The organism is Shewanella sp. SP2S2-6 (assembly GCF_031931965.1).
In the GTDB taxonomy this organism is placed as follows: Bacteria; Pseudomonadota; Gammaproteobacteria; order Enterobacterales; family Shewanellaceae; genus Shewanella; species Shewanella baltica.
Genome location: NZ_JAUOEQ010000009.1, coordinates 1 through 57671 on the forward strand (window position 1 = coordinate 1; position 57671 = coordinate 57671).

Consider the following 57671-nt stretch of genomic DNA (forward strand, 5'->3'; position numbering starts at 1 on the left):
GCGCCAACCGGCCAGAGGGTTGGTATTTCACAGTGACCGAGGCTCGCAATATACCAGTAAGCAATTCGGTAGGCTGCTATCGAGCTATGGTATCCGAGCCAGCATGGGTGATGTGGGTGCGTGTTGGGATAATGCCGTTGTTGAGCGTTTCTTTGGTAGCTTGAAACACGATTAGATTTTTAAAGTTAATCAACCAACAAGGGAGTTTATGAAGCAAGATGTGACGGCTTACATGAAATATTACAACTTGGAGCGGCTTCATTCTGCTAATGACGCTCTGTCACCTGTAGAGTTTGAAAATTCTCAACTAAAAGTGTCCAGTTTGGGTTGACCAGTACAGTAATGAGAGTATTGGTAAAAGTCGAGGCGGTAATTCAACCAAAATTCACTTAGCCGTCGACAGCGGAGGATTACCGATTTATTTCGAATTATCAGAAGGCCAAAAACACGATATTACACACGCCCCCAGCTTAATTGAGCACCTGAAGCAGGTTGATACCGTCATTGCAGATAAAGGTTATGACAGCGATGCTTTTCGTGAACTTATCGCAAATAAAGGCGGGAAATCTGTTATTCCAAGGCGCCGCTATAAGAATACACCTCAAGAAAGAGTCGATTGGTGCTTATATCGGTATCGACATTTAGTGGAGAATGCTTTTGGAAGAATTAAACACTATCGAGCAATATCAACAAGGTATGACAAGCTAGCAAGAAATTACGCCAGTATGGTGTCACTGGCGTTTATGTTAATGTGGCTGCCGATGTATTGCTGAGCAACATTTGCACAGCAAAGATCAACAGACCCTAATTTTAACTATCAACTCTTATTATACAAAAAAAAACCCTTGAGATTTACCTTAAAGACGTAAAAGTCAGTAAGAATAAGAGCTCAAGGGTTTTTTGTTTACAGTTAGATCTACATTATTAGATTTACTGTGAATTAGAACGGGATATCGTCGTCCCAGCCATCATCCAAATCTGGCGTGAAGTTTTGCTGTGGTTGTGGTGCTGGACGTTGTGCCGGCGCAGCTGGCGCTTGATAAGCAGGCGCTGGAGCGGCTTGTGGCTTAGGCGCATAACCACCTTGCTGTGGTTGAGCTTGTTGTTGTCCATATTGCTGCTGAGCAGGTGCTGGCGCAGCATATTGTTGCTGAGCTGGCGCTTGGTAAGCAGGTGCAGCTTGAGGCGCTGGCGCATATTGATTTTGCGCTGGTGCCGCTTGTTGCGGTGCAGATTGGTAACCAGTATTTTGTGGCATGCCGCCGCCCATTGGCGCGCCTTGTGCTTGGCCACCTTGACCACGGCTACCTAGCATTTGCATGCTACCGCTTTGGTCGATAACCACTTCAGTGCTGTAACGGTCTTGACCGCTTTGGTCTTTCCACTTACGGGTTTGCAGTTTACCTTCGAGGTAAACCTGTGAACCTTTACGCAGGTATTCACCTGTAATTTCAGCTAATTTGCCGAACAGAACCACACGGTGCCATTCAGTACGCTCTTGCTGTTGACCTTGTTGGTCTTTCCACGATTCGCTGGTCGCAACTGTGATGTTAGCGACTGCATTACCGTTTGGCATATAACGCACTTCTGGATCTTGTCCCAAATTGCCAACCAAAATTACCTTGTTAACACCACGACTGGCCATTGAAATCTCCTGCGATTCTTTAAATAATCTATTAATTCAGTATGTTGTTTATCTGTGTCGCCATAGAGGAAAATCAGCTTCCCCAAATATCACACGGCAGACCCAGATATTATTGAGCAGAGCCTAACACAGCTCGTGCTTCTCTTAAATCGAAATGCTCGTCGACCTTAAGATAAGCAACTTTTTCATCAAGCACGACGATCGCTTCGACGACGCCCATGAGCTGTGATAACTGAGCCGCCATATCCCGCGCTTGCGCCTTGTCTTTGACTTCGGCTTCTAAGGTGTAACTCTTTAACAGCACAGGATTTTCCATGCCCAATGTCAGGAATAACCAAATAGACATTAAGATCACAGCAACAATAAACACCCCGACCGCACCCACTAATTGGAAGGCGCCACCGCCCAGCATACCACCACAAAAGGCCCCTAAAAACTGGCTAGTGGAATACACGCCCATGGCCGAGCCTTTTTCACCGACGGGGCAAAATTTGGCAATCAAACTGGGCAATGAGGCTTCTAAATAGTTAAAGCCAGTGAAAAACAGCACCACTGCAAAACTCAACACCCATAAGTTATTAGAGAATAAAGCCATCGCCAGCAGCGCCACTATCATGATCACTAAGGCGATTTGGAACATAGCTTTAGTATTCTTACGTTTAACCCCAATGATGATTAACGGCACCATCAGGAAAAACGCGCCCACAAAAGCCGGGAAATACAGCATCCAGTGTTTTTCTTTCACGAGCCCCGCATCCACCAGATCCAGCGGCAAGGCCACGAATACTGCGGTTAACACTAAATGCAGAATAAAAATCCCCGCATCGAGTCTAAACAACTGGGGATCGGTCAACATACGCTTGAGTCTGGCAGGCGTGGCTAACGTGTCGCCCTTAGGCGCGTGGGAAATCGGATTCGGTACTAAAAATTGCACGATCAACATGCCCGTCACAGCGAGAATCGCCGTGAGGAAGAACAGGCCTGATAAGCCCACATGTTGTGCCACAATCGGCCCGACCAGTAAGGACAGCGCAAAAGAGCCGCCGATACACATGCCGATAATCGCCATGACCTTAGTACGCTGTTCGTCGCGGGTTAAATCCGCCGCCAGCGCCAACACGGCAGCCGCAATCGCACCCATGCCCTGCACTGCTCGACCAAACACCACGCCGTAAATCGAATCAGCATTGGCGGCAATCAAGCTACCAATGGCAAACAGCACCAGACCGATAAGGATAATCGGCTTGCGACCGTATTTGTCAGATAAAATCCCCATGGGGATTTGCAGCACAGCTTGAGTCAGACCGTAGGCGCCGATAGCAATACCGACCCACAGCGGCGAGAAGCCTTCGAGGTGCTGACCATAAAGTGCAAAGACGGGCATGATCATAAACAAGCCCATCATGCGTAAACCAAATACACTGGCTAAAGAAAACGCGACTTTTTTCTCAGTACCCGAAAGTCCGTTGTTACCCATGATTTTGCCCTGGATTGAAGTCTTTTAAGGGGCGCATGTTATCACACCCAAAAGGATTTGCTCAAAAGGAAATAGTGGCCTAAACCACTGCCTGTACAGTTAACTTTTATCCCGATTATCACGGACCTATATTGACCGTGCTCGGGTTAACATGTTTATTTTTCTGCCCTATTTAACGCTCAGGCACAGGGAAACGAGTCTAACATAGTGTTCACATTTGTCCTGTGAGTCAGTACGCAACAACCGCATTAATCTTAGTTAATCCACTCGGTACATAACTGCCACTGTCAGCAAGGTGATTAAAAGCCAGTGCCAGCCCTAGGATTGGTGCCGATCACAGAATCAACTAAACTCAGCCGCGGAACTGTGCGATACTTATGCTCATTTTTTTAAGCATATGGCATTAGAGCGATAGATGGATAAGATTGAAATACGCGGCGCACGCACCCACAATCTCAAGAATATCAACCTGACTATCCCAAGGGATAAACTGATTGTCATCACGGGCTTATCGGGATCTGGCAAATCCTCCCTTGCTTTCGATACTTTATATGCCGAGGGCCAGCGACGTTACGTCGAGTCCCTGTCAGCATATGCTCGCCAATTTTTGAGTTTGATGGAAAAGCCCGATGTGGACCATATCGAAGGCTTAAGCCCAGCGATATCCATAGAGCAAAAATCCACTTCCCATAACCCGCGTTCCACCGTGGGCACTATTACCGAAATTTACGATTACCTGCGTTTGATGTTTGCCCGCGTGGGTGAGCCGCGTTGTCCGACACACAATCAACCCTTAGCGGCGCAAACCGTCAGCCAGATGGTCGATAAAGTATTGGAAATGCCCCAAGACAGCCGCTTGATGTTACTCGCGCCTGTGGTCAACGCCCGTAAGGGTGAACATGTTAAATTGCTCGAAGGTCTATCGGCGCAGGGTTATATCCGTGCGCGTATTGACGGTGAAGTGTGTGATTTAACCGATCCGCCAACCTTAGATTTACACGTTAAACACACGATTGAAGTGGTCGTCGACCGTTTTAAAGTGCGTGACGATATCAAGCAACGCTTAGCGGAATCCTTTGAAACCGCACTGGAACTCTCCGGCGGCATCGCGACCGTCGCCACCATGGATGACGACACAGGTACTGGTAAAGCAAAAGGTGAAGAGCTGATCTTCTCGGCCAACTTTGCCTGCCCGCACTGCGGTTATTCGATGGCGGAATTAGAGCCAAGGATCTTCTCCTTTAACAATCCAGCCGGCGCGTGCCAAACTTGTGATGGTTTAGGGGTACAACAATTTTTCGATCCTGAGCGCGTGATCAGCAACACTGAGCTTTCACTGGCTGGCGGCGCGATTCGCGGCTGGGATAGACGCAACTTCTACTATTTCCAAATGCTCAGCTCACTCGCCGAACACTATAAGTTCGATGTCGAAGTGCCCTACGAGCAGCTCAGCGAAAAAGTCCGCACAATCGTCCTGTACGGATCAGGCAAAGATAGCATTGCCTTTAAGTACATCAACGATCGCGGCGATGTGGTGGTGCGTAATCACCCCTTCGAAGGCATTCTCAACAACATGGACAGGCGCTATCGCGAAACCGAAAGCAACTCGGTACGTGACGAATTAGCCAAGTTTATCAATACCCAAGCCTGCCAAAGCTGTGGTGGTTCGCGTCTGCGCGAAGAAGCCCGTAACGTGTTTTTAAGTGATATCAATCTGCCGCAACTCACCACTTGGTCGATTGGCGAAGCCTTGGACTACTTCGAGAAAGTTGAATTTAGCGGCCAAAAAGCCCAGATCGCCGAGAAGATTTTAAAGGAAATCCGCGATCGCTTAGGTTTCCTCGTGAACGTGGGCCTCAATTATTTAAGCCTATCACGCTCGGCAGAAACCCTCTCGGGCGGTGAAGCCCAACGAATTCGACTCGCCAGCCAAATTGGTGCCGGACTCGTCGGCGTGATGTATGTGCTCGACGAACCTTCAATCGGCCTGCATCAAAGGGATAACGAACGTCTGCTGCAAACCCTGATCCACCTGCGGGATTTGGGCAACACAGTAATTGTGGTTGAGCACGATGAAGATGCGATCCGCATGGCGGATCACGTGATCGACATAGGCCCTGGCGCTGGCGTACACGGCGGCGAAGTGATTTGCGACGGCCCGATTGAGAAAATCATCGCCTGTGAAGAGTCAGTCACTGGCCAATATATTTCCGGTAAGCGCAGCATTCATATTGATACGCCGCGTATTCCGTTCGACAAAACTCAAGTGATTGAGTTATTTGGCGCACGCGGCAACAACCTGCGCAATGTGGATTTAACCATTCCCATTGGTTTATTCACTTGTGTGACGGGCGTGTCGGGTTCGGGTAAATCAACCTTAATCAACGATACCTTCTTCAAGATCGCCCATAGAATGCTCAACGGGGCGACAGTGGATGAGCCATCATCCTATGACCGTATTGAAGGCATGGAGCAGTGCGACAAAGTGGTCGATATCGACCAAAGCCCGATTGGCCGCACGCCGCGCTCGAATCCTGCCACTTATACTGGCATCTTCACCCCAATTCGCGAGATTTTTGCAGGAACCCAAGAGTCACGCACGCGCGGTTATCAGGTCGGCCGCTTCTCCTTTAACGTTAAAGGTGGTCGCTGCGAGGCTTGCCAAGGTGACGGCTTGATCAAGGTCGAAATGCACTTCCTCCCCGATGTGTATGTGCCCTGCGATTCCTGTAAAGGTAAGCGCTATAACCGCGAAACCTTAGAAGTACGCTATAAAGGCAAGAATATTCACGAAGTACTGCAGATGACAGTGGAAGATGCGCGCACTTTCTTCGATGCCGTACCTGCCATTGCCCGTAAGCTGCAAACCTTGATGGATGTGGGTTTATCCTATGTACGCCTCGGCCAAAGCGCAACCACCCTTTCGGGCGGTGAAGCCCAAAGGGTGAAACTTGCTAAAGAGCTGTCTAAGCGTGATACGGGTAAGACCTTGTATATCTTGGATGAACCGACCACAGGTTTACACTTTGCCGATATCCAATTGCTGCTCGATGTCTTGCATCGTCTTAAATCCCACGGCAACACGATTGTGGTGATTGAGCATAATCTGGACGTGATCAAAACCGCGGACTGGATTATCGACTTAGGCCCAGAAGGCGGCGGTGGCGGCGGGATGATTTTAGCCACAGGCACGCCGGAAGACGTCGCCGAGCATCCAACCTCCCATACGGCACGCTTCTTAAAGCCACTGCTGGAACGGGATATTGAAATGGCAAAGGCCAATCAAGCCAAGGCTTGAGTGTAGAGCCCTTGACCTGAGTACAGTAGAAGCGCAGTCGCATAAGCACTGCGCTTCTTTTTAGCTCAGCAATCCAATATGCTTAAGCTATCGCATACATAGAGGTATCATTGAATTAGAATTGGATTTAGGCAAAGATGATATTCATCTTCTGGCTAAGGCTTCAGCGATAAGGAATGTCCATGCGTGATAGCACTCAGTCCCCAGTGACTCACCTTATGTTACCGAGGCAACATCAATCACTTTTAAATAAAAAACTAAGCGACATAAACCTCAGTGACATAAACCTAAGCCCATCGACTCAATTCAACCACAGTCGCATCGGTCAGCTGCTCGCCAAGTTCACGTTCATGCACCTTATAAGAGATCAATTCCAAAGACTTGGCTTATTAGCACTGGCCTGCTTTGTTGCAACGACTCTCACTGGCTGCGCCAGTTCACCCGAAACCTGTGCGCGTACTGAGCTTAAGCTCACTTGGGCCGAACCCTTAGAGTTACAAGCGATTGTCACAAGATTAAGCTCAGATGAATTTGAAGGCCGCAAAACCCAAACTCCAGGCGCAGAAAAAAGTCGTGACTATATAAAGCAGCAATTTCAGGGGCTAGGTTTACAGCCTTGGGGAGCGGACTTTATCGTGCCCTTTGAATACCAAACCTTCTTCACCCAAGAAAATGGCGCCAACGTGGTCGCTACCGCCATGGCGACAGAGCCGACGAATCGATGGCGTATTATCGTCGCCCACTACGATCATTTAGGCATGAGCGGCAGCAAGATTTACCACGGCGCCGATGATAACGCCTCCGGCGTCGCCGCTATGCTGGCGATTGCCAAACATTGGCAGCAGCAATTTGCCATACAACCCAATACCTTGCCTAAGGTGAATCTGATGTTTGTCGCAACCGATGCCGAGGAACCTGGGCTCTATGGCAGCATCGCCTTGGTCGAACAACTCAAAACCCGTCTGCCAGAGGCGACTTTTGAGCTGATGTTGAATTTAGATATGGTGAGTCACCCCGGCAGGCCCTATGCGATTTACCTTGAAGGCAGTCGAAACTTCACTCAGTTCACTCAATTTAAACCTCTACTGAATCAACAGAACCGACTGTGCATTAGGCTCTCCCACCCCAAACCCGTTGGCCGTAGCATACAAAGTACCGATTGGCTGCGGGCATCGGATCACTATTCCTTCCACAAAGCTAATATCCCTTGGCTGTATTTTGGCGTGCCGACCCATCCCCAATATCACACCCCTGAAGATACCGTCGCGACAATCGACATCACTTTTCTTGCAGCAGTGACTGAGTCAGCATTTGAGTTACTTCAATTAAATGCCGAATATTTAAAGAATTAATGGGAAGTGGCGCGTTTCTTGCTCAGTTTTAGCGAAAAAAATGCAGAAAACAGGTTAAATAGCGTGACTCTGATTGGTAAAGTGGCGTCCATGCTGCTATAATCCGTCGTTCGCGGGAAATCGACACGGGGTTGATTTTCTGTCTGTGAAACTATTAGCGCCATTTCGCGCGCGCATCCACAAGGCTACAACCCAATGTCATCCGATGAAAGAACTTTCCGTGAACTCGGCTTATCCGAGAATTTGTTGCGTGCTCTTGACGAGCTAGGTTATGAAAAACCAACGCCAATCCAGTCAGCCAGTATCGACCCACTTATGGCTGGCAAAGATATTTTAGGTCAAGCGCAAACAGGTACAGGTAAAACTGGCGCCTTCGCTTTACCACTACTAAACAAAGTGACCAGCCAAACCACGCCGCAGATTTTAGTATTAGCGCCAACACGTGAGTTAGCGGTTCAGGTTGCTGAGGCGTTCAGCAGCTATGCCAAATTTATGAAGAATTTCCATGTACTGCCAATTTACGGTGGTCAAAGCATGCAACAACAGTTGAATGCCCTGAAACGTGGTCCACAAGTTATTGTGGGTACGCCTGGTCGTGTTATGGACCACATGCGTCGCGGTACTTTGAAACTCGACTCATTAAAAGCACTCGTGCTCGATGAAGCCGATGAAATGTTAAAAATGGGCTTCATCGATGATATCGAATGGATCCTTGAGCACACGCCAAGCGAGCGCCAACTGGCGTTATTCTCTGCCACTATGCCAGAGCAAATTAAGCGTGTTGCAAACCAACACTTACGCAGCCCAGTGCATGTTCGTATTGAATCAAGCCAAACAACGGTTGAGTCAATTGAGCAGCGTTTCGTGCAAGTATCACAGCACAACAAACTCGAAGCTTTAGTACGCGTATTAGAAGTTGAAAACACTGAAGGTGTAATCATATTCGTGCGTACTCGTAACTCATGTGTTGAGTTAGCCGAGAAGTTAGAAGCCCGCGGTTATGCTTCATCACCACTACATGGTGACATGAACCAGCAAGCCCGTGAGCGTGCAGTTGACCAACTGAAACGTGGCAAGTTAGACATACTGATCGCGACTGACGTTGCGGCCCGTGGTCTTGACGTTGAGCGTATCGGTCACGTTGTGAACTACGACATTCCGTATGATGCCGAAGCTTATGTACACCGTATTGGCCGTACTGGCCGTGCTGGCCGTACTGGTATGGCGATCCTGTTTGTGACAAGCCGTGAAATGCGCATGCTGCGCACGATCGAGCGTTCAACTAACAGCCGTATTTCTCCAATGAAAATTCCAAGCCCAGAGACTGTTGCAGAACGTCGTCTATCTCGCTTAGGTGAGCAATTGGCTGAGACGATCAACGGCGATTTAGATTTCATGAAAGAAGCGGTTGCTCAACTATGCCAACAGTTAGAAGTCGATACCGATCTTCTCGCCGCAGCCTTGTTGCATCAAGTACAACAAGAACGCCCGCTTCAATTGCCAGCAATTCAAGAACGTGCCCGTGATGAGCGCAGTGAACGTACTGATCGCGGCAGCGAGCGTAGCGACCGTGGTGGTGAGCGTGGTGAACGCAGAAGTCGCGAACCGCGTCCAATGCCAGCCAGCTTAGGTACAGCTGAAGCGTTGAAAGACAACCCAGATTTGAAAATGTGCCGTTACGTCATCGACGTAGGTCGTGAGAATGGTGTAGGTGTGGGTAACATCGTTGGTGCTATCGCGAACGAAGCTAACATCGACAGCCGTTACATTGGCGCAATCCAACTTTACGATGCAGTGACCACTGTTGACCTGCCAGACGGCATGCCAAAAGACGTGTTACAGCACCTACGTAAAGTACGTGTTTGTGGCAAGCCATTGAACATCCGTGAAGCTGGCGATCAAGTATTTGTTGATTCAGGCCGTAGCGCGCGTTCAGACCGCCCTGCTGGTGACCGTAAACCACGTGGTGACCGCCCAGCGGGTGATCGTAACCCCCGCGCAGCATCTACGGGTGACAAGCCATTTGCTGACCGCAAACCTCGTGCAGACAAACCTGCCGGTGAGCGTAAGCCACGTAAACCACGTGAAGACTAATCTAGCTTAAGCTAGAGACTAAAAAAGGAGCCTAGGCTCCTTTTTTGTTGGCTTAACATCGCACTAGCTCAAAGCACACTGGCCAGTTGATATTTCAAGCTGATATAGTCAGTGCAAGAACGCCTAGCTTAAGGATATAAAATGGATTTTTTAGCACTGATCACTTCCCCATTTACCTCGGCACTGCCTGAACTCGCTAAGTCATGCCACAAAGATAAAACGTTATTAATCATGGTACTTGTCGGTTGCACTCTGTTTGCGGGCTTTATTGGAATGTTAGTCGCAATGGCAAATTAACTTGCAGTTAAGCCAACATGTTTATTAGTGTCGACTTAGTCTTTAGCAACGCATCTAGTGTATTTCGATGAAAAAAGCCTTTAACGCCGGCCTGTTATCCGCCTTTGTCGCCCCCGGCAGCGGCCATTTTTACCTAAAACATAAACGCTCGGCACTGGTATTTTTTAGCTTAGCGGTCGTGAGTCTTGTGCTGTTGCTATCGCAAATCTATCAAGTGGCGCAAGTCATCGCCTTAGATATTCAAAACGGCATCTTACCGCTAGATATCGGCGTAATTTCTGCCGAAATCACCCAACAAACCCAGACCACAATTGCCAATGCCAATGAACTGCTCTACGGCTTTATCCTCTGCTGGTTAGTGGCATTACTCGACAGTATTCGGCTTGGGCTTAAGCAAGATAAGCTGGATACACAAAGTAACCGCTAAATACCTTCTGACTCTTAGCGAGGCCGTAGCGACAAAAGCGATTTTGATATTGACCTAACATTTTTAATCAATTGAAAAATTGGATATTAACCTTTAGCTACCATGAAAATAACACCATAAACAGTCAAGATGGATGACGATATGTTAACTGAGCAACAACACAATTTTATCCTAAGTGAAGTGTCACAACCCGTGATTACCATTGCCCGTGAAGTTAATTTTGCCGAGCGCTATGCCTCCATGTTAGCGCGCTTTCCTAAACTCCCTGGCGATTTTAATCCTAAGGTGCCGACGGAGCGTCAACAAATATTGGTTGCCCAGTTCCCATACCCGATCCGCTTTTACACAAGTGAGGGGGGATATTACATGCTAAATGCGAAAAAATTCGCCTACCCGCATATGACACTTATGATGGAGATGCGGCAGTGGGTTACCTTCCGTTTTAACCTATGGCGTGAAGATATGCGCATCGGTGGCGGCTCTTACCAAAAGATTGCCGTGGCAGAGCGGTTAGCACGAGGTGCAGAGATTGACTGGGATAACGACTGGCGTACACAACGCCAGCCATGGTGCTATAACGAAGATCAATTACAGACGGTGCTAACCGAAAGTTTTGCACTATTTGATGACCTTTGTAAGCAATTACCTAAGTAGTCACAGGAGTTAATTGAGATATATGCGGCTAAACAGGTTAACCGCATAGGAATAAATTATTTAGGCCATGCTTTAATCAGGCTGTGGTAGCAAGAGACCAGTAAATCAGCCGCTTGGGCATAGTCGGGAATAGTTTCAGGGCAATAGAGGGCGCAGTGACTACCCGCATTGCGCGCAGTTTGCAGATCAAACAGATAATCGCCCACATACAAGATCTCTGCGGGCGCGAGTTGCCACTGCTGGCAAATAAGATGAATACCTTCGGGATGCGGCTTAGGCTGCGCATCGTAACGCGTTAATACTAGTTCGATATCGATACCGAGCTTATCGATAGTGATGTGCGCCGCTTCCGGCATATTGCGGGTCAAAATAGCCAAGGGCAGCGACTTAGCCCGTAGGCATTCGATAAGCTCGCGCGCGCCATCGATCCAACTGGCATTGAGTGAGCTTTGTCTTTCGTACTCATGGACGATTTCCAGCGCCTGAGCCTGCGCTTCACCCGCGCTCAGACTATCGACATGGGCCAAGATATCCGTACCTGAATGAATCCCCAACTCGCGCCGTAGCCCAGAAAAATCCGGATTAGAATGCGCTAAGGTGCCGTCGAGATCGAAGATGACCCCACGGATATCCTTAAGTTTTAAATCGCTAAGTCTGGTGATCACTGGCTTTTCCCATTAGGTGAAAATGTACGCCTTAGACAATCTGCAAACGCTTCGCCTGACGATTGCGATACAGTGGCAGTAATTGTACCACCATCACAGACACAATAATGACGCCAATCCCCAGCAGAGATAATCCATCTAATTCATCTGCATGGAAGACTTCTGGCCACCAGCCAATGCTCACTACCAAAGCAGTGGCACTAAAGCTAAATACTGGCGTTAGGGCCAACATGGCGCTCACTTGTGCCGTCGGCCAGTACTTCATCGACTGCCCAAAACAGCCATAGGCGATCAAGGTATTGGCGGCACAAAACAGCGCTATCTGCCACTCGAAGCTGTCCATACTGGCAAACTGACTAAAGTCGCTAAAGGGAGCCATTACGAAAATACCTAAGCCATAGATCACTAAAAGCACATTCGCGGGCGATAAACGATTCAATAAGGATTTTTGCAACAAGGCATAGCTAGTCCACGACAACGCCGAGAACTGAATGATCATCACCCCAATCCAAACCTGATGATTATTGGCGCCAGATAAATCCAAATACGGATGGAAAAACATCAACATGCCTAAGGCCAGTGTCGCAAAACAACTGAGCTGCTCCGCATTCAGCCGTTCTTTAAAAAACAGCACGCCACCGAAGGCAAGGAAAAAGGGCGAAGTCTGGAAATTCAGCTGGGCAGCACCCGGCGCGAGATAATCGAGAGAGTAAACAAAAGACACATAATTGAGCATCAAAAACACGCCCGCAAGCACTAGCCTTAACCAGACTTTGGCATCGAGCGCCGCAAATTGCTTAAGGCTACCCACGCTCCATTGGATTAGTATGCTGACCACCAGCGCGACCAAAAAACGAAACCAAGTCAAAGTGACAGGATCGATAAAAGCCCCCGAAAGCTTCAAGGCTATAGGTAACATGCCCCAAAATACAATCGCAACTGAGATGAAGAGCAGCCCGAGTTGAGCATGATTATTTGCCTGAGGGGCGTTATGGCTAAGGTTCACGGAGATGTCCAGTAGAGACCGCAAAATGGAGCGTCATTCTGGCACTGAGTCAGCACAATATCTAGCAGCGAATCATGGAAACATTCGCGTTAGCATGGATACTTTAGCTGACACTTATGTGAGGCAAGTATCAGTATCTTACTATGATTAGAATATTGGCCGCACTCTTGATTCAACTGCAGCAGATTTACCCAGAAAGCCAACATTGGCATTTCCAGCGATGGCAATAACCGAGTATATTTGGCCGATAAAATGGCTTCTCTGCCACTGTTTCTACGCCACGTCTTTCTAGGCTCACTCTTTTAATAGGAAAGTTAATGTCATCTACCGCCCCGCTCGAACCAGTTCAAATGCAGATTCATGCCGCAGCGAAGGAACTCGCCGAGCGCCGCGCCGCAGGCACCAGCGGCGATTTACTGATCCCAGAGCTGAGGCCAACGAGCTTCGAACAGGCCTTCGCCATTCAGCAAACCGTGGCTGCCATCTATAAGGCTAACAGTAATCCTATCGCGGCGTGGAAATGCCTAGTACCCTCGGCGGAAAAAACCGTCGTAGCGCCTATTTATCAAAATGATGTGTATCAGCAATCGGCCACTTGCCCGCTCTATCCATCGACTAAAGGACTGGCCCGCGTCGAACCTGAACTCGCCTTCGAGATTGCTCGCGATTTACCGCCAAGAACCACGCCTTACACAGAGGCTGAAATCGACGCGGCCTTAGGCCACACTCGCTTAGCCTTGGAATTGATCAAAAGCCGCTACCATACGCCCAGTGAAGCGACGCATTTCGATGCCCTCGCCGATGGCTTAGTCAATCAAGGATTATGGTTAGGGCCAGTGCTAAACCCACTAGCAGATTTAGAGACCAGCCATTTCGAACTCAGCGTTAATATTCAGGATGGCGAAACACTGCAAAAATCCGCCATTCATCCCAATGGTTTCCCTAAGGCGGGACTCTACTGGTTAGTTAACTTTTTATCCGCCCAAGGCATTGGCCTAACTCAAGGGCAATATGTGATCACAGGCTCCTACGCTGGCGTCCTCGACCTGCCATTGGCGCAGGTTTGTGACTTTGAATACGGCGCGCTCGGGCAATTTGCCATAGCGTTCACAGCTAAGTAATTGCGGCGAGTAAAAGCACTTGCGGCTATTCGAAGTCATAACGGCTAGTAAAACGACAAAGCACTGATGAATAAGCGAACTCGGTTTCAACTGGGCTCGCTTATTTTTAATCTCAACTCTCAACTCTCAATTCTCAGTTCTCAGTTATCAGCACTCCCCCAGCATTATTAACAAAAGCTAAACCGACTTGTCCCATAATGCACACCTATATATCATCTAAATTCATCAATAATAAGGATATATAGAATGTCGCACGGAAAAATGTTGCCCATCGCCTGTCTTCTTGCCCTCACTTTAGGCACATCTCTTAGCGTGCACGCCTCAGAAAATAGCTTTGCCAAAGCCTATAGTGACTATCAAGCCGCCGTAGAAAAAGGCGATGCTGCTAAGATTGAAGCGAGCGCAAAAATCGCTTACCAACTCGGCGAAGCTCAATATGCCAAAGACAGTGTCGACTTAGCAAATCTCGCCTTGAATTGGGCCGCGGCGATAGAGAAGCAAGCCGCCCCATACCCATTTACAGAAAAGAATCTACCCAAAACGGCTAAGGCGAATGAGTTGTATCAGCTCGCTCTGGCTAACTATAAAGTTCATTATGGCAAACAAGCGCTTGAGCTTATCGATCCCTTACTGGGCGCTGCGCAAACCGCCGTCGAAGCCAAAGATGCGAAAGAGGATTTTCTTACTGCTATCGCAATTGCGGAAAAATCCGATAAAAAGAAGCTGATCGCCGATGTAAAAATAGCAGCCTTTAACCGCTTATCTAATACAGAGCTATACACGAAAAGCGTAAGACGCTATGCCTTCGATGCCTATGATATTTATAAAGAGATTTTGCCAGAGAACGCCATAGACAGAGTCAAAGCAACCTTTACTGTTGGCGCTGTTGAATTTGTGGAAAAACATGATAGTAAAGCCGAACCTTTACTGCTGGAAGTAGTTAAACAATTCGACGCACTCAATTTCAGTCACCCCTATGCCTTGAGTGCCCATGCGTATTTAGTCGAACTGTATGAGCGCCAAGGAAAGCGTGACGCATCCACCGCTCACTGTATTGCTATCGGCAAAATGCGCCCTTGGGCCGACACACAGGAACAACAACCTATTTTCCGTACCGTACCAGACTATCCAATGTCCTATGCACAGCGAGGTAAAAGTGGCTGGGTTCAGCTTAAATTTACTATCGATGAGCATGGCTTCGTCAAAAATCCTGAAATTTTAGCTTCTAAGGGTGGTGCTTTATTTGAAAAAGAGAGTATTGAAACCTTAGAGAAATGGCGTTACGCACCCAAGTTTGAAAATGGCAAAGCCGTGGAAGCACAAACTAGCGTGCAACTGGATTACACCATAAATCGATAGCTCATTACTTCAGCCCGCTATTTCACCTCATAACCTAGCCCATCGCTCACACTCGATGGGCTTTTTTCATCCTGCGTTGTAATCTGTCCCTGACTCAAACTCTGCTTGAGTTGGCTAAGACAGGTTTGGCAAATACACGCATCGGCAGACGGTAAAATGGGGCTGATTGCACCTTGCAGCGAACCTGATGCTTGCGCTTGCAACACCGCCAAAGGCGGAAACACCTGCTGCGCACACCAACAATCCTCAATACCCTTACCAACAATCACCGCACATTGATTCGCGCCTTTGCACAGGGGGCAAATTTGCGCAGCTTCTAACTTAGGTTGTTCCGATGGCTGAGACACGGTAATCCTTATTGCAAGATAAGTTGTTATAGCGCGGAGATCATAATAGATTTTTGCAACTCAAACTTAATTGATTGGCACCAAAGTGAGACTTTAAAACTTTCCAAACTACGTTTGAATGCTTTAGTTAAAAAGTCGTGGGGCTTCACCCCTCAGGCTAATATTGGTGCTGTTTAGCACAATGCTATATTGATTGCGGCCTTACGGCCGAGATAAGTCAAAGTCGTGGGTCTTCAACCCCCTGATTTTTAATCAAGAGCCGACCAAAAGGGGATCAACAGCAATTCCCTCTTGCCTCTTTGTTAACAAGAGTCCTTGCCGAACAACGTCCATGTCTAACTGCCAGTTCGCCATCCGTGGCTCTCGTTCGTAACGCTGCTATGCAGCACTCACCCTAGCGAAGTAACATGCATTAACTCTTTATTTATAAATCAGGCCTTGGTCTTATGGACAAATTGCTATCGCTTCCGAAGGATGCGTCCCTGCACCTGCGAAAGCTAGCCGGACATCCATCTCCGGACTCACGCAATTTATTCCAACGCCCCGCGGCAACTTCGCAGGGGATAGTGAACTTCTGTAGTTTTGGTGTTGCCTGTGAATCCCAGAGATTTGTGTCTTTTCCATTTTTTTAAAATTGGGTGTCCTGTTTTGTTGTTCAATAGTTTGTGCTCATCAAGTTATCTAACTTAAATGATATTTGGATGTATTTATTTGGCTCAGTGAACCGCATTCCTGCGTTATAGCAGTAAGGTTCACAGATGCGCACACTGTGAATACGGAAGGCGAGTTGAAATCACGTTAGTTTTATGACTTTGTGAATTCTTTAAAGAAGTCATCCTGTCTTTCAAATTGAGCGTTTAATTCTTCTTCAGTGATATCAGGCAGAGAGTCATACCAATGCTGTATTGAACTGATATTTGTATCTGTTTCTTTTATTCTAGCTATAAGCTTCTGAAAATTATCTGGTATCAAGCAGGCTAAATTTTCAGCTTGGACTGGACTATAAAACCCCGACATTGGTGGATTAATGCCAAATTTACGCTCCATGTCAAAACCAACTAAAAGTACAGGATTGCTTAATGCAACCGTGAGGGCTATTAATTCAACTGTTTTCAGGTAGTAAGAAAGACTCTGGCTACATGCTTTATTATCAAATTGCGGGACGCTCATTCCATTTATATGCCGAAATCTTGGAGATATAATGTTGAAGCTATTTTCCAAGCCATTTACATGAATGACATTACAGATATCCCAATAATGCTCTAATAAAACGTCTATCCATGACTCGTCATTATCTTGATCATACTGCGGAGTTGCCTTTTTTAGTTCACTTAACGCACGCTTAAAATTTGGTGTACCGTTATCTGAAACCGAATGCATCCACTTTTTTGCCTTTTCTGGCTCAGTACTATCCAAGACAAAAAAACTGCCCGCCACTACAAGTTCTAAAGCTCTCCTTAAAGAATCAAAAGCATTTTTGTAGTTGCCCTGAAAGATCACTGTCAAACAACTATCCAACTCATGTACCGCTTCAACCCACGGGAAAATGCTTACTTTTTCTAAGTGGTCGACTCTTGCCGTAGGAGCTTCCATTAACTCATGCTTACAAAATGACTCAGCCTGCTCAAGCTTTTCGAGGTTTGGATAGTCATTATAGATATAGTTAGAAGTCTCTGTAATAACACTTTCCATACTAGAGAGCAGTATATCTCGTCTAGCGTTAAAACTTTCTTTTGGTAAGTTGAATGGATTCAAGGTCAACTCTTTTTAATAAATTTGACGTGGTATATACGATAACTGAAAAGATAGTTACCCACCAAAAATTAGAGTTCAATACTTTCCAAATCAGTTGATATTTTCTATCAATAGAGAAATACAGTAAGGTGTAACAAACCTTTGTTCAACAAGATGAAAAACACTTTTAAATCAGTTTATTATGAAACACATGGAGTATTAATCCATCCCGATATGTTTTGCTCAATCAAGATAGTTTGCTGAGCCACCCATGGCTAAATTCTCTGTGTACTTTAGATCAACAGATGACACTAATGCTAGAAAGGCGAGTCATGGTGATTTGCGAGACGACCGTCCGCCCCATGGACGGGGCGGTCGAGCATCCAAGGATGGACTGGCTGCGAGTCGACGAGCGAATGCCATGACTCACCTATACATTGATACCTGCAAACACGAAGATCCCAACGACTTAAATCAAAGATGACTCAGTACAATTGACCAACATATGTTTGACCAATAAAAAAGCCAGCAAAGCTAAATGCTTGCTGGCTTTTCTGTCCAACTTATTCACTCGCTTTATTTCATCAAGCGAGCACTGAATCAAAGCCGCTTAACTATGACTTCTTAGGAAAAATCGGATAGGACTCAGTGCCTAACACTTTGCCATCGACCGTGACACCATAGTAATCACTGTCATTATGGTATTTTTCCTGCGCTTGCTTCACATCACCTTTGCTACGCGGGTCCTGTGGACGCTCGTGGGAGTTGATATAAGCTGCAACATCCCAAGCCTGTTGGTTAGTCAACTGCATACTCTTACCAAAAGGCATGTTTTCATGGATGAAGAATGCGGCAGTATTGACCCTGTGCATTCCGGCACCCCAGTTATAACTCTTAGGCCCCCACAGCGGTGGCAGCGCATAAACGCCAGCAATCGCTTGACCTTGGCCATCAACACTGTGGCAAGTTTGGCAATGGGCGACATAGACCTCTTTACCCCGTTCAGGTGAATAGGCTTGTTCGGGTTTTGGGATCTCAGGATAACCACGACCCGGCAAGTTGGCACGCTGCTCAACTGTCATCGCCTTGGCTAATATCTCAGGTAGCGGGAAGTCTTCCCTCTTAGCACCTTTGACTAACTCGGCATCGCTAAGCTCAGGGACTGGGCCGCTAATATTTGCTTCGTCCATCAAGCCACCCATACCTAACCAATAGGCATAGGCAGAAAGCGCCACTAACTCAGGGCTACCCGATGCAGGGGCTTTACCATTCATCGAATAGTTAAAACAGCCTTGGATGCGTTCTTCAAAGCTACTGACTTTATTGTCTTTTTTGCGATACGCCGGATAAGCAAAATACGCGCCCCAAAGGGGTGAAGCATTGGCTTTTCGGCCTGCATCCATATGGCAGTTGGTGCAGTTAAGCTCGTTACCCACATACTTATCACGCAGCTGTTGGGTATTCACAAACAGTTGATAACCCAAACGCACTTTGTCACCAAAGGCACCTTCAGGAATGGCACTCAAAGGTCTAGGGACGAGATAGGTTTGATCCGGTATCTTAGGGAAAGAAGGCAGCGGGGCTTGTTTATCTGGACGCTCTTGCAGCGGATCCGATTCGGCTTGCGCCTGCACGGTTAACGACCCCATCGCGGCCAGTAATAACATTGCGGAATATTTCATGGCCAGCTCCTTATTTCAAATTAGCAAAGTAGTTCGCTAAGGCATCAACCTCAGCGGCGGTAAGCTTGTTAGCTACGTTCGCCATCATGCCATCGACATCACCTTTGCGCGTTCCCGACTGCCATGCCAGTAATTGAGTTTTAATATAACTCGCTTGCTGACCGGCTAAACGGGGAAATAAGCCGCCACCTAACCCCGAAGGACCATGGCAGGTCACGCAGGCTGGTAAACCACGTGACCAATCACCTTGGTAGGCTAAGCGGGCGGTATCGTCATTGAAAACCACCTGTTCACCGCGGATAACGGGCTTGACCTCATTGGCAGGCTTTGCAGAAAAGTAGTTTGCCACTTGCTCAATACCATCACCTTGTAACGTCATTGCCATCGGCATCATGGTTGCGTTTTGGCGCACACCCGCTTGGAAATGCTGTAATTGGGTCGAGATATATTGTTTAGATAATCCCGCTAATCGAGGGCCGATTGGTTCAACGCCCTCACCTTCTACCCCATGACAAGACACACATAACTGTGCCGGTTGGGGGATAATTTCCATCAATTGTTTGCCAGAAGGCGCAACGGAGGCGGCCGCATAGCCGCTGCATAGCGTTAAGCCTATGACGAATGTTTTAATCTTCATGTTCTATCCTTGAAGAGAGTTAAGCTCTAAAGCATAGGTGGTTATTGTTATTTATGTAGCTACTCATACACTAAACCCATTTTTAAATCAGCCGCTCATTTTTAAAACAGCCAATAAATGAGCCTTAGCGTTCATTAAGGCTCATTTATCGTTCAATCCAAATGGGATAAATTTACCTTACTCTTTGAAAGGGTAAGCTGCAAGTCTTCAAGCCCGAGTAGCCAGAATCAATAACCAAATCGCGTCGATTCAAAACGATTCAATAACTTATGTATCAAATAACACAGGAGTAGCGTGCCGACGATGGCGGTGAGAATGCTGCTCACTCGATATAAGGCGCTGAAGATTAAATCGTTGCCCGGGGTCAGATACTGGCCAAACAGAATGCCTAAAGTTGTCATGGCGCCAAAACCCACGCCAGAGCCACTTGCCTCTCGCACATGGGCTTGGCTAAAGATCATCAGTCCAATCCACAGCAAGGGGACGATTAATATCAATAGTCCTGACCAGTCATAGAGTACCAACTGCACAACGACCCCAAACGACACGCCTAGCAAAGTACCTATAGCGCGCTTACGGGCATAGTCGAGTGCGCCATTCCAATGCATAGGAAACAAGAGCAACAAGGTGGTCGCCTGAGCCGACATCGAATCCCGTAGATCGAATATTTGGAATACCAGAAACGATGCTGTCGCTATGGTCGCGCCGAGTAACGCTTCGTGGCGCATTCTATGTGGCGCCTTAGGTCCCGGCTTGTAAGCCGCCCTAGGTTCGACATCGGGCCAGAGTGCCGTCATAGCGTAGGCGATAACAACCGACAGGGCCGTCGCCCAAAAGTTACTGAAAACTAAGTCGTTTAAATCAACGCCGGGATAGCTAGCAAAGTGCAGCATGATGCTGAGACTGAGCACTCCGTTGGCGCCAAAGAGAAACAAACTGCCGCGGGACATGGCGGCAAAGCGATATAAAAATAGTAGAAACACGATGGGTGTCATCAGGCCGGGATGACTGCCAAACAGACCACCGAGCAGTCCAACCTCTAACCCCGCCATGGCAGATGAGGCCAATAACTGGCGCATAGCATGGCCATTCATCACAGGCACGAGTCCGAGTAATAGCATAGGCGTAACAGTGAAGAAGACTCCATTGCTCCAACCAAACATTTTACACAGGGTAAAACCTATGGTCGCGCCAGTCGCAATCCGTAAACACTGGCGTAAATCGTTGGCCGTCAATGGGCTATGGCGTAGTAACATGCTCGTCGCCTTGTTCTATCGATACGTAAAATGGGGATGTTTAGCTGGCTTATGCTGCATTCACACTTATGTTGCTTTGAAGCGTTCACTCAAGCGACTCACGGCAAACACACACCAACCGCGAGTCACTCGCCCGTCAACAGCAATAAGTGCGAGTAGATAGGCGAGTAAATAGGCTAATAAATATAGTGCAGCAGGCTAATGATTTTAATCTGCACTTTAGCCAGCAGACTAAATAGGCTATTCTCAGGCAGCAGTTGTACGGTCGCGCGCGCACCGGCTGGCAAGCTGTTCATCGCCATCCCATCTAACTCCAAATGCAGCCTCAATCTTTGGGCATCACGCACCCAACGATCAGACTCCTGCGGCGCCGCTAAACGGCCATTGGCATCGAATTGCCCTGCACTCACGCCCGCATCGACACTGCTCACCGTCGCCCGATATAAACGGCCGGGTTCGCCATCAAACGCAATCAAAGCGGTCGATGAAGCATTGACGCCACGCAAACTCTTTTCGCGAAAATCAGCAATAATATCAATCTTATCCGATACCACGGCTAACAGAGGTTGCCCCACAGTCGCAAAACTCCCGACTTCTAACTGCAGGTTAGTCACTATCCCGTCCTGATCGGCATGGATTTGGGTGTAAGACAAATTGAGCTCAGCTTGGGCAAGATGATTTTGTGCCTGACGCACCTTAAGATTCTCTTCGCCATAACTGCCACGGCTCACCTTAAGTTTTTCTAAACGCGCATTGGCGGCGAGCAAATTTGCTTCCGCGGCGGCGGCATCACTATCGGCCAGATCCCTTTGCTGCTGCGATACACCATGGGTGGCATACAGCGCATCGAGGCGCTTAGCTTCGCTGCGTTTCTGTTGTGAGGTGGTTTTGTTGGCATTGACGTCGGCCTTCGCGGCCAGCAGCGAGGCATCTAACTCGGCATTGTCTTGGCGGGCTTGCTCTAAGGCCAATTTAGCTTGAGATACCGCTAACTCATAGGGCGCAGGATCGACTTGAAACAGCAAATCGCCCTTGGCAACCGCTTGGTTGTTCGTCACGGCTATGGTCTGGATTTTGCCGCTGATCTGCGGCGTAACCTTAGTCACCACACGTGTGGCCATGGCTTGCGGCGTCAATGGCATCATAGTATCGGCAAGCATAAAATAGCCGAAAACCGCCACAAAGCCGAACATGGCAAATTTTACTAAACGGGCAAACTGTTGATCCGGTGTCATCTTCTTTCTCACAAAATGGTTGCTGTTGCCTTGGCCAATTTGGCGCTGGCGTTGTCACTAATCAGGCTAATAATGCGTTCAAATTCGCTGAGCTCGCTGGCACTGATCCCAGCTAATAACTCACGGCGGACCTGAATTATCCGCGCTTCCATTTGCTTTAATACATCCAATCCCGCAGGCGTTAACGTCACAATCCTTGCGCGCTTATCTTTGTCGCAGCAATGACGCTCGACTAAACCTTGCTCTTCTAATTGCCCTAAGGTGCGCATTAACGAAGCCAATTCAATTTCTAAGGCATCGGCCAACACTTTTTGGCTCACGCTGTCGCCTAAACGCAGTAATTTCCACAATGCCGTCCAGCGGGGATGAGTTAATCCCAAAGGCGCCAGCTCGACATCGACCACGGTACGCCACAATCGATGCAGACGGCCTAAATGCTCCGCCAGTGATAACTCTTTCAATCGCTCTAATTCTTTTTGCATCTTGCTCACCCACTTAGTTAGCGTGCTAAGCATTATACTTAGTTAGCAGGCTAAGTAAATGTGCTCATATAAAAAATTTTCTGTGTCCTATGGCGCAAAAATGTCGCATTGGGAAAAAAATAATCCAAAAGGCTGGCGCTATCTCAAATATAATCAGCCGTATCTCTATAATATTAAAAAGATAAATCAGACTGATGAAGTGAACTGGGAGGTTGGCTTTGGTGAATTTAAAAATTAGTACGAGGATTGTGGTTGGGATATGTCTATTACTGTTGGCCATGATGAGCTTTATCATGCTGCTAGTCCTGTCGGAATTCAGCAGTCAGGTGAAAGAATCTGAGCAAAGAGAACTGCATAAACTGTACGAAACTGCGGTAGCCAACATAGCCTCATCCGGTAAACTCGCACAGGCCATGGCAACGATAGTTTCACTGACGCCAGAGATCCAAAGTAACTTCGCCGAACGGGATCGCCCAGCACTCAAAGACCGAACTCTGCCCCTGTTTGCCAAGCTTAAGCAAGATTTCGACGTACAACAATTTCAGTTTCATACGCCGCCGGCAACCTCTTTTTTACGATTACATCGCCCCGAAAAATTCGGTGATGATCTCACTGCAATTCGTAAAACGATTGTGGAAACCAACACCACAAAACAGCCCTTGAACGGTTTGGAATATGGTGTTGAAGGTTTAGGGATTCGCGGTTTAGTGCCCATGGGTTATCAAGGCCAACACACAGGCTCAGTGGAATTTGGTATGTCCTTTGGACAACCTTTCTTCGACAGTTTTAAAGATGCTTATCAAGCTGAAATCGCACTATTGTTGCCCAATGGCGCGGATTTTAAAGCATTTGGCGCCACGTTCACGCCCGATATTCAGGCCATAAGTGAACTCAATAGCGTGATGCAAGGCAATGAAGTGATTCGCACTATTAGCTTAGAGGGCAAAACCTTCGCTTTGTATCGCCACGCCATAAAAGATTACTCGGGACAAGTCTTTGGGGTACTGGATATTGCGATGGACAGAAGCCATTCAGAGCAAGTTATGGCGGATATTCGCCTCAAGTTGATTCTCATCGGTTTCGCTGCAATGTTAATCGGCACTGCCATTGCTTGGTTTATTGCTAAGGGCATTACCCGCCCAATAGCAGAAACAACCCAAGCCATGAATGACATCGCCGAAGGCGAAGGCGATTTAACCCGTCGAATTACCATAACGAGTAAGGATGAAATCGCCGAGTTAGCGCAGGCATTTAACCGTTTTGTGGAGAAAATCCACCACACAGTAACTCAAGTGTCTGATGCCACGAGTTTACTCGCAACCTCTGCTGAAGAAATGTCGAGCATTACGCGGGAAACCCAGAAGATGGCGAGTCGTCAACACCTCGAAACAGATCAAGTTGCCACCGCAATGAATGAAATGGCCGCAACGGTACAAGAAGTTGCCCATAACGCAACCGATGCGGCCGATGCCGCCAATCATGCCAATGACTCAACCGAACAAGGCAAATTAGTTGTACAAAAAGTGGTAACCACTATCGCAATATTAGCCGAGGAAATAGCCACAGCAGCAAGTGCAATCAATGAATTAGAGCGTAATACCGCTGAAATTGATTCTGTGCTTGTGGTTATCCGTAACATTGCCGACCAAACTAATTTACTCGCACTCAATGCGGCAATTGAAGCCGCAAGGGCGGGAGAACAAGGTCGAGGATTTGCGGTCGTTGCCGATGAAGTACGCACTCTGGCGAGCCGCACTCAAGCATCTACGACAGAAATTCAGCAGATGATCGAAGCGCTTCAGCATAAAGCTAAGTCCACAGTCAATGCGATGGAAACCAGCACCCGCACCACCCAAAGCTGTGTATCCCAAGTTCACCAAGCGGGTGAGGCACTCGAAGCCATTACCCATGCGGTTTCCACCATTAGCCAGATGAATATCCAAATCGCCAGCGCGGCAAATGAGCAGTGTGCGGTTTCAGCAGAGATTAATAAGAATGTTAATAACATCAATGACATTGCAACTAATGCGACAGATAGTGCGGTACAAACTGCACGCGCTGGCGATGAGCTTGCCCAACTCGCAGTCCGTTTAACAACTTTATTAGCTCAATTTAGAATTTAAACAAAACAAAACGCCGCATTCTCTGCGGCGTTTTTATTAGCTTATTTTATAAAGTTTTACTTAGGACGCACGCCTAACGTATGGCAAATCGCGTAGGTCAATTCGGCGCGGTTTAGGGTGTAAAAGTGGAAATCCTTCACGCCTTCACGTGACAACACCTTAACCATATCAATCGCTACGTTTGCACCCACTAATTGGCGTGTACCGGCATCATTTTCTAAACCATCGAATTGCTTATGCAACCAGTTAGGTAACGACACATTGGTCATGCCCGCGAAACGTTTTAACTGGGTAAAGTTAGTCACAGGTAAGATACCTGGCACGATTTCAACGTCGATACCGGCGGCGACGCAGCGGTCACGAAAGCGCAGGTAAGATTCCACATCGAAGAAAAACTGGGTAATGGCACGGCTAGCGCCCGCATCAATCTTACGCTTAAGGTTGATCAAATCAGCCTGTGCATTGCTCGCATCGGGATGCACTTCTGGATAGGCCGCAACGGAAATATCAAAGTCGGCCACTGAGCGCAGCAAACGCACTAAATCTACCGCAAAACGAGTGGGCTTGGGGCTGCCCGCAGGTAAATCACCCCGCAGTGCCACTATGTCACGAATGCCCGACTTCCAATAATGCTTAGCCAATTCTAATAGCTCTTCATCGCTGGCATCCACTAAGGTTAAGTGCGGCGCGGCAACAAGGTCGGTTTCCTGTTGAATACGCTCAATCACGCCGTGGGTACGGTCGCGCACACCTGAGTTAGCGCCATAGGTCACAGAGACAAACTTAGGATTAAGTGGCTCTAAACGACGAATAGAGTTCCACAGGATCTGTTCCATTTCGGGGGTCGATGGCGGAAAAAACTCAAAAGAAACATTAATATCGCCATTAAGCTCAGACAAGCTCTGGTTCAGCGATTGTGAATGTTGTGCGTGATGAAAAGCCATGTGTATTTCCTCAACCGCCCTTGGCGCTACTCTTTGCTATTATGAATTAGTTCAAATGGACGTTTGGACGTCTATATGTCCATATACTAGAGAAACTGAGATGTAAGTCAAGCCAAAAAATGTCCATAAACCGCATTTAATCTCGGTTAATTCGATAGATTTATTCTAGCCAATAAAAAAGGACTCGAATGAGTCCTTTAAGCTGCTGAATTTCAGTCTACTCTTGCAAGAGATCGCGACAGATCTGCGTCAGATCGGACTGCACCGCCGCCGCTGTCACTTCGCGTCCGGCGCCCGGTCCACGGATGATCAACGGATTGCCTTGATAGAAGGCACTGCGGATCACAAACACGTTATCGCCGGGGGTCAAATTAGCGTAGGGATGATGGGCATCAATCCACTGTAAACCGACTTCAGCTTTAAGCTCTGGGCCGCTGTTATCTAAGGATGCCACGTATCTGAGCACCTTATTTTGCTCCGCCGCCGCACCGTATTGTTGCAGCAGATCGGCATCTAACTCGGCAATGCGGGCGAGAAACTGATCTAAGGGAATATCCGCCAAATCGGCTGGCACTAATGAGCGTAATTCAATATCTTCAAGCTCGATTTCAAGGCCAATTTCACGGGCCAAAATGAGCAGTTTACGCTGCATGTCACGACCAGACAGATCGTCGCGGGGATCGGGTTCAGTGATACCTAAGCCTCTGGCTTCAATCACTAATTCAGAGAAAGGCTTGCTGGTATCGTATTTTTCAAATAACCAACATAAGGTGCCGGAGAAAATCCCGCCCACGGCTTCAACGCTATCACCGCTGTTACGCAGATCATTTAACGCATGTTGGATGGGTAAACCTGCGCCACAGCTGGCGTTATAACGCCAAAATAAACGACGATTACCCAGTTGCTGCTTTAACTCACGGTAGAAAGGCAGTGGACCCGAGCCCGCGAGTTTATTCGCGCTCACCACATGGATGCCGCGCTCAAATAGCTCTGGATATTGCAGCGTCAAACTGGCGCTGGCACTGATATCTAAGGCCACCAGCTCATCGCAGTTAACCCGTTCTAATTGCTCGAACAAGTGCTCGTACTGCCAAGGCGTAGCCTCGGTATTAAACTCAGTCTGCCACGCGGCAAGATTAATGCCTGTGGATTTAATCAAGGCTTTACTCGAACTGACTAAACCGACTAACTCAACACTGGCTTCGAGTTCATGATCCAGTGATGGCGACACCGACTTAAACAAATCGACCCAAGCCTCACCTATGTTGCCCAGGCCGAGCAGTAAGACACCAATGCGTTTACGCGGCCCAGCGCAGCGACGGTGGACCTTTTGGGTTAACAAATTCACCTGTGACTGAGGCACCAGCGTCACTAAACTTAAGTCGCCACTAAACAAAGGTTTAGCATCACGGCTTAGTAAACGGGCGAAGCTACGGCGATAATGTTCGGCATCGGCACTCACTAACGCCACTAGGCCGAGATCGGTGTTGATCTGTTGTTCGCTGATCCCTAAAGCTTCTGCCTCGGCATCGAGCAATCTTTGCACTTGTTTTTGATTTTCAGCGGTATAGGCAAGCTCAACCCTTTGGTGGGCAGAGGTCCAATGGGCCAATGGCGTTAAACCCGCGGCGATCAACGAATCTAATAAGCTCGTTAATTCACCAGTGAGCTTAAAGCCGAACAGGACCACAGCATTGAGGTTCGTCACCACAGGCGCGCTCGCAGACGAACTGTGGGGCGCGATTAAAGTAAAGTCGGTGTGGGACGCATAACTTGAGCGCACCGCTAAACTCACTTCGGTATTGAACAAAGGCTGCAGAGTGCGCGAATGCAATACCGGCGAGCCTAAACGCGCTAAGCGGTCAGCTTCGGCAAGTGACATGCTTTTCAGTAATTTAGCATCGTTGATTTTATTAGGATCGGCGTTGAACACCCCTTCCACATCGGTCCAAATGGTCACGCGCTCAATATCGGCAAGGCTGGCAATCAAGCTAGCGCTAAAATCGGAACCATTACGGCCAAGTAACAAGGTATCGCCACGCTCGTTAGCACAGATAAAGCCGGTGATCACTAAGCGTTCATTGGGATGCGCGGCTAATAGGGCTTGTACTTTAGCGCGGGATTCCTGTACCCGAATTTGCGGCACAGCGGCTTCATCGGCCACTAAAATTGAACAGGCATCCACATGGCTTGCCGCCACACCAGATTCGCGCAGCAGCGCCGCCATCAGGCGCGCCGACCAACGCTCGCCAAAGCTCACCACATGGTTAACTTGGTATTCGTTGCGTTCGTCGAGGGACAATAAACTGATGAGCTGCGCCTGATCTGTCGCCAAACGCTCACGCAGATCGCGGGCTTGTTCGTTCGACAATAACTGCTCTACCAACCCCTGTTGATAGCTGGTCAGCACTTGTAATTCTTCTTGCCACAACTGACCCGCGTCGCGCAGCGCTAATAATTTATACAGGAAATTCGTGCTCTTACCCGCCGCAGAGACCACCACAAGATCATCGCTATGACCATGGGTTAACAGGATATGGGCGACTCGGCGATAACAATCGGCATCCGCTAAACTGGAGCCACCAAATTTATGTAAGTGACAACGTGCCATCTATTATTCCTCTACTGACAAGCCGCAACGGCGGCTAATCCTGCTTGAATATCTGCAACTAAATCGGCGGCATCTTCAATACCCACCGATAGACGCAATAGGGTGTCTTTAATGCCTGCCTCAAAACGCGCCTGCGGCTCCATGGCTCTGTGGGTCATAGTGGCGGGCACGGCCACTAAACTTTCTACGCCACCTAAACTTTCCGCCACGCTAAATAAGCTAAGTGCACCTAAAAAGGCCACCACTTCGGCCTCGCCGCCCTTGAGTTCAAAACTCAGCATAGCGCCAAAGCCTTTTTGTTGCTTGGCAGCAATGGCATGACCAGGGTGATCCGCAAGGCCAGGGTAATAAACTTTGCTCACCACAGGGCTTTGCGTCAATACCTCAACAATGCGCTGGGCATTGGTTTGATGTTCACGAATTCGCACCGCTAAGGTACGTAGGCCGCGCAGGGTTAAGTAACTATCAAAAGCCGATCCCGTTAAGCCTAACGTGTTCGACCACCAATGTAAGCTTTCGCCGATTTGCGCGTCTTTGGCGACCACAGCGCCGCCGACCACATCGCTGTGACCATTGATATATTTAGTGGTGGAGTGGATAACGATATCCGCGCCTAACAATAGGGGTTGTTGCAATATCGGCGATAAAAAAGTGTTATCGACCACGACTAGTGCGCCGACCTCATGGCTCGCCTTGGCAATGGCTTCGATATCCACCACACGCAATAGCGGGTTAGACGGGGTTTCGAGCCACACCATCTTAGGATTTTGTGCGATAGCGGCGGCTAACGCTTGGCTGTCGGTTTGATCGACCACAATCAGCTTAAACTGGCCTTTCTTCGCCAAATTAGTAAATAAACGGTAAGAACCACCGTAGCAATCGTGGGGCACAACCAATAGGTCATCAGGGCCGAGCAAAGTGGTCACTAAGGTGATGGCCGCCATGCCAGTGCAGGTCACTATGCCAGTGGCGCCCTTTTCTAATTGGGCTAATGCTTCACCTAAAATGCAGCGCGTTGGGTTGCCTGAACGACTGTAATCGAATTCGCGAGGATTTTTATGACCATCGAAGGCGTAATTAGTCGACAAATAAATCGGTGGCACAACTGCACCATATTGAGTATCGCTTTCGATACCCTGACGCACTGCCAGTGTGGCTAATTGACGCTCTGCCATGGGTGGACTCCTAAATTCGGTAGACTGATAGAGATGTCTGGACGTCTAAATGTACCTAAGCACAACGCCATCGTCAATAGGCGTGAAGACGTTTAGACGTCTGAACATAAAGAAATCTGTTTGCAATCACAAAGAAATAGTAGCAATAATTTGACTGTTCTTTGTAAGGGTTTAAAATCTGCCCCGAATTTAGCGTTATAACAGGTGAGTCAATGACTGAATGGAATGGGGAATACATCAGCCCCTATGCTGAACATGGCAAGAAGAATGAACAAGTAAAGAAAATTACTGTGTCTATTCCGCTCAAAGTGCTAAAAGTCCTCACGGATGAACGTACGCGTCGTCAGGTCAATAATTTGCGTCACGCCACCAACAGCGAGCTGTTGTGTGAGGCATTTTTGCACGCCTACACTGGCCAGCCATTGCCTAACGATGAAGATCTGTCAAAAGATAGCCCAGACAGCATTCCCGCCGAAGCCAAGTTGCTGATGGACGAGATGGGGATCGAGTGGGAAGACATGGAATAGCGACTTGTCGCTGGCAAAGTTACATCACAGTGCTCATCAATAGGGATCGTTAACGATCCCTTTTTGTTTATATGGAATCCTATGTTTTCTATGATAGATCCACAGACACTCGCCTTGGCCTCACTGATTGTGTTTCTTGGCGCCTTAACCCAGAGCCTGATTGGGTTTGGCCTAGCGGTTGTCGCCAGTCCTTTGCTGTATATCGTCGATCCTCAGCTCGTACCGGGTCCCGTTATTGCCATGGGATTTACCATCTCGCTACTGACCTTATTCCGGGAACGTGGTCATTTAGAATTCAATGGCTTGCAATATGCACTCCTAGGTCGCGTGCCCGGCGGTTTTATCGGCGCGAGTCTATTGCTGTTTGCACCTCAGCCCATACTCGGGTTATCCATTGCCGCCATTGTGGCTGTCGCGGTTATCCTTAGCCTGTATAAATTCAGCCTACCAGTGAATAAGAAAACCCTCTTCGGCGCGGGTGTCGTCTCGGGGATTTTCGGTAATATTGCCGCTATTGGTGGTCCGCCGATGGCGATTCTATTGTCAGGCAAAGACGCTTCGCAGTTTCGCGCCGCCCTGTCGGCCTTCTTCATTTTTAGCTCCACCATAGCTATGGTCATTCTGGCGATCACTGGCTTATTAGAATTGAAGCACCTGTGGCTGTCGTTGATGTTGCTGCCTTCAGTGCTTTTAGGGTATTTAGTCGCGGGGCGATTAGTGGGCAGTGTCGATAAAGATAAAACTAAAATGGCGACCTTAGTCCTGTGCAGTATCAGCGCCTTAGTGCTAACGGTGAAATCGGTTATCGAGTTATTGCCCCAATAAGCGTCCTGCTTGTATTGGCAAATCATCTGAAGATTCAAACAATAAAAAGCACTGACATTGTCAGTGCTTTTCTTTATCTATCAATATCTAAAGCCAGCTTACACTCAGCTTAAATAGCTTTGCCCTGCGTACACAATAAAGTGTCTTAAGGCGAGTACGCCGGTTAAGCTCGCACAAGCCACCATGATCATTGCGCCCTTAGTGTGGCGAGTCGCGGCTGGTAGCAGCATAAACAGCAATGGAATACCAAAGCCGATACCGACGACGCCTATCCAGAACACGCTTGCCCATAGCCCAGAGGTTAACGACGCTAAAGCCGCAGCCGCCGCGCCGCCCTTGAAGTACAAGGCGCAGAACAACATGAACAGGAACAAGATTTCAATCGCCATCACAGGTAACTCTAAACCGTGCATCTTGACTAAAGTTTTATCGTGGCTGTCAGTCTTAAACAGCAAGAGTGCCAGTACCGCGTTTGCCGCAGCGCCCGCGGATAGACCCGACACTAAAAACAGCGCAGGCAGTACCGCAGTGTTGAGCATAGGGTAAGCATTCATCGCCGAAATTAAGAAGCCAGTGTAAGCCCCTACGCCAATGGCGAGGACAAACAACAATACTTCAATCAGCTTTCGAAATGGCATAAGTAACTTAGCGATAGGTGTTAGGAAACCCAAACCCCATTTTGGTAAGTCATCCCGCAGCACAATAATGGCGTACGCAAAAGCTAAGGGAGAATACGCCAGCAGCGCCAGCACCCCGATCGCCATCACAGACTGGAAGTTATAGTGAATTAAGATCAACCAAAAGTGGAATGGTTTGGTTAAGTCAAACACTAAACAAGCTAGACCTAAGCTAATCGCTACAGGCCCAATAATGGCGGCCGCCTTAAGAATGCTGCTTTCGGCTCCCGCGCTGAGTTCCTTATTCGCCCAGCGTAAACCAATGCCAATCAATAAACTGCCCGCGGATAACCCCGCCATAAACAGGTAAACGGCGATGACCCAGTGCCAAGTGACAGGATCATATTGCGCCATGTCGCCCCAAGTATTGTTCATAATCAAATCCCCCCTCTTTTGGTAGGAACGCGATATACCCTAGGTTTAGTGCCCAAATGGGTTTTATCTTGGTAAGTGATTTTAGTGTTGAGCATGATGGCCACTTCACTGCTTGGATCATTGGCATCACCAAACACTAAGGCATCGGTTGGACACACAGTCACACACGCTGGCTCTTCGCCCCGTGCTAAACGCGTATCCTTACAGAAGTTACACTTATCCGCCGCCTTGGTTTCTGGGTTCATAAAGCGCACTTTATAAGGGCACGCTGCCACACAGTACATACAGCCGACACACTTCTCGGTATGGATAGAGATAATGCCGTCTTCACCCACATAGGCTGCGCCCGTTGGGCACACCTTAACGCAGGGCGCATCTTCACATTGTTGGCAAGATACCCTGTGGTATTTGAAGTGCAGATTGGGCATGTCACCAAAGGGGCCTTCCACACGCACTTGCAGACGAGTAACGCCTTCGGGTACGCCATTTTCACTGCGACACGCCACGTTACAAGCTTGGCAGCCGATGCACTTATTCTCGTCGTGCACCATTACATATCGTTTATTCATTTAAGCCTCCGATTAGCGCTTTGCCAGCGTGACGCCCGTGGTGTGCACTGTCATGCCACACACAGGAGCCGTCACGTGCGGCAGTAAGTTACCGCAGTGGATACCTTTGCCTGTTGCTCTGACCAACTCTTTGTTTTTAGAACCAAAGCCCATGTAAGCAAACACAGTATCTTGGCGAATACCCGGCGTGACTAAGGCATGGCCTTCTTCTGTGCCAACACTGCTGGTGAGGCGGATTGGGTCGCCATTGCTGATCCCTAATTTGCCCGCAGTAACAGGGTGAACCCACACAGCGTTATCCGACATCAGGTTAGCGAGCATAGGTACATTGTGGGTGGCGCCATTGGTGTGCACCGCCACTTTGCCTTGGATAAAGTACAGCTCATCTGCTTTTTTAAGATTCACTTCGCGGAACTTGATCACCCCACGGCCTGGTGCCATGGCTTCTACTTTCGCGGAAGTGAGTTCAATCTTGCCACTAGGGGTTTTAAAGGTCAGTGCACTGGCGTAAGTGCCGTCTTCATCGGCTGGCCGCGCATTGGGGTATGCCTTAATAAACTCGGCAACCATCTTAGGCTCGCACAACATAATTGGCTTACCGAAGCTCACGAAACCTTCGTCTTTGATACGGCGCAGCAGGTCAGTGTCGCGGTTCACCTGCAGCATTTGCAGGGTTTCCATGTTTTCCCATGGATAGAACTCGCCAAGGCCCATAGCCACACCCACATCCTTAAAGATCTGCCAAGAAGGCTTAGTATCACCTAAGGTTTCAACCACACGTTGGCGCACATAATAGGCCGGATTTTTACCTGACTTATCAGCAATTTCTTCATCACGTTCAAGATAAGTGGACTCAGGTAGAATCACGTCCGCATAGGCGGCAGTTTCGCTGATATACACATCACACACGGCGATAAAGTCGAGCTTTTTCATCGCTTCAACAACGCGCGCCCTGTCTGTCATGGTTTGCATTGGGTTAGTGCGTGACATCACCCAGCCGTGTAACTGGTAAGGAACAGCGCTTAAGGTGGCATCGAGAATGGTTTGGTAGACGCCGCCCGATGTCCACATCATGGCGTACTGTTCTTCCACTTGATCGATTCGTTTCGCTGCTGGTTTTGGCATGTCTTTCACGCCGGGTTTGGCCAATACGGGCGCAACCGCTTCACCGGCAAGCTTGTTGTAATCACCGGGTTTCTGGCCGATATAAATCCCGCCCTTACGCTCGATGTTACCAATCAAGACGTTAGCGGCGTAAAGGGCGCGGCGCATCTCAAACTCTTCGGTGGTAAAGGTGGCTCTGTGACCAAAATCGACCACAGCATGGGGTGCTTTAGCGGCATATTCGTGGGCGATGCGACGAATGTCTTTGGCAGGCACATCGGAGATGGTTTCAGCCCATTCTGGGGTATAGGCTTTCACTTCGGCGGCAAAGGCTTCGAAACCTTCCACATAGCGCGCGACAAATGCCTTGTCGTAAAGATTATCTTCAATCAATACATGGCATAACGCCAAGGCGACGGCCACGTCTGTTCCGGGACGAATGGCGTACCATTCATCGGCCTTGTCGGCCACAATGGAGAATCTTGGCTCGAACACCACCAGCTTGGCACCTTTGTCCATTTGCGCCGCCATCATGCCGCGGGTTTCGGACATATTGATGCCTTCGTACAGGTTATGGCCGAAGTTAATGATGTATTTAGAATTACTTAAATCACGTTTGACCTTAGTGCCAAAAATAGCCTTAGCGGCAATTTCATAACCACCAGGGCAAGTCGACGCGTGGGTAAAGGTATTTGGACTACCAAAGGCGGTCGCAAGGTGAAACAAATGCTTTTCTTGTGAGCCAGATTTTGACGAGAATGCCACGGCTTCTGGGCCATGTTCTTTTTTGATTTTATTGAGGTTTTCAGCGATTAATTTATAAGCCTCATCCCAACTGATCTCAGCCCATTTACCTTCGCCGCGCTCACCGACCCGCTTTAACGGTTTAACGATACGCTGTGGATCGTACAATAAACTATGGCCTGCGCCACCTCGGGCACACACTTTACCGCCAAAGGACTTAGCGGCCTTGTTGCCACTAATGAAGACGTTTTTGCCCTCAATCACCCGCGCCGAAATCGGGCAACGGGTTGAACACATTTCGCAAATACTGGCAATTTCCTTGCCCATGCCCTTTAGCTGCTTATTCTCTAATGCCGCTAAGCTGCCCGGCAGCAGACTGGCTAACGCACACGTGGCGCTACTCGCTCCCGCTCCCTTTAAAAAGGTTCGCCTATTAAGCTCAATCATGGTTACCTCCATCACGCTCATCCCACCCGTCAGTCGCCATTTGTGGCGCCATCGAGCAGAGGTTTGCTCACTGATTTGATTACTTTTTTAGTTATAAAAGCGTAAAAACAGCGCCGCCATATCTTCTGAATACCAGCATCCGCTGAATACACTGCTCATCCACAAAGATTGTTATCCCGAAAGAGGTAGGTGGATATTGTGGTAAACCACATGGGGAAGCTCGGTGTGATCTATCGCAACTAAAACCTAAGACTGACGTTAAAATACGTGAATAAGATCAACAGGCTTAATGGGAACATGTTTTAACAGTAGGATTCAGGCAGAAAAAAGCCGCCAGTTTGGACACTGGCGGCTTAGAAGAAAACTGACATTTCAATCAATTGCGATAACCCTAGCAGGATAAGAACATCACGCTAGCGGGCCCAAACTGATTACAATCGCATTAATCCATTAGCTCTATATCGAGGCAGTTGAGCAGGCGAATCGCTTCGTCGCGGCTAAACTTAGCGCCTTTGATTTTATTGTTAAAAATGTCGATATCGTAATTTGAGGCCTCGCTGAAATCCGCCTCCAATAATTGAGTTCGGCCAAACAGACTATGACTAAAATCCGTGTAGGTGAAATTGGCTTGGTTGAAACTGCCCTCGCGAAAATCGACATCGTGGGCCTTGCACTCTTCGATGATGATTTCATCGAGGGACAAGCCTAAAAATGAGCAGTCATTTAGGATGCATTGCTTAAAGGAAAAGGGCGCGGCAAAGGATAAACGCGACCACGCGGCGCGGGTCCAATCGATACCGACTAACTTACATTCTTCAAACTCCACCCCGCTGAACTGACACTGGGGCACTTTCACTAAACTTAAGTTGCAACGCACAAAGCGGCAATCGATAAACTTGCACTTACGGAAAGTGCTCTCGCTAAAATGGCAATCTTGAAAGCAGCAATCCTCAAACTCGATGCCCTGTAGATCTTGGGCTAATTCCGACAAGCCATTGAACTGTTTTGATAAAAAACTATTGCCCTGCAAAGCCGCGCTTTGCGCTAGTTGGGATTGCGCAAGCACTGATTGTTTAAGCACTGGCACTTCTTTCTGTGACGACATAACACCTCTAATCCTGCCCAATCCCCAACAATATGATAATGCAGGGCAATTGGGCTAGGTACTGCTTATTGTTTACTCTCTGATACGAGGCTTGAGACTCACCGGCTAAATGCTCGCGACGAGTTCCTCAAGCTGATCGGTCGCCTTAGACCAACCCTGATGAAACCCCATATCCTCATGATTCTGCCTATCTTCGCTATTCCAATGCTGCACCCGCGCAGTGTACTTGGTTTTACCGTCCACAGGTTCAAACGTGATGGTTGCCGTCATAAAAGCTTTATCGGACGGCACCCAAGCCTCGGTAAAGGCATCGGTAAATACGATTCGCTCATTCTCAACCACCTCGAGATACACGCCACGATTCGGGATATCCTGCCCCTCAGGGCTGCGCATTACAATCACATTTGAACCACCGGCACGCACATCTAAGGTCGCGCTAGCCACAGTCCACGGCCTTGGCGTAAACCAAATTTTGAGAAGCTCAGGCTCGGTCCACGCGCGGAACAGTTTTTCCGGCGGCGCGTCGATAATCCGCTCTAATATCAATTCTCTGTCGCTATCTGGATGTGGATGACTTGTGCTCATATTCCCTCCATTGGATATTTGGCTTGATGGTCTTGTGGGCTGCAACTGTGCCATAAACTCGCACATCAGCAAGCTAAAATACAGACTTTCAATATCCGATTTTTGTATCAAACATGACGCCCATCATTTCGCTTCAGGCCGCCATTGCGAGGCAAATCCTTGCGGCCGCTAGAGTCGCGGTGAAGTACTATGTAAAAAGTGATGCGAAGCGCTATGCGAAGAACAATGCAAATAGCCGTGGCAAATTTTGTCAATAAAGGTAAAATGTCGCCACTTTTTCGCGGCAGTCTAGCACAAGGTTATCTCGGATTAATGGTTAGCATTTTCGAGCAAAATGGCACGGGCCCTGCCCGCTTTAACAGACCACTTTCACTGTGGTGCCAACCTTGCCCTGCGTTTGTTCCATCCCTTGCATTATCTCCTGCTGACACAATTCAAACACCGCCCGAAAATACCCCTTTTGCTGTTCAAGATTTAACATCAAATCCCGCAAACTGGCTGAACGCTTTACGCCCTAAGCCACGCGCGAATAATAAAGCGGTTGCAATGAATCTGGCTGTTGCTAACGCCATAGTCCATCTGCAAACCGACACTTATAAAAACCTTATCCCTACACTCTCTATCCTAAGGAATACTCGTCATGAGTCTTGCTGATTCCGTACTTGCCATCAATAACGATTTGCCTATCCGCACCGACAGCCCAGTCCACAGCGGCAAGGTTCGCAGCGTTTACTGGCTAACCGACGCCGACAGCCGCCGTTTAATTACCACTAAAGGTTATAACGTCCCCGAAGATACCCCGCTCGCCATCATGGTGATCAGCGACCGTATCTCGGCCTTCGACTGTATCTTCCACGGTGAAGGCGGCCTCAAAGGCATTCCCGGTAAAGGCGCGGCATTAAACGCGATTTCTAACCATTGGTTTAAACTGTTCGCCGAAAACGGCCTAGCCGACAGCCATATTTTGGATATCCCGCACCCATTCGTATGGATAGTCCAAAAAGCTCGCCCTATTAAAGTCGAAGCTATTTGTCGCCAGTACATCACAGGCTCAATGTGGCGCGCTTACTCAAAAGGCGAGCGAGTATTCTGTGGCATCACACTGCCAGAAGGCTTAGAGAAAGATCAAAAGCTCCCTGAGCTGTTAATCACCCCATCGACTAAGGGTATTTTAACCGGCATTCCAGGCGTGCCAGCCCAAGATGACGTGAACATCAGCCGCAGCGATATCCAAGCCAACTACCAAGCCTTTGGCTTTAAAAAGCTCGCAGATATCGACCTGTACGAGAAGCTGTTAAAAGATGGCTTTAAAGTTATTTCAGCAGCGCTGGCAAAGCTTGATCAAGTGTTTGTCGACACTAAGTTTGAGTTCGGTTATGTGACTGACAAAGATGGCAATTCAAAACTGATTTACATGGATGAAGTCGGCACTCCAGACTCATCACGTATTTGGGACGGCGTCGCCTACCGCGATGGCAAGATTTTAGAAAACTCCAAAGAGGGTTTCCGCCAGTTCTTGCTGAATCATTTCCCCGATCCAGATGTGCTGCTCAACAAAGACAGAATGCCAGAGCGTGAAGCCCTAGCTCGCGACAATGACCTCCCACTTGAGGCCATGATGCAAGTGTCACGCACTTACACCGGCGTTGCCGAGAAAGTGACTGGCGCCCCAATCCCACTGCCTGCGAATCCAAAGGCAGATATCATCAAGATCCTACGGGAAGAGTATGATCTGATTGTTTAATCAAATTATAGTGGGATGAGGAGTTTTCCCTTTCCCCAATAGTAGAAAGGCGCTTAGGCGCCTTTTTGTTTGCATTGCAAAAGCAGCTTTTCCAAACTTCGTTTGGATCAAAGTCGTGGGGCTTCACCCCACACCCGACCAAGGAGGACTGCTCGTCCTATCCTCCTTGGATTCTCCAAGACGCCCCTAACGGAGTTGAAAGCCCCTTGGGCATTTGCGTTCTTATGCTATCGCGTCAGACGCTCGTCCCTGATTCGACTGACGCTATCTCGGCATCCATGCCTCGATCACGCAACGAACGCAAATTCCCTGCGGCAACTCCGAGGGGAGGTGTATTCCTTAGGATTAAGTGTTATTAAAAAGTATAGAACTTATGCTTGTACGCTCATTTGAATAAATATTACATTCCACCCTGCATAACCACCCTGTAACTTTATAAAACTAATTTAGTAAAAACTTTTAACGATTTAAATCCATAAATAAAACAAATGATTGACAAATATCTTTTTTTAATAAAACATATCAAAAACTCTAAAAGGAATTTCAAGTGCAATCAAGTGAAATATATACATTTGCAAGATGGTACCAAACAAATGTCACAAGCAGTAAATTGGCAAGTGTCCTCGCAAACTCTGCAAACACTATAAAAGTAAACTTACGAAACGGCATTGAAGTAGTAAAAAAACAACAATTAGAATCAATTATATCCACAATAAGCCAATTCAACTTAAATGAATTAAATGACTCCCATAGAAAATTAATTAAAAATATCGGACTTGAAAGCATAATACTAGAAGGGGCAAAATCTAACTTTTCAATGTTATTCTCCCCATCAATGGATAATAACCATATAATCAATGAGCTTACATTTTACTCTAATGAGTTAAATACTGCCCACTCTAAAATAACACCATTAACTACTTCACTACCTTACATATTATCTGATGATTATTTATTACCCTCTTCAATACCTGATGGGAAATATTTAATGAGGTTAACATTTCAAGAGCAAGCTTCTATTGATAATTTGGTTAATTTAAAAGAATGGTCTAAAGCCTGGCATACTATTGCAAGAGGCTTTTCGATGGCGAATGACCAATCTCCAGAAGACTTTGAAATTATAAGTGTAGATAAAGGCTCTGTAATTATAGATCTAGCGCTTACATTAGAAACTATAACTCTGATTAATGATACGCTATCTAGCTTTGCTGAACTCGCAATAAATTTAACAGAGCTTTACATTGCTCTTAAATCAGCAAAACTATTAAAACATGTTGTAACTGTTGAATTATATGAAAAAGTAGTAAAGGAAGCAGAATCAAATCTAACAGAAAAAGAAATAAACATTGTTGAAAAAGTTGTAGACAATTTAGAGCAGAATGGAAAGATAAAAAACAAACAAAGTAGAAACGAATTAACATCAGCAATTAGAGAAATTGTAAGGTTCAATGATAAGGGGGGAGATATAAAATGTATATCTAACACAAAAAAACCTAAAGAACAAGACGTAATAATTGAAAGCCTAAATGAATCCTTTATCAAACTAAAAAACAAATCAGAAATAAAATTATTAGAAAAACCAGAACAAGATAAAAGCAAATAATTATAAACCCGTAGCACTATAGATATTTAATAATGACCTAAAGATGGGGCAGGCACAAATCTTTAAGGATTAACAGCCAACATCGAGACCACAGAAGTTCACTATCCCCTCGGAGTTGCCGCAGGGCATTTGCGTTCGTTGTGTGATCGAGGCATGGTCGTTCTCGTGCATCAGACCCATAGGGAAATGGGAAATGTCAGAATGATGTATGGAACATCATTGACCATGCACTTCACGACATTCAGGCATCCTGCCTATCAGATGCCGAGATAGCGTCAGTCGAATCAGGGACGAGCGTCTGACGCGATAGCATAAGAACGCTTAATGCCCAAGGGGCTTTCAACTCCGTTAGGGAACGGCAAGGGAGATCCAAGAGGGAATTGCTGTTGATCCCCTCTTGGTCGGGTGTGGGGTGAAGCCCCACGACGTTGACGTTGATTTTGACTTTGATTTAAAAAATAAAAACTCGGAGGGGCTTATTAGTAATATAAAAAAAGGTGTGACACTTAGCGTGTCACACCTAGATAATTAATTCTTAAATTATAAATATCAACAACGAATAATTAGAAGCGATATTCAACACCAATACTGGCTTGATTAAAGTCTGTATCTGTTTTTCCGCCATTGGCGACGCTATCGACATTAATATCTGCATCATACCAAGTGTACTCAGCATTAATTAAGAATCGATCTGTGACTTTAAATGCGACACCGGCGCCGGCGAATACACCTTCACCATCGTCATTGCCAGAAAAACCGACGACGTCATAATCTGTCGAATACCATAACTGACCACCTTTAGCATATAGCTCTACTCGGTCTGCAATGGGAAGCATGACTTTAAGGGCTGCCGTATAACCATCGGTTTCGGCATTGGCTAAACCATTACCATAATCACCAAAGTTAATGTAGCTACCTTCAAGAGCAAGGTATTTATTAAACTTATAACCAACAAGACCCTGCATTACATCACTATTATCATCAAAATCATCATCGCCATCGACTTTTAAATAACCGTAGTTAGCGCCGACATAGATTCCGTTTTCTGCGGCATCACTGTTGCTCATGTTATCAGCATGAGAATATGCACTAAAAGAGGCTAAAGAAATAATGGCAGCTAAAGTAAGAATGGGATTTTTCATAAAGTACTCCTAGTTAATTATTTAAATACACTAAGGACATTACAAAAATAATGCCAACCTCGCAAAACCACACTCAGATCAATACACAATGAAAATAATAACCATACTTATCAACATCATAGATTTATTTCAATATTTTAAATTCAAGTTAACTATTTTTATAAAACACATGAAACTTTTTTTCATACTTACACTAAAGCAGTGCTAATTTTGTATTAATGTATTTATTGCCTGTGAAATTGTAACTATTTCATAGGCAACAAAATAAACACACAAAATAATTACATTTAATTAATTCCATTATCATTTCTATTGTGCGAATAATGTATTAAAGCAAGTTTATTAAAGCAAGCTTTAACAGGAATACTGTGCCGCAGCGTTATGAACAAGAGTTATGGATGACGAACTGATTGTTAAACATGGACGTTATTTGGCAAGGAATATCCAAAAGAGGAACGGTACTTTCCCCTTTTGGTCGACTCTTGATGAAAAATCAAGAATGAAACCCTCTACTTTAATTTGGCTTTACATAAAAACAGACTGAAAGAGAAGCGAGATTTAACAAGTCACACTGACATTATGAGCAGACCTTCTGTTACCAAACTTCAACAGAAGGTCAAATCTTCACGCAAACAAACAGCGCATTACCTGATGCTAAATCCCACGGGACAATTCTTTCATAATCGTGTTCGAAAACATGCACTTCAAAATAAGGCGCTAACAGTTCCTGAAGCTCAGTGAAGCTGGTAGCAACCATAGCATGTTGATCTTGCCATTGCTCAATACTGTGGAATTCTTGTAAGCCCACTTCTTGCAAACCTGCAGCATGTAACCCAGCTTCCAGCGAGCCTAAGCCTTTCATATCAGAGACAGGTAAAGGCGAGACCTCAGCAAACGGCTGACTGCTTTTGGCAATACTCAACTTTAATGACTGTTTCTCACCTTGCCCACTGTAATGCCAGCCGGATTCGAAGGCGAAATGGCTACCATCAAACTCGGCAAAATGCTTAACCGAACTTGTGTTATCGATTCTGTACTTATCGACAGTATTAAAACAAAACAGCCCACCGTCATTAAGTGCGCTATGCACACTGGCGATACAGCTTTTAAGGCGTTCGATGCAAGCACTGTAATGGATGGAATATAAAAAACAGGTAATCAAATCGACGCGCTCTTCTAAATAAAAAGCCGTCATATCTTGGAGGTTAAACTGGGCTTCGGGACAACGGCGCATGGCCATGTCGAGCATCGGCTGATTGATATCGAGGCCACTGCATTGATAACCAAGATCGATAAAATGCCGCACATGCGGACCCGTACCACAAGCTAAATCAAGGTGTTGTTTACCGTTATTGCCAAGGAACTGATGCAGACGATGGATGCTCGCACTCTGTTGCTGGTAGTTAATATCAGAACACATTAAATCGTAATAGCCGGATAAATCGGTATAGAGCGCGTTGGAAGACATAGTAGCGAATAGGTAACAAGGGCAATTTTAGGTGGCGCATGATATATCAGTTAGCCGATATCAGAAACAAACAATTGCCCCACAGCTCAGTACGGCTAAAGCTAAAGCGGCCAATTGTGCACTCAAGGATTCAAATAAGTATGTTGGGTAGGAGAGGCGCTAAGCGCGATAATCGCAGTGAACTCACAACATACATCGAGCTCACACTCTCGATTAACTACTTGCAGGCACATCTCGCGGATTGCTCACAAGGCGGCGCAGCGGCCACTTCGCACATACCCGCTGTTTTACCTTCACCGACACACCAAGCATTACAGTCAAAGGTATCAGGATGACCTAAGTCGTCACTGTGACCGTGTATTACATCTTTGCCGGGGTTAGATTCGACTAACAAGCCATCGGGCAAACACGCCTCGCCAAACATTCTGCCATTAGGCACACCTTGTGCGTCGGTACCGACATGGCACCCCGCAACACCGGGCGCTACACCGTCACTGTCCTTCCACCAGCTCTGTTTGTTCTCTTGCCAATCAGAGGGTTTAAATTCTATGGTGCCCATGGCACCGGCCATTCCCTTGGCGCCATCTGAGGGTTCACCGATTTCACCGTGGGCAAATACTTGGCTAGCAAGCAGCAGGGAACAGGATGCGAATAGGGTTAAAGCTGTAAACTGTTTCATAACACCTCCTTTGTTTGAGTCAGAATAAGCTTAGCCAGATGTGTCGATATCGCCATTTTAGATTCTATGGTGAACGCACAAAGCAGAAGATCCAGATAGGTTAAGATGTTGAACGAGCACGACTATGGCGCTTGAAAGTTCAGCTCTTCATAGGTAGTTAAATATTCGAGTTTAGGTTTAGCAAAGTAATAACCCTGAAAATACTCAATCCCGATAGCCGCGAGATAATTCAGTTCGGCTTCGCTCTCAACCCCTTCTGCCAAAACTCTGGTATTAAGCTCTAGGCAAATACGCAGTATTTCATCCACCGCCAGCTGTTTTTCTTTATCGGCATCGATATCACGGATCAAGGTCATATCGAGTTTTAGCACTCGGGGACGCAGGGCATCCAACCAACTTAAATCAGCAAAACCACTGCCAAAATCATCGATTGCCGTGATAAAACCACGTTTAGCATAGCTCTCGAAGATACGGACTAATTTCGCTCGGTCGACAATTTGCTCGCCCTCTGTCACTTCAAACATGATTTTGTGGATATCAAACCCATACATGTCGGCGGCTTCAATCGTCGCGCGGATACAAGTCTCAGGGTTATACACGGCATTAGGCAGAAAGTTGATACTGAGCATCTTATCGAGTCCCAGCTTTGAAGCGGTTTCTATCGCTTTAACCCGGCAAGCCTGATCAAAATAGTATTTGTTGCTATCGTTAATTCGCGCAAACACCCACGCAGCCCCTTCACCTTCGGGACCTCTAACAAGGGCTTCATAACCGCTAATCTCACGGCTAGGCCAATGAATGATAGGTTGAAATGCCATGCGAATTTCAAATCCTAATGACTTACCACTTAAGCAATCCATGCATGTTTGCTGCTTTATTCGAGCGGGGAAATCCATAAACGGCCTCCTTAACATCACCTTACTAGTGTGAGGATAAATGGTTAAATTTGCCAGTTTTTACTGTTCATCATCCTAATAAAATCCATCACATATAGAGTGAAGAATGCTATTTCCAAAAATATAAAACGATTGTAAACGGCATAAAAAAAATGGATGAATCCCAATAGGAGCTTCATCCATCACTATATGCCTCTGACTGATTTACTTCAGTTTATAAATCACTTCAACTCTATCTTCTATGCTCACTTGGCCGTACTGATAGCTCTCGGCGGCGCCCATGGCATCGGCTTTAGCGCTCATGCGTAACATGACAGGTTGCACAGGGCGTTGATCGTAATAACGGATCTGCCAGATCTTGCCGAGATTTTCACCAAAGCCTTTAGCCAAAGACTCGGCTTTTTGTTTGGCATCCACAATCGCGGCTTGGCGTGCCTTGGCGACGTATTCCGCTTCTTTACTCGATTTAAGGGCGATGTTATTCACCCGATTCATGCCCTCTTCCAAGGCTGAATCTAAGATAGCATTTAAGCGGCTTAAGTCTGTTACCGTCACGGTAATTTGACGACTGGCGGTGTAACCCGTCAGCTCTGGCGCTTTATCCTGCACATACACGTATTGCGGTTGAAGATTTAAATTCGCGCTCTGGATCTGGTCTTTAGTCACACCCGCTGCGGTGAGACGGGCGATAAACTTAGCCACGGCGGCATCGGAATTATCCTTGGCAGCTTTAGCGGTTTTTTCGGTCACGGCCACTTCCACATTCACATCCGCCATATCGGGCTCGACTTGGATTTGGCTCACACCCATGGTTTCAATGTGGGGAAAATCGACCTCAGCGGCGAGTACTGCTGGCGCCATAAACGTACTCGAAAAAAGGCCACCCGCTACCAATACCGCTAAAAGAGAATTTTTCATAACTTACTCCAAAATAATGTGCTTATAGCTAAACCACTTCAAATAGAACGCATATTCAAAACGAGACGGCTAACACGACTGTGTCGCTTATTTAGCGCTTAGGCTATCAGTAAAAAGTGCCAATACCTGTACCAATATGTAACAGCATCAACAAACTGTCTCTTGCTCCCTATAAACGCGGCGGATTTTAAAAAGGGTTAATTTTTCTGAAAAATATTTAGCTCTTTTTACCCCTATGAGTTCGACTGCGGATCTCTAGCGGATATCTCTATATCCACACCCAAAATAGGCCTTAGGGTTAACTGGCATATTCAGCGCCCCAGTTGTACACTTTTCAGCCAAAGCTACTGTACCTTTTAACCACTTCAGGTATAATCCGCCATCTTTTTTAAGGCTGCTCTAACCTCAGCGAGAAACCATGACAGTTGAAACTTTTAAACCCAAGCAAACGACCACGCTTGATATCCCAGTAAAAACATTAGAAGCAGCAAGCACTAATGCTATTACCACTGGGAATCGCATCGGTTTCGTGTCTTTGGGCTGCCCAAAAAACCTCGTGGATTCAGAGCGTATTCTGACTCAGTTACGCATCGACGGCTACGAAGTCACTAACAGCTACGACAATGCCGACTTAGTTATCGTCAATACCTGCGGCTTTATCGATGCTGCGGTTGAAGAATCTCTGGATGCTGTGCGTGAAGCCTTAGAAGAAAACGGCAAAGTGATCGTCACTGGCTGCCTTGGCGCTAAAGAAAACCAAATCCGCGAAGTGCACCCAGATGTGTTAGAAATCACTGGCCCACACAGCTACGAAGCGGTGTTGAAGCATGTTCACAAGTACGTGCCTAAGCCAGAGCACAACCCTTTCACCTCGTTAATCCCACAAACTGGGGTTAAGTTAACGCCTAAGCATTACGCTTATTTGAAGATTTCAGAAGGTTGCGACAACCGTTGCACTTTCTGCATAATTCCTTCACTACGTGGCGATCTCGACAGCCGCCCAGCGGGCAGCATCTTAGATGAAGCCAAGCGTCTAGTTGAATCAGGCGTACAAGAAATTCTAGTCGTGAGCCAAGATACCTCGGCCTACGGCAAAGACAAAGGCGGTCGTACCGATTTTTGGAACGGTATGCCAGTCAAGCAAGACATTACTAGCCTAGCGCGCCAACTGGGTAAAATGGGCGCTTGGGTGCGTCTGCATTACATCTATCCATACCCATGGGTTGACGATCTGATCCCGCTGATGGCCGAAGGTTTAATCCTGCCGTATCTGGATATTCCAATGCAGCATGCAAGCCCACGTATCCTGAAGATGATGAAACGCCCAGGCCGTGTTGACCGTCAGTTAGAAGCGATTCAACGCTGGCGTGAAATTTGTCCCGATCTAGTGATCCGCTCGACCTTCATCGTCGGCTTCCCAGGTGAAACCGAAGAGGATTTCCAAATCCTGCTCGATTTCTTAAAAGAAGCACGTCTTGATCGCGTCGGTTGCTTTAAGTATTCAGAAGTGGATGGCGCTGTCGCCAACACCATCGCCGAGCTTATCAGCGAAGATGTTAAAGAAGACAGATACCACAGATTTATGGAAGTCCAAGCCGAGATCAGCGCCGAACGTTTAGCCCGTTTCGTTGGCCGTACCTTAGACATTCTGATTGACGATGTAGACGAAGAAGGCGCCATTGGCCGCAGCTTCGCCGATGCACCTGAAATCGACGGTATGGTGTTTATCAATGGTGAAACTGAGCTGGAACCTGGTATGTTAGTTCGTGCCCGCATCACCCATTCAGATGAACACGATCTATGGGCTGAAGTAGTCGACGCTGACACCCAAGACTAAGCTGTTCTGATACAGGACAGGCTATGACTCAAAAAGCGAACCTCTGGTTCGCTTTTTGTTTTTATCATTTCGTAAGCATTAACACTGCGAATGCTTCAGCATCCTTACTCCACTGTTTCTTCACACTGTCTTGGCCCACGATATTGATTCATTGCCAGCCTCAATTTCGCTGATTTATCAGCAGCTAGGATGAGACGTTATGAATTAAGCATTAAGCATCGGGTCCCAACATCTTATTGGCATCGACCCAAAGCTCGAATTCTTCTGCCGTGACAAACTCAAGTTCTAATGCCGCTTGGCGCAGTGTCTTATGCTCGCTATGGGCTTTTTTGGCTATCTTAGCGGCCTTTTCATAACCGATATGTTGATTAAGCGCCGTCACTAACATGAGTGAGTTCTCCACATGCAGCGCGATTTGTGGCTCGTTCGCCACTATGCCGACCACGCAATGATCATTAAACGATTGGCAAGCATCCCCCAATAAGCGCCCCGATTGCAGCACATTGGCAATAATCATCGGCTTAAACACATTGAGCTCAAACTGACCATTGCTGCCGCCAATCCCAACGGCAACATCATTACCCATGATTTGCGCGCACACCATAGTCATAGCCTCGACCTGAGTCGGGTTCACTTTTCCCGGCATGATCGACGAACCGGGTTCATTTTCAGGCAGTAATAACTCACCAATGCCACAGCGCGGGCCAGAACCTAACATCCTAATATCATTTGCGATCTTCATTAAACTAACCGCCGCCACTTTATAGGCCGCCGACAGGGAGACTAATTCATCGTGGGCAGCAAGGGCAGCAAACTTATTCGGCGCCGTCACAAAGGGCAAGCCCGTGAGTTTTGCGATATTGTCCGCCACCTTAACGGCGTAATCCTTGTGTGTATTCAGCCCAGTGCCCACGGCGGTCGCACCTAAAGCTAACTCGGCTACACGCTTGAGACTGTGCTCAATGCCTTCGATGGCATGACTTAACTGCGCGGCGTAACCCGAAAACTCTTGGCCTAAGGTTAACGGTGTTGCATCCATAAAATGCGTGCGACCGATTTTAACGATTTGCGCAAACTCCTCGACCTTCTTCTGTAAACTCTGCTGCAATAACCTCATGCAGGGCAAAACGAGCTCAACGGCTTGGCGATAGGCGGCAATGTGCATGGCGGTGGGAAAGGTATCGTTGGAGGATTGCGAGCAGTTAACATCATCATTGGGGTGCAAGCATTTAACCGCATCGATAAGTTGCCCACCCGAGAGCACATGGCCGCGATAGGCAATCACCTCATTGACGTTCATATTGGTTTGCGTGCCCGAGCCCGTTTGCCAAATCACTAAAGGAAATTGCGCATCGAGTTCGCCTGCAATCAGCTCATCGCACACTTGGGCAATCAGTTGAGCTTTATCTTGGAGCAAGACGCCAAGTTGTTGATTGGTAATAGCGGCGGCTTTCTTTAAATAGCCAAAAGCGTGGATCACTTCGACAGGCATAGATGCCTCAGCACCAATACGAAAGTGCTGCCGCGAACGCTCGGTTTGTGCGCCCCAATAACAATCGGCGGGGACTTTCACCTCACCCATAGTGTCGTGTTCAACTCGATATTGCTGTGCCATGTGCATCTCCTTCGCTAAAACGCTCTAAGCGTTCACCATACTCGCTCAGGGCGAAAGTACAATTAACCTCCAACAAGGAGTATCAATAATAAGGCTGATTTAAGCGTAAAGATTGGCGTAAAGGCAGGTGGAGGAGCATGAATTGGTAGGATTAACGAGGCACTAACACAGCAGACTAAAACAGCGAACTAAAGCAGTGAAAAAGCAGATTAACAAAAGCGCAGACCTAGAAAGTCAAAAGGGGCATCGCCCTTGTGCTGATGCCCCTTTCGGTTTTGTGCCTTACGGTCGTATGACCCTTTGCCCTTTTTCGCTTTCTCGGTACGGGTCCTAAACAAGGGACTCGTCACTAACGCTTTGAGTGCGTTGTCGGTAATGGTGCCTCGACCACTTTCGTGTTCTAAGGGCATATTTTGCGGTTTTTGCTTAGTCATTTTATGCCTCACTGCTTAATGAAAGTTAAGCCCATAGCCTAACAGCGCAAACTATAACGCAATCAAATCAGATGTACAGAGTTTGTGCACTCCAACATAAAAAATGGCGTTGACTAGTAGGAAAGTATGATAGATTATTCAAACAAAAATAATATATTAGCTTAATAATCAATAAGATTTAGTTAATAGGTTTTCAGGTTTAGTTTACGGATTTTGCCATAACCTTTATTGGCACTCAGGTTACGCTTTGTAATCGACAGATAAGGAGATCAATTTGAAATCCACCTTAATCGCTCAACCTTGGCTCGGCGCACTGCTCTTGCTGATGACACTCCAAACCCCGCTCGCCAATGCCTTTTCCAGTTCCGACGCCTGCGTGATTACTATGGGGTATCGCACCAGCGAACGCTTACCTTTTATCGGAGATGAGCCCAATAACACGGGATTTTATCACGACCTTTACCAAGCGGCGGCGGACAAGATTGGCTGCAAACTCAATGTGGTGCGTGCACCTAAATTACGCATACTGCGGGATCTCAAGCTCGGCAATATCGACTTTTATCCCGGGCTTAACTTCACCGAAGATCGGGCTAAATACGCGCACTTTATCCCTAATGGACTTTCGGAACGCGCCATAGGCATTAGCCGTGCGGGCGCCGCCGATATTCGCTCGATTGAGCAGTTGGTCAACAACAAGATGACCCTCTTAATCGCCCCCGGCAGTTACGACTTTGGCGGCCTGCCGGACAAAATACAAGTACGTAAACCGCCTGAACTCAATGTGTCTAAAGCCTTGGATTATTTGCTTTCAAACCAAGGGGATTTTTTCATCTACGATCAAACCACGCTGCATTATTACCTTAACGATCGCGACCCCACTCAGTTCAAACTCCACTATAACTGCTGCCAATCAGCGCAGGAAATGTACCTCGGCTTCTCGAAAAAAAGCCGTCACTACCGCGGTAGGCACAACCCAAACTATCGCGCCGATACCCCCATCAGCCCAGACAATAATCCCACAGTGTTAGCGCCTGATTCTAAAGCTTTCCAGTTTGCCAAAGCACTCGCTGCCATGGATTCCCAAGGCGAAACTCAGCGGCTGTATAGCAAGTATTTTGGTTAGCTCGCATCTTAAAAACTCATCCCACCTTTGACGGCCGATAACGCAGGTTCCATTGATACGCTTATCGATGATTGATGAGCACAATGTTTAAAGAGTCAAAGAAAATCATGGTCTAAGTGATTAACGTGCGAGGAATTTACCTTCTGCTCAAGCTCAATTCTGTTTTTAACCCGCTTTGTTGCCCTCTGCGACAATATGCCGCACCTGTCACTCTTAGATGCTCTTTATAATGCAGCGCAATTAATCCAAGTGAATGGAAGACAATAAGATGGCTGCAAATTCTGCGTATTTATCTCACCCGTTTAAAACTTCAGTAATCTCTTCATCCCTCGCAATCGCCATGGGCTTATCGCTAGCGCCGCAGGCAATGGCCGATGACAGCGAATTAGCCAATATAGAACGCTTAGAAGTCCACGGCCAACAGACCGAAAACCGCAACACGCTAGGTTCGGCTGAAAACCTGCTGAAAGGACAAGGAGTAGATTTCTCCGAAGCGGGTGGCGTATCGGCCCTGCCTATCCTCAATGGCATGATGGGCGATCGCATTAAAGTGTTAGTTGATGGTGCGGACATTACCGCTTCCTGCGCCAATCAAATGAATCCACCGCTGTCCTATATTTCCGCCAATCAAGTCACTACTGCCGAAGTGATTGCGGGCGTATCGCCAGTCAGTGCCGGTGGCGACAATATTGCGGGTGTGATCAAAGTCAGCAGCCTTAATCCTAAATTTGGCGAAAGCGATAGCATCAAGTGGAATAGCGGCGATATCTCAACGGGATACCGCAGCGTGAGTGATACCTTGCTACTGGGCACCCATGCCACAGTTGCCAGCAAAAATATCAGCCTAAGCTATCAAGGCGCCTATGAAGATGCCAACAGCTATAAAGATGGCAATGGCGATAAAGTCATCGATACCCTGTACCGCGCCCAAAACCATGCATTGACCGCCGCATGGCGCGATGAGACTCAACAAGTTGCCATCAAATTGACCCATCAGAATATTCCATTTCAAGGTTTTCCTAATCAATACATGGATATGACGGATAACAAGAGTTACGGTGCCCTCGCCCGTTATCAACTCAAACTCAACGATGACGGTGAGTTCAGCGCCCAATTCAATTGGCACGGCGTGAAACACGAGATGGGCTTTTTCACCCCAGAAAAAGCCGGCAAGATGCCGATGAACACTGAAGGTGATGACTACAGCTATCAACTGCACTGGCGCTTGCCAATGGGCGATGACAGCACCTTACTGGTCGGCCAAGAATTCTATAGCTACCAGCTCGACGATGTGTGGCCTGCGGTGCCTGGCACTATGATGGCGCCGAATGATTACATCAACATCAACGATGGCGAACGTCGCCGCGCCGCCGTTTATGGCGAATGGCAGCAAGATTTAAGCCCTAGCTGGTGGTTATCGGCGGGTGTTCGCTTTGAGTATGTCACCACCAATACCGGTGAAGTCCAAGCTTATAGTGACATGCCAATGATGGGCATGCCGAATATGGATGCCGCTGCGGCGCAGGCCTTTAACGAGATGGACAGAAAACGTGATGATAATCTGATCGACGCCACCTTACTGGCTCGCTATCAGTTATCGGCCAATCAACAACTTGAGTTTGGCCTTGCCCGCAAGAATCGAGCCCCCAATCTGTACGAGCGTTACAGCTGGGGCCGCGGCACTATGGCAACCACTATGATAGGTTGGTATGGCGATGGTAATGGTTATGTAGGTAATCCAGATCTTAAGCCAGAAACTGCCCATACCCTGAGCGCGGCCTACAAATATAACGGTGATAGCTGGCAAGTCTCGACCACAGCTTGGTACACAGCTGTGACTGACTATATCGATGCCGAAGTGATTGGCAGTTTTAATCGCACTAGTTCAGCTGATGGCAAACGCAATATTCTTCAATTCACTAACTTAGATGCCAATCTCTATGGTGCACGCTTTAATGCGCTCTATCAGTTTGCTGAAACCAGCACAGGTAAATGGCAAGTGTTAGGCAAAGTGAATGTGACCCGTGGTGAGCGAGATGAAGGCAATGAGCCTTTATATCAAATCAAGCCGCTGCAAACTGAGCTGGCACTGCAACATCAGCTCGGTAACTGGGAAAACAGCCTTTCATGGCAATGGGTTGCGACCAAAGATCGCGTGGATGAACGCCGCCTTGAAAATGAGACCGATAGCTACTCCTTGCTTAATTTGAACAGCAGCATGAAATGGCAGGATCTGACCGTCACCTTCGCCGTGAATAACCTGTTCGACAGTTACTATGAGCTGCCGCTGGGCGGCGTGAGTGTGGCGGAATTTAAGGCCGATAACACCAATGGCTTTAACCAGATTGCCGGTGCAGGCCGCTCGTTCGAACTCAGCGCAAGCTATGCGTTTTAACGACTGATTTTTAACGGCATGGATTTGTGACGATTCCGCTGATTAAGGCGAACAGCCCTAATAAGCGCGTTAAACAAAAAGGACAAGCAGATTAAGTGATTAATCGCTTGCCCTTTTTTATGCTCGAACCATATTCATGCTACTAGCGCTAAAGCACAGGCACTAAAACGCTGAGACGACTTAAGCATACTATGCGCAACGGCTGAACGATTGAAGCTATGGATTAGTTACCCGCAATCTTCATTTCAGATAACAAGATACCGCCGGTACGAATCGATGAGCGCAGATCAAAATCCTTACTCACGGCTTGCACGCCACGGAACATCTCTTTCAAGTTACCCGCGATAGTGATTTCTTCCACTGGATATTGGATCTCACCGTTTTCAACGTAAAAACCTGCCGCACCACGGGAATAATCGCCCGTAACCATATTCACGCCTTGGCCCATAACTTCGGTCACAATCAAACCTGTGCCCATGTCTTTTACCAATTCATCGAAGGTTTGGCCTGTGTGGCCGAGCGTCCAGTTATAAATACCGCCCGCATGGCCCGTGTTAGTTAAACCTAACTTGCGCGCCGAGTAGCTGGTCAGCAAATAGGTTTCTAACATGCCGCGGTCAATAATGCGTCTGTCTTGAGTCGCCACACCTTCACTGTCGTAGTTCGCGCTCGCCAGTGCGCCCAGTAAATGCGGCTGCTCTTCGATATTGAACCAATCGGGGAAGATTTGGGTGTTGATCGAATCCAATAAGAAACTGGATTTACGGTATAAACTGCCACCACTGATCGCACCGATAAAGTGGCCGATTAACCCTGTGGCGATATCTGGCGCTAATAAAATAGGTAAACGCGTCGTCGCGATCTTGCGCGCACCGAGGCGGCTTACCGTCTTCTCGGCGGTCTTTAAACCGACCGTTTCAGGTGACAGCATCTCGCTGAATTTACGGGCGATAGTGTAATCATAATCCCGTTGCATATTGCCTTCGCTATCTTCACCGATCACGCTGCAGCTTAAGCTATAACGCGAGCTGCAATAACCGTTTAAGAAACCGTGGCTGTTGCCATACACTTTAACCGCAGTGTGGGCATTGGCACTGGCGCCGTCGGAATTATTAATGCGCGGATCGGCATCGAGCGCCGCAGTTTCAGCGCGGATCGCCAGTTGGGCTAACTCATCGGGAGAAATATCTTCAGGATAATACAGTTGAAGATCGCGGATCTGAGTTGCCATCAAGGCTTTATCGGCAAGACCACTGAATGGATCGGGAGAAGTATAACGGGCGATATCGTCGGCCGCTTTCACCGCTAAGGCTATGGCCTCTGGACTTAAATCCGACGTCGATGAACTGCCCTTGCAACCATCGCGGTAAACCGTAATCCCTAAGGCACCATCTTTATTAAATTCAACGGTTTCAACTTCTTTTAAACGGGTAGAAACCGACAAACCTTGTTGTTTACTGATCGCCACTTCGGCAGCGTTCGTTCCTAATTTGTTGGCATATTCCAGCGCCACGGCCACCGCATCTTTCAGCGCGCCCAATTCACTATCGATTCTGTTCAAAGACACAAAGCTACTCTTTCGTTGTCGGCAATGACGCTAGCATAACAAACACAAATCCCATTCACATTAATTATTAGCGTGACATTGAGTCGCAGCTCAATACTAGGCTAAGGTGCAAAAGGGCTCTGGTCTTTGTTTCAACACATTCACCTAGGCGATTTTTGGCTGGAGATGTTATTATTAGCCAGTTATTTACTTGAGGTTTTATCGATATGAAGATTGTTGGTGATTCAGAACATTTTAAACAGCCCTACGACATAGATGAAGATTATGTCAGCAGTAAAACAACGGACAAGCGTGACAGTGAAGCCGTGCAAAAAGTCGGTATGGAGCTTGTTTCACTGAGCAAGACTCAGCTAGATAAAATCGAGCTGGATGAGTTTTTGTACGACGCTATCCTGCAAACACGCAAAATCAAGGTTAATACTGAGGCGTATCGTCGCCACATGCAGTATATCGGCAAATTGATGCGTAATTTTGATATCGAGCCTATTAAGGCTTCACTCGCTATCGTGTTGAATAAAAACAACAACGAAACGGCGAAGTTGCAGATGTTCGAAAAAATGCGTGAACGCTTACTCACCCAAGGTGATGCTGAAATTCAAACCTTAGTTGAGCATTATCCGCAATTAGACAGACAGAAACTGCGTACTTTGGTGCGTCAATCGACCAAAGAACTGGCAAAAGGTCCAGAATCAAAATCATCTAAAGAGCTGTTTAAATATCTACGCAGCGAAATCCAAGACTAATTAACTTCAGCCCCACAAGGATGTTGCTTATGCGACTTAGCAAAACGTTATGTAGCCTAGCTTTGCTTTTTATTGGACTATTTGGACTCGGGGCCTGTAACGGCCCTGCGGACGAAGATAACGGTGGCACAGATGCCACTGACGGTATCTATAAACTGTCTATCGACTTTAAGACCTTATCGGGTTCTGAATGCGGCAGTGTTACTTCACTCCAAAGTTTCCCTAAAGACACAGGTTTTTGCGCAGTCGCGAAGTTAAAGAAAGGCTCAGCTACAGTGAGCAAGCAGAAAGTCGACTTTACGACAGACCTTGGTGTATTAACACCTAATAGCAAACTAACAGACAATAACGGTGAAGCCATTATTATCGTTAGTAATCCTGATTTACTTGTCAATGCAGGGACAATTACTGCAACGACAACTCCAAAAGATTCCACAACGGCGCTAACAGCTACCCGCAAGTTTGAGTTTTTAAGTGTTAGCGATGGTACCTCTCCTGCCGTTCCTAAACTCAGCGCCAGTATTTTAAATAGCTCAGCCTTAGTGACTCGCTTCAAAGTCGATGAGTCGGTGCAACTGCAAGCCATATTGCTCGATAGCGAAAGCAACGGCATCGAAGGCGCGAAAGTGACGTTCGCCGCAGGTTCTGCAGCGCTGAATCCTGCAAGTGCGCTGACCAACACCCAAGGTATTGCGCAGGTGCCCTATACGCCAAGTGCAACTGAATTAGGGGCAAACTCCCTCACGGTCACAGTGGACTACCAAGGTCAATTGCTGCAAACCAGCAGTCTGTATGAAGTCTTGAGTAAAGATGCGGTAAATCAAGAAGGTACGCTGAAACTCGGCTCATTCAATGGTGCTGTCTTTACCGAAGGTAAACTGGCGAGCACCTTAACGGCCGATGCCAATGGCGCATATAAGATCAGCGCAGGTGGCAGCTTTGGGGTGACCGCAAGTTTAGTCTTAGAGGCCAATGACGGTACTATTACCCGAGTGCAAACCCCCTCTTCCATCAGCTTTAGCTCAGATTGCACCAACAGCAATAGTGCGACACTCGATACCCCAGTGACGACCTTATCGGGTAATGCGAGCTCAACCTTCCAAGACACAAGTTGCAGTGGCAATAGCGAGCATAGCGACCAAATCATCGCCACCACAGTGGCGGGCAATCAGACCTTAACGGCCAGTCAGCCCTTTACCCTGCAACGCCAAACGCTGGCCAGCTTAAGTTTTGAATCAGCAGAGCCAGCACAAATTCGCATCAAAGGTGCGGGCGGCACAGGTGCAAGCGAATCCTCTTTAGTTAGCTTCAAAGTCACCAGCGCCAACGGTCAACCCGCAGCACAACAAGAAGTCAGCTTTACCTTAGACACTGTGGTTGGTGGTTTAAGTTTTGCTAATGGCACTGCGAATGCGCAAAGCCTGACTAACTCCCAAGGTATCGCCAGTGTGCGCGTATTATCCGGCACTGTCCCCACACCTGTGCGTGTGGTCGCTACCGCCGTTGATACTGATACTAAAGAAGTCATCACTAGCCAATCTGAACAATTAACTGTAAATACTGGTCTACCGCAACAGTTTGGGTTTAGCCTATCAACGACAGTATTCAATCCAGAAGCAGGTGACTTTAATGGTGAAACTGCCACTATCACTATTCGAGCCTCAGATAGTTTCGGTAATCCAGCGCCCGATGATACCGCGGTCAACTTCACCACAGAAGGTGGTGGCATAACCTCTCCATGTTTAACTAAAAATGGCACTTGTAGCGTCGTTTGGACATCACAATCAGCACGCGTACCCGATCACCGCATCACGATTCTCGCTTATGCCTTAGGTCACGAAACCTTCTTCGATACCAATGGCAATAACATCTTCGATGATGCCGATATCAGTAAAGACATCAATGGCATGCCTGTGACCGACTTGGCTTGTTTAACGAATTCAGGCGTCCCGAAAAAATGCACAGGTAATGGCATGGACATCGAAGCCTATTTGCCTAGTGGTTTCAGTGATCTAGGTGATGCGTTTAGGGATGACAATGAAGATGGCATTCGGAATTCAGCCGAACCATTTTGGAATACCCAAGCAAAAGAATATAGTTTTGCCGATGGTAAATTTAACGGTCCACAATGCGAAAGCGCACTCTGCGGCAAAGGCCAAGCCAATAAAACCTATATCCGCAAAGCCTTAGTAATGAGCATGTCAGGCTCACAGGCTTATCTCAGTGTGATGCAAGACGGTGTGTTATTGCCGAGTGTGAATGACATCAAACCTGTCGCCGTTGGTGCGAGTTCTGAGTTTGTAGTATTTGTCCACGACAGCGCGAATCAAATCATGCCTGCTCAGACAAGTATCGAGCTTTGCGTCGATTGTGCTGGAGCGCCTAAAACCTTCGAAGTGCCCAATACTGTTTATGCTAAAGGCAGTCTAGGTTCGCCGCTGAAATTTACGGCATCGGCCAATGCTAGTGTATCGCTGAAAGTCACAACCCCTAAAAATGTGGTCACTGACAACTTAGGTTTCACAGTGCCATCGCTTTAAAACTCGATTAAGCAAACTGAAAAGACCCGCGAATGCGGGTCTTTTCAATTGGACGTTTGATTAGAAGGCTATGCTGCCTCAATCAAACCCTTGTCAGTTATTAACAATAGCTGCAACGCTATGATCCTATGCAGCAACTAATTTTGTAACTCTACTGCTCGGCGTAAACGTATGCTACGCAGGGCCAAATATAAAGCTCCCGCGGCAGCCCAAATTAATCCCAATTCTAATGACTGTGGCTCTAAGTTCGCCCAAAGCACGCCAATAGTGCCAGCGCCACACAGGGGCAAGACTAAGTATTGCAGGTGATCTTTAAAGGATTGATTACGTCGCTCCCTCACATAAAACTGCACTATGACGGCTAAGTTCACGAAGGTGAACGCCACTA

The 57671-nt window shown here is 47.4% G+C and carries 48 protein-coding genes and 2 pseudogenes (1 of these 50 running past the window's edge); 22 read left to right on the forward strand and 28 right to left on the reverse strand.

Going from position 1 to position 57671, the window contains the following annotated elements; translation table 11 throughout:
• Together Q4Q57_RS08690 and Q4Q57_RS08695 are read left to right on the forward strand one after the other, a co-directional pair.
• A pseudogene (locus tag Q4Q57_RS08690) lies at positions 1–331 on the forward strand (integrase core domain-containing protein); the annotation flags it as partial.
• A 7-nt stretch (positions 332–338) separates the two neighbouring features.
• Positions 339–773: pseudogene (locus Q4Q57_RS08695) on the forward strand (IS5-like element ISSod6 family transposase); the annotation flags it as partial.
• 167 nt (positions 774–940) lie between these two features.
• Here Q4Q57_RS08695 and ssb read toward each other — a convergent pair.
• Together ssb and Q4Q57_RS08705 are read right to left on the reverse strand one after the other, a co-directional pair.
• Positions 941–1645, reverse strand: coding sequence for a single-stranded DNA-binding protein (gene ssb, locus Q4Q57_RS08700; RefSeq protein WP_107946491.1), 705 nt, complete (start codon positions 1643–1645; stop codon positions 941–943).
• A 109-nt stretch (positions 1646–1754) separates the two neighbouring features.
• Complete coding sequence (locus Q4Q57_RS08705; RefSeq protein ID WP_006083193.1) at positions 1755–3122, reverse strand: MFS transporter; 1368 nt, start codon at positions 3120–3122, stop codon at positions 1755–1757.
• A 415-nt stretch (positions 3123–3537) separates the two neighbouring features.
• On the opposite strand from Q4Q57_RS08705, the gene uvrA reads away from it, so the two are divergent.
• From uvrA to Q4Q57_RS08735, 6 genes are all read left to right on the forward strand, one after another.
• Positions 3538–6420, forward strand: coding sequence for an excinuclease ABC subunit UvrA (gene uvrA / locus Q4Q57_RS08710; RefSeq protein ID WP_311890586.1), 2883 nt, complete (start codon positions 3538–3540; stop codon positions 6418–6420).
• Positions 6421–6602: 182 nt separating this feature from the next.
• A complete protein-coding gene (locus Q4Q57_RS08715; RefSeq protein WP_311890587.1) occupies positions 6603–7772 on the forward strand; it encodes a M28 family peptidase in 1170 nt (389 codons plus the stop codon).
• Between the two features lie 195 nt (positions 7773–7967).
• On the forward strand, positions 7968–9866 hold the full coding sequence (locus tag Q4Q57_RS08720) for a DEAD/DEAH box helicase (protein WP_311890588.1): 1899 nt from the start codon (positions 7968–7970) through the stop codon (positions 9864–9866).
• A gap of 141 nt (positions 9867–10007) precedes the next feature.
• On the forward strand, positions 10008–10163 hold the full coding sequence (locus tag Q4Q57_RS08725; RefSeq protein ID WP_168825603.1) for a hypothetical protein: 156 nt from the start codon (positions 10008–10010) through the stop codon (positions 10161–10163).
• Between the two features lie 67 nt (positions 10164–10230).
• Entirely contained in the window at positions 10231–10590 is a 360-nt protein-coding gene (locus tag Q4Q57_RS08730) for a hypothetical protein (protein WP_168825605.1), read from the forward strand.
• Positions 10591–10731: 141 nt separating this feature from the next.
• Entirely contained in the window at positions 10732–11244 is a 513-nt protein-coding gene (locus Q4Q57_RS08735) for a hypothetical protein (RefSeq protein WP_311890589.1), read from the forward strand.
• 56 nt (positions 11245–11300) lie between these two features.
• Here the strand turns inward: Q4Q57_RS08735 and Q4Q57_RS08740 are convergent, their stop codons facing one another.
• Positions 11301–11909 carry an HAD family hydrolase gene (locus Q4Q57_RS08740; protein WP_311890590.1) on the reverse strand — a complete coding sequence of 203 codons (609 nt, stop codon included), beginning with the start codon at positions 11907–11909 and terminating at the stop codon, positions 11301–11303.
• A gap of 31 nt (positions 11910–11940) precedes the next feature.
• Entirely contained in the window at positions 11941–12915 is a 975-nt protein-coding gene (locus Q4Q57_RS08745) for a DMT family transporter (RefSeq protein ID WP_311890591.1), read from the reverse strand.
• A gap of 317 nt (positions 12916–13232) precedes the next feature.
• Between Q4Q57_RS08745 and Q4Q57_RS08750 the strand changes: the two genes are divergently transcribed.
• Entirely contained in the window at positions 13233–14036 is an 804-nt protein-coding gene (locus Q4Q57_RS08750; protein WP_311890592.1) for a hydratase, read from the forward strand.
• A 246-nt stretch (positions 14037–14282) separates the two neighbouring features.
• On the forward strand, positions 14283–15395 hold the full coding sequence (locus Q4Q57_RS08755; RefSeq protein ID WP_311890593.1) for an energy transducer TonB: 1113 nt from the start codon (positions 14283–14285) through the stop codon (positions 15393–15395).
• Positions 15396–15412: 17 nt separating this feature from the next.
• Here the strand turns inward: Q4Q57_RS08755 and Q4Q57_RS08760 are convergent, their stop codons facing one another.
• The 7 genes from Q4Q57_RS08760 to slyA form a co-directional block, all read right to left on the reverse strand.
• Entirely contained in the window at positions 15413–15742 is a 330-nt protein-coding gene (locus tag Q4Q57_RS08760) for a cysteine-rich CWC family protein (protein ID WP_311890594.1), read from the reverse strand.
• 804 nt (positions 15743–16546) lie between these two features.
• Positions 16547–17497, reverse strand: a complete 951-nt coding sequence (locus tag Q4Q57_RS08765) for a hypothetical protein (RefSeq protein WP_041410989.1) — start codon at positions 17495–17497, stop codon at positions 16547–16549.
• Positions 17498–18090: 593 nt separating this feature from the next.
• Entirely contained in the window at positions 18091–19158 is a 1068-nt protein-coding gene (locus Q4Q57_RS08770) for a c-type cytochrome (protein ID WP_311890595.1), read from the reverse strand.
• A 10-nt stretch (positions 19159–19168) separates the two neighbouring features.
• Positions 19169–19795: a c-type cytochrome gene (locus Q4Q57_RS08775; RefSeq protein ID WP_006086998.1), complete on the reverse strand. Its 627-nt coding sequence runs from the start codon at positions 19793–19795 to the stop codon at positions 19169–19171.
• Positions 19796–20022: 227 nt separating this feature from the next.
• Entirely contained in the window at positions 20023–21051 is a 1029-nt protein-coding gene (locus Q4Q57_RS08780) for a DUF2955 domain-containing protein (RefSeq protein WP_107946477.1), read from the reverse strand.
• Between the two features lie 176 nt (positions 21052–21227).
• On the reverse strand, positions 21228–22286 hold the full coding sequence (locus Q4Q57_RS08785; protein WP_311890596.1) for an HlyD family secretion protein: 1059 nt from the start codon (positions 22284–22286) through the stop codon (positions 21228–21230).
• A gap of 8 nt (positions 22287–22294) precedes the next feature.
• Positions 22295–22768, reverse strand: a complete 474-nt coding sequence (gene slyA / locus Q4Q57_RS08790) for a transcriptional regulator SlyA (RefSeq protein ID WP_311890597.1) — start codon at positions 22766–22768, stop codon at positions 22295–22297.
• Between the two features lie 100 nt (positions 22769–22868).
• Here slyA and Q4Q57_RS08795 point away from each other — a divergent pair, with 100 nt between their 5' ends.
• Together Q4Q57_RS08795 and Q4Q57_RS08800 are read left to right on the forward strand one after the other, a co-directional pair.
• Positions 22869–23006, forward strand: coding sequence for a dipeptidyl aminopeptidase (locus Q4Q57_RS08795; RefSeq protein ID WP_311890598.1), 138 nt, complete (start codon positions 22869–22871; stop codon positions 23004–23006).
• On the forward strand, positions 22990–24891 hold the full coding sequence (locus tag Q4Q57_RS08800) for a methyl-accepting chemotaxis protein (RefSeq protein WP_311890599.1): 1902 nt from the start codon (positions 22990–22992) through the stop codon (positions 24889–24891). Before Q4Q57_RS08795 ends, Q4Q57_RS08800 begins: the two co-directional genes overlap by 17 nt.
• Positions 24892–24947: 56 nt before the next feature.
• Here Q4Q57_RS08800 and metF read toward each other — a convergent pair whose 3' ends face one another.
• The 3 genes from metF to metB all read right to left on the reverse strand — a co-directional run bounded on the left by metF (position 24948) and on the right by metB (position 29621).
• Positions 24948–25835, reverse strand: a complete 888-nt coding sequence (metF, locus tag Q4Q57_RS08805; protein ID WP_012088154.1) for a methylenetetrahydrofolate reductase — start codon at positions 25833–25835, stop codon at positions 24948–24950.
• 217 nt (positions 25836–26052) lie between these two features.
• On the reverse strand, positions 26053–28446 hold the full coding sequence (locus Q4Q57_RS08810; protein ID WP_311890600.1) for a bifunctional aspartate kinase/homoserine dehydrogenase II: 2394 nt from the start codon (positions 28444–28446) through the stop codon (positions 26053–26055).
• Between the two features lie 11 nt (positions 28447–28457).
• Positions 28458–29621, reverse strand: coding sequence for a cystathionine gamma-synthase (metB, locus tag Q4Q57_RS08815; protein ID WP_311890601.1), 1164 nt, complete (start codon positions 29619–29621; stop codon positions 28458–28460).
• A 212-nt stretch (positions 29622–29833) separates the two neighbouring features.
• Here metB and metJ point away from each other — a divergent pair, with 212 nt between their 5' ends.
• Together metJ and Q4Q57_RS08825 are read left to right on the forward strand one after the other, a co-directional pair.
• Positions 29834–30148 (forward strand): met regulon transcriptional regulator MetJ, encoded by a 315-nt coding sequence (metJ, locus tag Q4Q57_RS08820; protein ID WP_006083215.1) that lies wholly within the window; start codon positions 29834–29836, stop codon positions 30146–30148.
• An 81-nt stretch (positions 30149–30229) separates the two neighbouring features.
• Positions 30230–30973 (forward strand): sulfite exporter TauE/SafE family protein, encoded by a 744-nt coding sequence (locus tag Q4Q57_RS08825; protein WP_006087004.1) that lies wholly within the window; start codon positions 30230–30232, stop codon positions 30971–30973.
• Between the two features lie 104 nt (positions 30974–31077).
• On the opposite strand, the gene nrfD is transcribed toward Q4Q57_RS08825, so the two are convergent.
• The 5 genes from nrfD to Q4Q57_RS08850 all read right to left on the reverse strand — a co-directional run bounded on the left by nrfD (position 31078) and on the right by Q4Q57_RS08850 (position 36579).
• A complete protein-coding gene (gene nrfD, locus Q4Q57_RS08830) occupies positions 31078–32025 on the reverse strand; it encodes an NrfD/PsrC family molybdoenzyme membrane anchor subunit (protein ID WP_006087005.1) in 948 nt (315 codons plus the stop codon).
• 2 nt (positions 32026–32027) lie between these two features.
• Positions 32028–32594 (reverse strand): 4Fe-4S dicluster domain-containing protein, encoded by a 567-nt coding sequence (locus tag Q4Q57_RS08835; protein WP_311890602.1) that lies wholly within the window; start codon positions 32592–32594, stop codon positions 32028–32030.
• 12 nt (positions 32595–32606) lie between these two features.
• On the reverse strand, positions 32607–34889 hold the full coding sequence (gene phsA, locus Q4Q57_RS08840; protein WP_311890603.1) for a thiosulfate reductase PhsA: 2283 nt from the start codon (positions 34887–34889) through the stop codon (positions 32607–32609).
• Positions 34890–35331: 442 nt separating this feature from the next.
• The gene (locus Q4Q57_RS08845) at positions 35332–35994 is read right to left on the reverse strand and encodes a pentapeptide repeat-containing protein (protein WP_311890604.1); all 663 of its coding nucleotides are present in this window, start codon (positions 35992–35994) and stop codon (positions 35332–35334) included.
• Positions 35995–36099: 105 nt separating this feature from the next.
• On the reverse strand, positions 36100–36579 hold the full coding sequence (locus Q4Q57_RS08850) for an SRPBCC family protein (RefSeq protein WP_311890605.1): 480 nt from the start codon (positions 36577–36579) through the stop codon (positions 36100–36102).
• A 225-nt stretch (positions 36580–36804) separates the two neighbouring features.
• Between Q4Q57_RS08850 and Q4Q57_RS08855 the strand changes: the two genes are divergently transcribed.
• The 3 genes from Q4Q57_RS08855 to Q4Q57_RS08865 all read left to right on the forward strand — a co-directional run bounded on the left by Q4Q57_RS08855 (position 36805) and on the right by Q4Q57_RS08865 (position 39926).
• A complete protein-coding gene (locus tag Q4Q57_RS08855) occupies positions 36805–37233 on the forward strand; it encodes a hypothetical protein (protein WP_311890646.1) in 429 nt (142 codons plus the stop codon).
• A complete protein-coding gene (locus tag Q4Q57_RS08860) occupies positions 37220–38323 on the forward strand; it encodes a phosphoribosylaminoimidazolesuccinocarboxamide synthase (RefSeq protein WP_311890606.1) in 1104 nt (367 codons plus the stop codon). Before Q4Q57_RS08855 ends, Q4Q57_RS08860 begins: the two co-directional genes overlap by 14 nt.
• Before the next feature lie 547 nt (positions 38324–38870).
• The gene (locus Q4Q57_RS08865; protein ID WP_311890607.1) at positions 38871–39926 is read left to right on the forward strand and encodes a hypothetical protein; all 1056 of its coding nucleotides are present in this window, start codon (positions 38871–38873) and stop codon (positions 39924–39926) included.
• A gap of 563 nt (positions 39927–40489) precedes the next feature.
• On the opposite strand, the gene Q4Q57_RS08870 is transcribed toward Q4Q57_RS08865, so the two are convergent.
• The 5 genes from Q4Q57_RS08870 to Q4Q57_RS08890 form a co-directional block, all read right to left on the reverse strand.
• A complete protein-coding gene (locus tag Q4Q57_RS08870) occupies positions 40490–41068 on the reverse strand; it encodes a porin family protein (protein WP_105251308.1) in 579 nt (192 codons plus the stop codon).
• 616 nt (positions 41069–41684) lie between these two features.
• On the reverse strand, positions 41685–42536 hold the full coding sequence (locus Q4Q57_RS08875; RefSeq protein WP_311890608.1) for a methyltransferase domain-containing protein: 852 nt from the start codon (positions 42534–42536) through the stop codon (positions 41685–41687).
• A gap of 217 nt (positions 42537–42753) precedes the next feature.
• Positions 42754–43215, reverse strand: a complete 462-nt coding sequence (locus Q4Q57_RS08880) for a hypothetical protein (protein ID WP_311890609.1) — start codon at positions 43213–43215, stop codon at positions 42754–42756.
• A gap of 122 nt (positions 43216–43337) precedes the next feature.
• Complete coding sequence (locus Q4Q57_RS08885; protein ID WP_311890610.1) at positions 43338–44111, reverse strand: EAL domain-containing protein; 774 nt, start codon at positions 44109–44111, stop codon at positions 43338–43340.
• Between the two features lie 204 nt (positions 44112–44315).
• Positions 44316–45029 carry an oxidative stress defense protein gene (locus tag Q4Q57_RS08890; protein WP_063884277.1) on the reverse strand — a complete coding sequence of 238 codons (714 nt, stop codon included), beginning with the start codon at positions 45027–45029 and terminating at the stop codon, positions 44316–44318.
• 418 nt (positions 45030–45447) lie between these two features.
• Between Q4Q57_RS08890 and rimO the strand changes: the two genes are divergently transcribed.
• On the forward strand, positions 45448–46866 hold the full coding sequence (rimO, locus tag Q4Q57_RS08895; protein WP_311890611.1) for a 30S ribosomal protein S12 methylthiotransferase RimO: 1419 nt from the start codon (positions 45448–45450) through the stop codon (positions 46864–46866).
• Between the two features lie 211 nt (positions 46867–47077).
• On the opposite strand, the gene fumC is transcribed toward rimO, so the two are convergent.
• Both fumC and Q4Q57_RS08905 read right to left on the reverse strand, forming a co-directional pair.
• Positions 47078–48481: a class II fumarate hydratase gene (gene fumC / locus Q4Q57_RS08900; RefSeq protein ID WP_311890612.1), complete on the reverse strand. Its 1404-nt coding sequence runs from the start codon at positions 48479–48481 to the stop codon at positions 47078–47080.
• A gap of 209 nt (positions 48482–48690) precedes the next feature.
• The gene (locus tag Q4Q57_RS08905) at positions 48691–48915 is read right to left on the reverse strand and encodes a ribosome alternative rescue factor ArfA (protein ID WP_131523432.1); all 225 of its coding nucleotides are present in this window, start codon (positions 48913–48915) and stop codon (positions 48691–48693) included.
• 274 nt (positions 48916–49189) lie between these two features.
• Here Q4Q57_RS08905 and Q4Q57_RS08910 point away from each other — a divergent pair, with 274 nt between their 5' ends.
• Together Q4Q57_RS08910 and Q4Q57_RS08915 are read left to right on the forward strand one after the other, a co-directional pair.
• The gene (locus Q4Q57_RS08910) at positions 49190–50038 is read left to right on the forward strand and encodes a transporter substrate-binding domain-containing protein (RefSeq protein ID WP_311890613.1); all 849 of its coding nucleotides are present in this window, start codon (positions 49190–49192) and stop codon (positions 50036–50038) included.
• 268 nt (positions 50039–50306) lie between these two features.
• The gene (locus Q4Q57_RS08915) at positions 50307–52433 is read left to right on the forward strand and encodes a TonB-dependent receptor domain-containing protein (protein WP_311890614.1); all 2127 of its coding nucleotides are present in this window, start codon (positions 50307–50309) and stop codon (positions 52431–52433) included.
• Between the two features lie 223 nt (positions 52434–52656).
• Here the strand turns inward: Q4Q57_RS08915 and pmbA are convergent, their stop codons facing one another.
• Positions 52657–54000 (reverse strand): metalloprotease PmbA, encoded by a 1344-nt coding sequence (gene pmbA / locus Q4Q57_RS08920; protein ID WP_311890615.1) that lies wholly within the window; start codon positions 53998–54000, stop codon positions 52657–52659.
• A 206-nt stretch (positions 54001–54206) separates the two neighbouring features.
• On the opposite strand from pmbA, the gene yjgA reads away from it, so the two are divergent.
• Both yjgA and Q4Q57_RS08930 read left to right on the forward strand, forming a co-directional pair.
• A complete protein-coding gene (gene yjgA, locus Q4Q57_RS08925; protein ID WP_311890616.1) occupies positions 54207–54743 on the forward strand; it encodes a ribosome biogenesis factor YjgA in 537 nt (178 codons plus the stop codon).
• Between the two features lie 29 nt (positions 54744–54772).
• Entirely contained in the window at positions 54773–57283 is a 2511-nt protein-coding gene (locus Q4Q57_RS08930; RefSeq protein WP_311890617.1) for a hypothetical protein, read from the forward strand.
• A 137-nt stretch (positions 57284–57420) separates the two neighbouring features.
• Here the strand turns inward: Q4Q57_RS08930 and Q4Q57_RS08935 are convergent, their stop codons facing one another.
• On the reverse strand, positions 57421–57671 hold the end of the coding sequence (locus Q4Q57_RS08935) for an APC family permease (RefSeq protein WP_311890618.1). 1081 nt of this gene lie beyond the right edge of the window; only the last 251 of its 1332 coding nucleotides appear in the window; its start codon lies off the right edge, out of view; it ends in the stop codon at positions 57421–57423.

Bases quoted from the DNA above. Each gene is read 5' to 3' on its own strand.
- phsA (WP_311890603.1), bottom strand. From the start codon at position 34,889: ATGATTGAGCTTAATAGGCGAACCTTTTTAAAGGGAGCGGGAGCGAGT.
- ssb (WP_107946491.1), bottom strand. From the start codon at position 1,645: ATGGCCAGTCGTGGTGTTAACAAGGTAATTTTGGTTGGCAATTTGGGA.
- Q4Q57_RS08735 (WP_311890589.1), top strand. From the start codon at position 10,732: ATGTTAACTGAGCAACAACACAATTTTATCCTAAGTGAAGTGTCACAA.
- fumC (WP_311890612.1), bottom strand. From the start codon at position 48,481: ATGGCACAGCAATATCGAGTTGAACACGACACTATGGGTGAGGTGAAA.
- Q4Q57_RS08705 (WP_006083193.1), bottom strand. From the start codon at position 3,122: ATGGGTAACAACGGACTTTCGGGTACTGAGAAAAAAGTCGCGTTTTCT.
- Q4Q57_RS08770 (WP_311890595.1), bottom strand. From the start codon at position 19,158: ATGAAATATTCCGCAATGTTATTACTGGCCGCGATGGGGTCGTTAACC.
- Q4Q57_RS08890 (WP_063884277.1), bottom strand. From the start codon at position 45,029: ATGAAAAATTCTCTTTTAGCGGTATTGGTAGCGGGTGGCCTTTTTTCG.
- Q4Q57_RS08905 (WP_131523432.1), bottom strand. From the start codon at position 48,915: ATGACTAAGCAAAAACCGCAAAATATGCCCTTAGAACACGAAAGTGGT.
- Q4Q57_RS08810 (WP_311890600.1), bottom strand. From the start codon at position 28,446: ATGGCACGTTGTCACTTACATAAATTTGGTGGCTCCAGTTTAGCGGAT.
- Q4Q57_RS08750 (WP_311890592.1), top strand. From the start codon at position 13,233: ATGTCATCTACCGCCCCGCTCGAACCAGTTCAAATGCAGATTCATGCC.
- Q4Q57_RS08845 (WP_311890604.1), bottom strand. From the start codon at position 35,994: ATGTCGTCACAGAAAGAAGTGCCAGTGCTTAAACAATCAGTGCTTGCG.
- Q4Q57_RS08880 (WP_311890609.1), bottom strand. From the start codon at position 43,215: ATGAAACAGTTTACAGCTTTAACCCTATTCGCATCCTGTTCCCTGCTG.
- metB (WP_311890601.1), bottom strand. From the start codon at position 29,621: ATGGCAGAGCGTCAATTAGCCACACTGGCAGTGCGTCAGGGTATCGAA.
- Q4Q57_RS08850 (WP_311890605.1), bottom strand. From the start codon at position 36,579: ATGAGCACAAGTCATCCACATCCAGATAGCGACAGAGAATTGATATTA.
- Q4Q57_RS08755 (WP_311890593.1), top strand. From the start codon at position 14,283: ATGTCGCACGGAAAAATGTTGCCCATCGCCTGTCTTCTTGCCCTCACT.
- Q4Q57_RS08725 (WP_168825603.1), top strand. From the start codon at position 10,008: ATGGATTTTTTAGCACTGATCACTTCCCCATTTACCTCGGCACTGCCT.
- Q4Q57_RS08875 (WP_311890608.1), bottom strand. From the start codon at position 42,536: ATGTCTTCCAACGCGCTCTATACCGATTTATCCGGCTATTACGATTTA.
- Q4Q57_RS08835 (WP_311890602.1), bottom strand. From the start codon at position 32,594: ATGAATAAACGATATGTAATGGTGCACGACGAGAATAAGTGCATCGGC.
- Q4Q57_RS08795 (WP_311890598.1), top strand. From the start codon at position 22,869: ATGTCGCATTGGGAAAAAAATAATCCAAAAGGCTGGCGCTATCTCAAA.
- Q4Q57_RS08855 (WP_311890646.1), top strand. From the start codon at position 36,805: ATGCAAATAGCCGTGGCAAATTTTGTCAATAAAGGTAAAATGTCGCCA.
- yjgA (WP_311890616.1), top strand. From the start codon at position 54,207: ATGAAGATTGTTGGTGATTCAGAACATTTTAAACAGCCCTACGACATA.
- Q4Q57_RS08775 (WP_006086998.1), bottom strand. From the start codon at position 19,795: ATGAAGATTAAAACATTCGTCATAGGCTTAACGCTATGCAGCGGCTAT.
- Q4Q57_RS08730 (WP_168825605.1), top strand. From the start codon at position 10,231: ATGAAAAAAGCCTTTAACGCCGGCCTGTTATCCGCCTTTGTCGCCCCC.
- Q4Q57_RS08870 (WP_105251308.1), bottom strand. From the start codon at position 41,068: ATGAAAAATCCCATTCTTACTTTAGCTGCCATTATTTCTTTAGCCTCT.
- Q4Q57_RS08715 (WP_311890587.1), top strand. From the start codon at position 6,603: ATGCGTGATAGCACTCAGTCCCCAGTGACTCACCTTATGTTACCGAGG.
- Q4Q57_RS08885 (WP_311890610.1), bottom strand. From the start codon at position 44,111: ATGGATTTCCCCGCTCGAATAAAGCAGCAAACATGCATGGATTGCTTA.
- metF (WP_012088154.1), bottom strand. From the start codon at position 25,835: ATGGCTTTTCATCACGCACAACATTCACAATCGCTGAACCAGAGCTTG.
- rimO (WP_311890611.1), top strand. From the start codon at position 45,448: ATGACAGTTGAAACTTTTAAACCCAAGCAAACGACCACGCTTGATATC.
- Q4Q57_RS08915 (WP_311890614.1), top strand. From the start codon at position 50,307: ATGGCTGCAAATTCTGCGTATTTATCTCACCCGTTTAAAACTTCAGTA.
- Q4Q57_RS08785 (WP_311890596.1), bottom strand. From the start codon at position 22,286: ATGACACCGGATCAACAGTTTGCCCGTTTAGTAAAATTTGCCATGTTC.
- Q4Q57_RS08780 (WP_107946477.1), bottom strand. From the start codon at position 21,051: ATGTTACTACGCCATAGCCCATTGACGGCCAACGATTTACGCCAGTGT.
- Q4Q57_RS08930 (WP_311890617.1), top strand. From the start codon at position 54,773: ATGCGACTTAGCAAAACGTTATGTAGCCTAGCTTTGCTTTTTATTGGA.
- nrfD (WP_006087005.1), bottom strand. From the start codon at position 32,025: ATGAACAATACTTGGGGCGACATGGCGCAATATGATCCTGTCACTTGG.
- metJ (WP_006083215.1), top strand. From the start codon at position 29,834: ATGACTGAATGGAATGGGGAATACATCAGCCCCTATGCTGAACATGGC.
- Q4Q57_RS08860 (WP_311890606.1), top strand. From the start codon at position 37,220: ATGAGTCTTGCTGATTCCGTACTTGCCATCAATAACGATTTGCCTATC.
- Q4Q57_RS08720 (WP_311890588.1), top strand. From the start codon at position 7,968: ATGTCATCCGATGAAAGAACTTTCCGTGAACTCGGCTTATCCGAGAAT.
- Q4Q57_RS08825 (WP_006087004.1), top strand. From the start codon at position 30,230: ATGTTTTCTATGATAGATCCACAGACACTCGCCTTGGCCTCACTGATT.
- slyA (WP_311890597.1), bottom strand. From the start codon at position 22,768: ATGCAAAAAGAATTAGAGCGATTGAAAGAGTTATCACTGGCGGAGCAT.
- uvrA (WP_311890586.1), top strand. From the start codon at position 3,538: ATGGATAAGATTGAAATACGCGGCGCACGCACCCACAATCTCAAGAAT.